At 73.2% G+C, this 56059-nt stretch carries 49 protein-coding genes, 2 pseudogenes and 1 riboswitch (2 of these 52 cut by a window edge); of the genes and pseudogenes, 26 read left to right on the forward strand and 25 right to left on the reverse strand.

Going from position 1 to position 56059, the window contains the following annotated elements; genetic code table 11:
* Positions 1–365, forward strand: partial view of a hypothetical protein gene (locus BS75_RS14760; protein WP_034088554.1) — the 3' portion only. 319 nt of this gene lie to the left of the window's left edge; only the last 365 of its 684 coding nucleotides appear in the window; its start codon lies off the left edge, out of view; it ends in the stop codon at positions 363–365.
* A 180-nt stretch (positions 366–545) separates the two neighbouring features.
* A complete protein-coding gene (locus tag BS75_RS49305; RefSeq protein WP_197091940.1) occupies positions 546–1517 on the forward strand; it encodes a polysaccharide lyase in 972 nt (323 codons plus the stop codon).
* A 12-nt stretch (positions 1518–1529) separates the two neighbouring features.
* Here the strand turns inward: BS75_RS49305 and BS75_RS14770 are convergent, their stop codons facing one another.
* Together BS75_RS14770 and BS75_RS14775 are read right to left on the reverse strand one after the other, a co-directional pair.
* Positions 1530–3170, reverse strand: coding sequence for an amidohydrolase (locus tag BS75_RS14770; RefSeq protein WP_034088555.1), 1641 nt, complete (start codon positions 3168–3170; stop codon positions 1530–1532).
* Between the two features lie 59 nt (positions 3171–3229).
* The gene (locus BS75_RS14775) at positions 3230–4705 is read right to left on the reverse strand and encodes an APC family permease (protein WP_231607777.1); all 1476 of its coding nucleotides are present in this window, start codon (positions 4703–4705) and stop codon (positions 3230–3232) included.
* Positions 4706–4806: 101 nt separating this feature from the next.
* On the opposite strand from BS75_RS14775, the gene BS75_RS14780 reads away from it, so the two are divergent.
* Positions 4807–5514 (forward strand): TetR/AcrR family transcriptional regulator, encoded by a 708-nt coding sequence (locus BS75_RS14780; RefSeq protein ID WP_034088557.1) that lies wholly within the window; start codon positions 4807–4809, stop codon positions 5512–5514.
* Positions 5515–5521: 7 nt separating this feature from the next.
* Here the strand turns inward: BS75_RS14780 and BS75_RS14785 are convergent, their stop codons facing one another.
* From BS75_RS14785 to BS75_RS14795, 3 genes are all read right to left on the reverse strand, one after another.
* On the reverse strand, positions 5522–6739 hold the full coding sequence (locus tag BS75_RS14785) for a dipeptidase (protein WP_034088558.1): 1218 nt from the start codon (positions 6737–6739) through the stop codon (positions 5522–5524).
* Between the two features lie 5 nt (positions 6740–6744).
* Positions 6745–7272 carry a 5-(carboxyamino)imidazole ribonucleotide mutase gene (purE, locus tag BS75_RS14790; protein ID WP_034088559.1) on the reverse strand — a complete coding sequence of 176 codons (528 nt, stop codon included), beginning with the start codon at positions 7270–7272 and terminating at the stop codon, positions 6745–6747.
* 74 nt (positions 7273–7346) lie between these two features.
* On the reverse strand, positions 7347–8489 hold the full coding sequence (locus BS75_RS14795; protein WP_034088560.1) for a 5-(carboxyamino)imidazole ribonucleotide synthase: 1143 nt from the start codon (positions 8487–8489) through the stop codon (positions 7347–7349).
* A 228-nt stretch (positions 8490–8717) separates the two neighbouring features.
* Between BS75_RS14795 and BS75_RS14800 the strand changes: the two genes are divergently transcribed.
* Positions 8718–9287, forward strand: a complete 570-nt coding sequence (locus tag BS75_RS14800; RefSeq protein ID WP_042439055.1) for a GtrA family protein — start codon at positions 8718–8720, stop codon at positions 9285–9287.
* A 192-nt stretch (positions 9288–9479) separates the two neighbouring features.
* Here BS75_RS14800 and BS75_RS14805 read toward each other — a convergent pair whose 3' ends face one another.
* From BS75_RS14805 to BS75_RS14840, 8 genes and pseudogenes are all read right to left on the reverse strand, one after another.
* A complete protein-coding gene (locus BS75_RS14805; RefSeq protein WP_034088561.1) occupies positions 9480–10730 on the reverse strand; it encodes an ATP-binding protein in 1251 nt (416 codons plus the stop codon).
* Positions 10731–10737: 7 nt separating this feature from the next.
* The gene (locus tag BS75_RS14810) at positions 10738–11412 is read right to left on the reverse strand and encodes a response regulator transcription factor (protein WP_034088562.1); all 675 of its coding nucleotides are present in this window, start codon (positions 11410–11412) and stop codon (positions 10738–10740) included.
* A 64-nt stretch (positions 11413–11476) separates the two neighbouring features.
* Positions 11477–12645 (reverse strand): annotated as a pseudogene (gene hutI, locus BS75_RS43355) (imidazolonepropionase).
* Between the two features lie 72 nt (positions 12646–12717).
* Entirely contained in the window at positions 12718–14097 is a 1380-nt protein-coding gene (locus tag BS75_RS14820) for a formimidoylglutamate deiminase (protein ID WP_042439111.1), read from the reverse strand.
* 86 nt (positions 14098–14183) lie between these two features.
* Positions 14184–15374 (reverse strand): allantoate amidohydrolase, encoded by a 1191-nt coding sequence (locus BS75_RS14825; protein WP_034093071.1) that lies wholly within the window; start codon positions 15372–15374, stop codon positions 14184–14186.
* 55 nt (positions 15375–15429) lie between these two features.
* Positions 15430–17100, reverse strand: a complete 1671-nt coding sequence (gene hutU / locus BS75_RS14830; protein ID WP_034088563.1) for a urocanate hydratase — start codon at positions 17098–17100, stop codon at positions 15430–15432.
* A gap of 295 nt (positions 17101–17395) precedes the next feature.
* Positions 17396–17962 carry a hypothetical protein gene (locus BS75_RS44265; RefSeq protein ID WP_042439061.1) on the reverse strand — a complete coding sequence of 189 codons (567 nt, stop codon included), beginning with the start codon at positions 17960–17962 and terminating at the stop codon, positions 17396–17398.
* A gap of 54 nt (positions 17963–18016) precedes the next feature.
* A complete protein-coding gene (locus BS75_RS14840) occupies positions 18017–18820 on the reverse strand; it encodes a GNAT family N-acetyltransferase (RefSeq protein ID WP_042439063.1) in 804 nt (267 codons plus the stop codon).
* Between the two features lie 182 nt (positions 18821–19002).
* Between BS75_RS14840 and BS75_RS14845 the strand changes: the two genes are divergently transcribed.
* Entirely contained in the window at positions 19003–19395 is a 393-nt protein-coding gene (locus tag BS75_RS14845; RefSeq protein ID WP_034088564.1) for an SH3 domain-containing protein, read from the forward strand.
* A 49-nt stretch (positions 19396–19444) separates the two neighbouring features.
* On the opposite strand, the gene BS75_RS14850 is transcribed toward BS75_RS14845, so the two are convergent.
* On the reverse strand, positions 19445–20416 hold the full coding sequence (locus BS75_RS14850) for a MurR/RpiR family transcriptional regulator (protein WP_081982329.1): 972 nt from the start codon (positions 20414–20416) through the stop codon (positions 19445–19447).
* Between the two features lie 176 nt (positions 20417–20592).
* Between BS75_RS14850 and BS75_RS14855 the strand changes: the two genes are divergently transcribed.
* Complete coding sequence (locus tag BS75_RS14855; protein WP_034088566.1) at positions 20593–21021, forward strand: hypothetical protein; 429 nt, start codon at positions 20593–20595, stop codon at positions 21019–21021.
* A gap of 50 nt (positions 21022–21071) precedes the next feature.
* Here BS75_RS14855 and hutH read toward each other — a convergent pair whose 3' ends face one another.
* A complete protein-coding gene (gene hutH / locus BS75_RS14860; RefSeq protein WP_034088567.1) occupies positions 21072–22655 on the reverse strand; it encodes a histidine ammonia-lyase in 1584 nt (527 codons plus the stop codon).
* A 99-nt stretch (positions 22656–22754) separates the two neighbouring features.
* On the opposite strand from hutH, the gene fdhD reads away from it, so the two are divergent.
* A complete protein-coding gene (gene fdhD / locus BS75_RS14865) occupies positions 22755–23582 on the forward strand; it encodes a formate dehydrogenase accessory sulfurtransferase FdhD (RefSeq protein ID WP_034088568.1) in 828 nt (275 codons plus the stop codon).
* A gap of 563 nt (positions 23583–24145) precedes the next feature.
* On the opposite strand, the pseudogene BS75_RS14870 reads toward fdhD, so the two are convergent.
* The 3 genes and pseudogenes from BS75_RS14870 to BS75_RS14880 all read right to left on the reverse strand — a co-directional run.
* Positions 24146–25261, reverse strand: a pseudogene (locus tag BS75_RS14870) (diguanylate cyclase domain-containing protein); the annotation flags it as partial.
* Positions 25262–25505: 244 nt separating this feature from the next.
* Positions 25506–26732: an adenylate/guanylate cyclase domain-containing protein gene (locus BS75_RS14875; protein WP_408022536.1), complete on the reverse strand. Its 1227-nt coding sequence runs from the start codon at positions 26730–26732 to the stop codon at positions 25506–25508.
* 81 nt (positions 26733–26813) lie between these two features.
* Positions 26814–27674 (reverse strand): biotin--[acetyl-CoA-carboxylase] ligase, encoded by an 861-nt coding sequence (locus BS75_RS14880; RefSeq protein ID WP_034088569.1) that lies wholly within the window; start codon positions 27672–27674, stop codon positions 26814–26816.
* A 148-nt stretch (positions 27675–27822) separates the two neighbouring features.
* Here BS75_RS14880 and BS75_RS14885 point away from each other — a divergent pair, with 148 nt between their 5' ends.
* From BS75_RS14885 to BS75_RS14900, 5 genes are all read left to right on the forward strand, one after another.
* Positions 27823–29418 (forward strand): acyl-CoA carboxylase subunit beta, encoded by a 1596-nt coding sequence (locus BS75_RS14885; protein ID WP_034088570.1) that lies wholly within the window; start codon positions 27823–27825, stop codon positions 29416–29418.
* Between the two features lie 66 nt (positions 29419–29484).
* Positions 29485–29694 (forward strand): acyl-CoA carboxylase epsilon subunit, encoded by a 210-nt coding sequence (locus tag BS75_RS14890; RefSeq protein WP_034088571.1) that lies wholly within the window; start codon positions 29485–29487, stop codon positions 29692–29694.
* A gap of 100 nt (positions 29695–29794) precedes the next feature.
* Positions 29795–29920: a morphogenic membrane protein MmpB gene (mmpB, locus tag BS75_RS51465; RefSeq protein WP_267970512.1), complete on the forward strand. Its 126-nt coding sequence runs from the start codon at positions 29795–29797 to the stop codon at positions 29918–29920.
* A gap of 59 nt (positions 29921–29979) precedes the next feature.
* Positions 29980–30579 carry a nucleoside triphosphate pyrophosphatase gene (locus BS75_RS14895; RefSeq protein WP_034088572.1) on the forward strand — a complete coding sequence of 200 codons (600 nt, stop codon included), beginning with the start codon at positions 29980–29982 and terminating at the stop codon, positions 30577–30579.
* Positions 30580–30688: 109 nt separating this feature from the next.
* A complete protein-coding gene (locus BS75_RS14900) occupies positions 30689–31471 on the forward strand; it encodes a hypothetical protein (RefSeq protein WP_042439115.1) in 783 nt (260 codons plus the stop codon).
* On the opposite strand, the gene BS75_RS48150 is transcribed toward BS75_RS14900, so the two are convergent.
* The gene (locus BS75_RS48150) at positions 31377–31841 is read right to left on the reverse strand and encodes a hypothetical protein (protein ID WP_152646033.1); all 465 of its coding nucleotides are present in this window, start codon (positions 31839–31841) and stop codon (positions 31377–31379) included. The two genes, BS75_RS14900 and BS75_RS48150, sit on opposite strands and share 95 nt — an antisense overlap.
* Before the next feature lie 185 nt (positions 31842–32026).
* On the opposite strand from BS75_RS48150, the gene BS75_RS14910 reads away from it, so the two are divergent.
* Positions 32027–33790 (forward strand): acetyl/propionyl/methylcrotonyl-CoA carboxylase subunit alpha, encoded by a 1764-nt coding sequence (locus BS75_RS14910; RefSeq protein ID WP_034088574.1) that lies wholly within the window; start codon positions 32027–32029, stop codon positions 33788–33790.
* A gap of 98 nt (positions 33791–33888) precedes the next feature.
* Here BS75_RS14910 and BS75_RS14915 read toward each other — a convergent pair whose 3' ends face one another.
* Both BS75_RS14915 and BS75_RS14920 read right to left on the reverse strand, forming a co-directional pair.
* Positions 33889–34839, reverse strand: a complete 951-nt coding sequence (locus BS75_RS14915) for a DeoR/GlpR family DNA-binding transcription regulator (RefSeq protein WP_081982331.1) — start codon at positions 34837–34839, stop codon at positions 33889–33891.
* A 158-nt stretch (positions 34840–34997) separates the two neighbouring features.
* A complete protein-coding gene (locus BS75_RS14920) occupies positions 34998–36431 on the reverse strand; it encodes an NAD(P)H-quinone dehydrogenase (RefSeq protein WP_034088576.1) in 1434 nt (477 codons plus the stop codon).
* 72 nt (positions 36432–36503) lie between these two features.
* Here BS75_RS14920 and BS75_RS14925 point away from each other — a divergent pair, with 72 nt between their 5' ends.
* From BS75_RS14925 to BS75_RS14940, 4 genes are all read left to right on the forward strand, one after another.
* Positions 36504–36941, forward strand: coding sequence for a gamma-glutamylcyclotransferase (locus tag BS75_RS14925; protein ID WP_034088577.1), 438 nt, complete (start codon positions 36504–36506; stop codon positions 36939–36941).
* A 110-nt stretch (positions 36942–37051) separates the two neighbouring features.
* Complete coding sequence (locus BS75_RS14930) at positions 37052–37900, forward strand: purine-nucleoside phosphorylase (RefSeq protein ID WP_231607778.1); 849 nt, start codon at positions 37052–37054, stop codon at positions 37898–37900.
* A gap of 30 nt (positions 37901–37930) precedes the next feature.
* A complete protein-coding gene (locus BS75_RS14935) occupies positions 37931–39652 on the forward strand; it encodes a phospho-sugar mutase (RefSeq protein WP_034088578.1) in 1722 nt (573 codons plus the stop codon).
* A gap of 26 nt (positions 39653–39678) precedes the next feature.
* Entirely contained in the window at positions 39679–40617 is a 939-nt protein-coding gene (locus tag BS75_RS14940; RefSeq protein WP_034088579.1) for a tyrosine-protein phosphatase, read from the forward strand.
* On the opposite strand, the gene BS75_RS14945 is transcribed toward BS75_RS14940, so the two are convergent.
* Entirely contained in the window at positions 40601–41275 is a 675-nt protein-coding gene (locus tag BS75_RS14945; protein WP_034088580.1) for a hypothetical protein, read from the reverse strand. The genes BS75_RS14940 and BS75_RS14945 overlap by 17 nt on opposite strands.
* A gap of 357 nt (positions 41276–41632) precedes the next feature.
* Between BS75_RS14945 and BS75_RS14950 the strand changes: the two genes are divergently transcribed.
* The 4 genes from BS75_RS14950 to BS75_RS14965 all read left to right on the forward strand — a co-directional run bounded on the left by BS75_RS14950 (position 41633) and on the right by BS75_RS14965 (position 48162).
* Positions 41633–42130: a GNAT family N-acetyltransferase gene (locus BS75_RS14950; protein WP_034088581.1), complete on the forward strand. Its 498-nt coding sequence runs from the start codon at positions 41633–41635 to the stop codon at positions 42128–42130.
* Positions 42131–42190: 60 nt separating this feature from the next.
* A riboswitch (cobalamin riboswitch) is annotated at positions 42191–42360 on the forward strand.
* Between the two features lie 137 nt (positions 42361–42497).
* A complete protein-coding gene (locus tag BS75_RS14955) occupies positions 42498–44861 on the forward strand; it encodes a ribonucleoside-diphosphate reductase subunit alpha (protein WP_034093078.1) in 2364 nt (787 codons plus the stop codon).
* Positions 44861–45889 (forward strand): ribonucleotide-diphosphate reductase subunit beta, encoded by a 1029-nt coding sequence (locus BS75_RS14960; protein ID WP_034088582.1) that lies wholly within the window; start codon positions 44861–44863, stop codon positions 45887–45889. The genes BS75_RS14955 and BS75_RS14960 overlap by 1 nt, the downstream gene beginning before the upstream one ends.
* Positions 45890–46005: 116 nt before the next feature.
* Positions 46006–48162, forward strand: coding sequence for a S9 family peptidase (locus BS75_RS14965; protein ID WP_034088583.1), 2157 nt, complete (start codon positions 46006–46008; stop codon positions 48160–48162).
* On the opposite strand, the gene BS75_RS14970 is transcribed toward BS75_RS14965, so the two are convergent.
* Entirely contained in the window at positions 48128–49894 is a 1767-nt protein-coding gene (locus tag BS75_RS14970; protein ID WP_034088584.1) for a cation:proton antiporter, read from the reverse strand. The genes BS75_RS14965 and BS75_RS14970 overlap by 35 nt on opposite strands.
* Positions 49895–50336: 442 nt before the next feature.
* Here BS75_RS14970 and BS75_RS14975 point away from each other — a divergent pair, with 442 nt between their 5' ends.
* From BS75_RS14975 to BS75_RS14985, 3 genes are read left to right on the forward strand one after another with little or no spacing between them, the layout of a single operon-like run.
* A complete protein-coding gene (locus BS75_RS14975; RefSeq protein ID WP_152646035.1) occupies positions 50337–50705 on the forward strand; it encodes a hypothetical protein in 369 nt (122 codons plus the stop codon).
* 48 nt (positions 50706–50753) lie between these two features.
* The gene (locus BS75_RS14980; protein WP_034088586.1) at positions 50754–51401 is read left to right on the forward strand and encodes an HAD family hydrolase; all 648 of its coding nucleotides are present in this window, start codon (positions 50754–50756) and stop codon (positions 51399–51401) included.
* A 17-nt stretch (positions 51402–51418) separates the two neighbouring features.
* Positions 51419–52243 carry a DUF1932 domain-containing protein gene (locus BS75_RS14985; protein ID WP_034093079.1) on the forward strand — a complete coding sequence of 275 codons (825 nt, stop codon included), beginning with the start codon at positions 51419–51421 and terminating at the stop codon, positions 52241–52243.
* On the opposite strand, the gene BS75_RS14990 is transcribed toward BS75_RS14985, so the two are convergent.
* A complete protein-coding gene (locus BS75_RS14990) occupies positions 52240–52788 on the reverse strand; it encodes a P-loop NTPase family protein (protein ID WP_034088587.1) in 549 nt (182 codons plus the stop codon). The genes BS75_RS14985 and BS75_RS14990 overlap by 4 nt on opposite strands.
* Positions 52785–53825, reverse strand: a complete 1041-nt coding sequence (locus BS75_RS14995) for an AAA family ATPase (protein ID WP_034088588.1) — start codon at positions 53823–53825, stop codon at positions 52785–52787. The genes BS75_RS14990 and BS75_RS14995 overlap by 4 nt, the downstream gene beginning before the upstream one ends.
* A 388-nt stretch (positions 53826–54213) precedes the next feature.
* Between BS75_RS14995 and BS75_RS15000 the strand changes: the two genes are divergently transcribed.
* Complete coding sequence (locus BS75_RS15000; protein ID WP_160312288.1) at positions 54214–55083, forward strand: hypothetical protein; 870 nt, start codon at positions 54214–54216, stop codon at positions 55081–55083.
* Positions 55080–56059 carry the 5' portion of a hypothetical protein gene (locus tag BS75_RS44270; protein ID WP_052069423.1) on the forward strand. Its footprint extends 22 nt past the window's final position, so only the first 980 of its 1002 coding nucleotides appear in the window; the start codon lies at positions 55080–55082; its stop codon lies off the right edge, out of view. The genes BS75_RS15000 and BS75_RS44270 overlap by 4 nt, the downstream gene beginning before the upstream one ends.

The following is a 56059-nucleotide window of genomic DNA, read 5'->3' on the forward strand; positions in this document are numbered from 1 at the left end:
TGGCGAGCAGCCCGCCGGTGGGCGTCGCCCATCCGCCGCTGGCCGAGATAGCCGGGCACGGCGCCCTCTCGGTGCTGGTCGGCCTGCTGGCCGGAACCGCGCTCGGGGCGCTCTGCGCGCCCCCGGTGCTGCGCCGCCCGGCCGCCGCGGTGCTGACCCTGTCCGGGGCCTCGCTGGCGCTGCTGGTCGCTCCGGTCTCGCCGGTGAACATGGCCGTCCGCGACGTCTTCACCTCCGGCTCGCGGAACGCCGCCACCACCGCCCCGCTGCTGCCGCTGCTCGCCGCAGCCGTACTGCTGGCGCTGGCCTGGACGGTGGCGGTGCACGCGGCGGGTCGCGCGGCGGGCCGCACCGCCGGCGAGTAGCCGACTCCCCCGCCCTTGCAGCCCACAGTCCGCGGCCCGCACGCGAACTGACGGTTCGTCCACGATGGGCCGTGGACTCCTGACACGAGCACGACTACTGTCGACGAACAGGTCTTCAGATACATAGATGGCGTTCTTCTATGTGAACTCACTGGAACCGTCCCCCACGCAGGAGCCCCCATGTCCGTGAAGCACCGCACCTCCGCCGGGCGCCGCCGACTGGCCCTCGGCACCGCCCTCGCCGCCGGTCTCGTCCTCACCGCCGGCGGCCTGAGCGCCGCCATGGCGGCCGGCGCCCCGGCCGCCGCCCGCACCGGCACGGGCCGCAGCCCGGCGGCCCCCGAGCACAGCACGCCCTCCGGCAGCCCCACGGCCACCCCCACCGCCGCACCCGCTGCCTGGACCGGCCAGTTCACCGGCTTCGCCGACAGCACCTGGGCGAAGTCCTGGGGCGAGACCTCCACCGGCGCCTGGGGCTTCACCGACGCCAAGGCCGTCACCGACGCGACCGCCCCGGGCAACGGCTCGGCGCTGGAGCTGACCTACGGGGCCGGCTCCTCCGCGAACTCCTGCAGCGACTGCCCCAACCCCGGCGGCGCGCAGTTCTACACCAGCCTCGCCTCGCTCGGGCTGTCCAAGCTCGCCGACGGCACCACCCTGGACCTCAAGTACCACGTCAAGTTCCCGGCCGGGTACGACTGGGGCCTCGCCGGGAAGCTTCCCGGCCTGTACGGCGGGACCATCGGCCAGGAGTCCGGCGGCAACCACGGCAAGGGCTGGTCCACCCGCTACATGTGGCGCGGTGCCAACGGCGTCCCCGACAACGGCGAGGTCTACCTCTACACCCCGACCAACTCCGGCCCGACCGGCTACGGCGTGGACGAGGGGCTCGGCGACTGGAAGTGGATCGCCGACGGCAACTGGCACACCGTCGAGCAGCTGGTGAACCGCAGCAACGGCGACGTCACGGTCTGGTTCGACGGGGTGAAGGTCGCCCAGCTGAACGGGATCGCCACCGGCATCGGCTCGATCCCGTTCAGCGGCGTGCTCTTCTCCACCTTCTACGGCGGCCACGACACCACCTGGGGCCCGAAGACCACCACCCACTCGTTCTTCTCGGACTTCTCGCTCTCGCCGACGGTCCAGCACTGAGCGCGTCGGCGGTTAGCGGGACGCGGACCAGACCCGCTCGCCGCCGACGAAGGTCTGCTCGACCCGGGTCTCGGCGATCGCCGACTCGGGCCCGTCGAAGGGGTCGCGATCCAGCACCACCAGGTCGGCCAGCGCGCCGACCCGGACCGTACCGGTGTCGTCCAGGTGGTTCACCCGCGCCGAACCCGCCGTGTACGCGGCCAGCGCGGTGCCCAGGTCGAGCCGCTGCTCGGGCAGGAAGACCCTGCGGCCGGCCTCGCCGTGGCCGACCCGGTTGACCGCGACATGGATCCCGGCCAGCGGGTCCGGGCTGCTCACCGGCCAGTCGCTGCCGGCCGCCAGCTCCGCCCCGGCCCGCAGCAGGTCGCCGAACGGGTACTGGCGGTCCGCCAGCCCCTCGCCCAGGAACGGGATGGTCAGCTCGTCCATCTGCGGCTCGTGCGAGGCCCACAGCGGCTGGAGGTTGGCGATCGCGCCGAGCCGGGCGAAGCGGGGGACGTCGTCCGGGTGGACCACCTGGAGATGGGCCAGGTGGTGCCGGGTGTCGCGGAAGCCGTTGGCGTGGCGGGCGGCCTCCACCGCGTCCAGCGCCTCGCGGACGGCGCGGTCGCCCAGAGCGTGGAAGTGCACCTGGAAGCCGAGCGCGTCCAGCTCGGTGACATACCCCTGCAGCGCCTGCGGGTCGACGAAGCTGAGGCCGCTGTTGGCGGTCGCACAGCCGCAGGAGTCCAGGTAGGGGGCGGTCATCGCGGCGGTGAAGTTCTCGGTGATGCCGTCCTGCATGATCTTCACCGAGTCGGCCCGGAAGCGGCCGCGGGCCAGCCTCGCCCGGCGCTCGACCAGCTCCGGGATCTGCTCGGCGCCGCGTCCCCGGTCCCACCAGAGCGCGCCGTTGACCCGGGCGGTGAGGGTGCCGGCCGTGGCGGCGGCGGTGTAGGCGTCGGAGGGGTCCGGCTGGCCGTTGAAGACTCCGAGGAGGGCGTCCTGCCAGGCGGTGATGCCGAGCGAGTGCAGCAGTTCCTGCGCCCGGAGCAGCCCGGCCAGCCGCTCGGCCGGAGTGGTCTCCGGGACCAGCCGGGCGACCAGGCCGGTCGCCCCCTCCTGGAGCATGCCGCTGGGGCCGCCGTCGGCCTCGCGCTCGATCCGGCCGTCGACCGGGTCGGCGGTGGCCGCGGTGAGCCCGGCCAGCTCCAGCGCCCGGGAGTTGGCCCAGGCGCCGTGGTGGTCGCGGTTGAGCAGGTACACCGGTCGGTCGGCGACGACCGCGTCGATCAGCTGCCGGGTCGGCGCGCCGCCGGGGAAGCTCTCCATCGACCAGCCGCTGCCGGTGATCCACTCCCGCTCGGGGTGCGCCTCGGCGAAGGCCCGGATCCGGCGCTGGTACTCGGCCGGGTCGGTGGTGCCGGTCAGGTCGCACTCGCCCAGCTCGACGCCGCCGTAGACGGCGTGGACATGGGCGTCCTGGAAACCGGGCAGCAGCAGCCTTCCGGCCAGGTCCACCACCTCCGTCCCCGGGCCGACCAGCTCCCGCACCTCGTCGTGGCCGACGGCGGTGATCCGCTCGCCGGTCACCGCGACCGAGGTCGCCCGGCTGCGGGCGCCGTCGGCGGTGAACACCGGGCCGCCGGTGAAGACCAGGTCGGCGTGGGTCATGGGGTACTCCTCAGTCGGTGCGGGTGCGGGTGCGGGTGGGTGCGGGGCGCGGATGGCGTTCAGGCGGAGACGGGGGTGTCGGCCTCGGTGGCGAGCAGGTCGGGGGCGTCGGCGTCGGTCGCCCGGCCGCCGGCGAAGTAGTCCGACTTCCGGACCCACTTGGCCCAGGCCGCGACCGCGACCCCGGACAGGACCATCAGCGCCGGGACTGAGAGCTGGAACCAGCCGTTGGCCGCGTCCACCGCGAAGTGGTCGGTCGAGCGGTAGAAGCTCCAGCACATGTAGCCGCCGAGGCCGAGCAGCACCGCCGCGCTCAGCGCCGGGACCACCACCGCCCGCACCCCCTCCCAGGGGGCGCTGCGCAGCAGGCCCCGGAAGCGGGTGGCGGCGGCCAGCGCGGTCAGCGCGTAGTACAGCGCGACCACGATGCCGATGGCGTTGACCGCGGCCCCGATCAGGTCACTGACCTTGGGGATGGCCAGCGAGAGCAGGGCGACCACGGCGGCGATGGCGCCGAGCAGCAGCGTGCCGGCGGCCGGGGTGCGGTACTTCGGGTGGATCCTGGTCCAGACCGGGCCGAGGGTGCGGTCGCGGCCCATCGCGAACATCCCGCGCACCGTGGGGATCACCCCGGACTGGAGCGAGGCGACGGCGGAGAAGGTCAGCGCGATCAGCGGCAGCGCGGCCAGCGGCTGGTGCGCCAGCTGGGCGCCGAAGTAGGTCAGTCCCTGGGCACCGTTGTCGGCCAGCTGCTGCACGGACAGCACCCGCTGGAAGGAGACGCTGCCGAGCAGGAAGAGACCCAGCATGGTGAAGAGCGCGATGGTGCCGCCGCGCGAGGCGTCGCGCGGGTCGCGGACCTCCTCGCTGACGCTGAAGGCGGCGTCGAAGCCCCAGTAGCAGAAGACCGCCAGCACCATGCCCTGCGCCAGCGCCGAGAAGGAGGGGATGGTGAAGGGGTTGAACCAGTCCAGGCTGAACGGGTGGGTGCCGGCGAACAGGCCGTAGCCGCAGAAGCCCAGCAGCACCAGGTACTCGAAGGCCAGCAGGTAGCGCTGGACCCTGGCGGCGACGTCGACGCCGACCACGGCGGCCAGGGTGACCGCGACCAGCACCAGCAGCCCGAGCAGGGTGGTCTGCAGGGTCGAGTCCGGATCGAGGGCCAGCCCGGCGACGCTGGTGAGGTGAGCCTCGGCGAGCAGTTGGAGGACGGCCGAGCCGGTGACGGTGGTGGTGTAGGCGAGGAAGACGACGGTGCCGACGATGTTGACCCAGCCGGACAGGAAGCCCAGCCACGGGCTGATCGAGCGCCCCACCCAGACGTAGCTGTTGCCGCAGTTGGGCTCGACCCGGTTCAGCCGACCGTACGCCCCGGCGATGCCGATGATCGGCAGGAAGGCCAGCAGCATGATGATCGGCAGGTGCAGCCCGACCACTCCGGCCAGCAGCCCCATCCCGATGCCGATGCTGGTGGTGGCCGCCGTGCTGGATGCGGCGATGACCACGCCGTCGACGACCCCGAGGGATCTGCGCATCTCTTCTGCCATGGGACCACCGCTTTGGCTCGTCGTGCTGGGAGCGCCATGAAAACCCGGACGGCCGCAACAGGTCAATGCCGTTGACATAAGGTGTCGCCATGGCAGACCGACTCCCCGCCGAGGGCTCCCACCGGCGCAGACGTCCCACCAAGCTGGGCACAGTGCTCTCCGCCGGGCTGATCGTGGAGACCGCGCTGCGGCTGATCCGGGAGCACGGCGCGAGCGCGCTGACCGTGCGCAGGCTCGGGGCCGCGCTCGGCGCGGACCCCAGTGCGCTCTACCGCTACTTCCGCAACACCGACGAACTGCTGCTGGCCGTCGCCGACGAGCTGATCGGCCAGGTCTGGGTCGGCTGGGCGGCCAGTGGCGACTGGCGGGCCGACCTGCGCGACCTCGGCCTGCGGATGCACGCGGCCTTCCTGGCCCACCCGCAGGCGGCCGTGCTCACCGCCCACCGGACCACCGGCGGCCCGCACGAGACCCACGCCATCGAGACCATCATCGGCGTGCTGCGCGGCGCCGGGTTCCCCGATCCGGCGGCGGTCGCGCTCTACCACGGCTTCGTCGACCTGGGCCTGTCGCAGGCGGCCCTGGACGCCGCCCACCTGGCGCTGCCGGCGGAGGCCAGGGAGGCGGAGCGGCGGGTGTGGCAGCGCACCTACACGTCCATGCCGGCCGGGACCCATCCGCACCTCGCGGCCACCGGCACGCTGCTGCGCAACGAGATGGGCCGCAGCGCCTACCCCCAGCTTCTGGAGCTGTTCCTCGACGCTGCGGCCATACGCCTTCCACGGAAGGCCGGGTGACGGGTGCTCAGGCCTGCTCGGCCGCTCCGTCCAACTGCTCGATGGTGGCGATCGACGGGGCGGTGCCGCGCAACTGCCCGGCGACGCCCTCGGCTTCGCGCAGCACCCGGACCGCATTGCTCCAGGTCAGCTTGGAGAGATCGGCCTCCGACCAGCCCCGGCCGAGGAGTTCGGCGATCAGGTTGGGGTAGCCGGAGACGTCCTCCAGGCCCTGCGGGGTGAACGCGGTCCCGTCGTAGTCGCCGCCGATGCCGATGTGGTCGACGCCGGCCACCTCGCGCAGGTGGTCGAGGTGGTCGGCCACGGTGGAGACGGTGGCCATCGGGCGCGGGTGGGCGGCCTCGTAGGCCCGCTGGACCACCATCGCCTCCGGCGTGGTGTCCAGTGCGTGGAAGCCGTTGGCCTCCATGTTGGCGTCGGCGGCCGCGGTCCAGTCGATGGCCTCGGGCAGGATGAACTTGGGCACGAAGGTCGCCATGGCGACCCCGCCGTTGGCGGCCAGGCTCTCCAGCACGTCGTCCGGGATGTTGCGGACGTGGTCGCAGACCGCCCGCGCGGAGGAGTGCGAGAAGATCACCGGCGCGGTGGTGACCCGGAGCGCGTCCCGCATGGTGTCCGGGGACACGTGCGAGAGGTCCACCAGCATCCCCAGCCGGTTCATCTCCCGGACGACCTCCTCGCCGAAGCGGGTCAGCCCGCCGGCCACCGGCTTGTCCGTGGCGGAGTCCGCCCAGGGCAGGTTGTCGTTGTGGGTCAGCGTCATGTACCGCACGCCCAGGGCGTGGAGGGAGCGCAGGGTGGCCAGCGAGCTGTTGATCGACTGCCCGCCCTCGGCGCCCATCAGCGAGGCGATCCGGCCCTGGCCCCGGGCGATCTCCATGTCGTCCGCGGTGAACGCCAGCCGCAGGTCCTCCGGGTAGCGGGCGGCCAGCGCCCGGACGCAGTCCATCTGCTCCAGGGTCGCGCTGACTGCCCGGTCCCCGGCGTAGCCGGAGGGCACGTAGACCGACCAGAACTGAGCGCCGACCCCGCCGGCCCGCAGCCGGGCCAGGTCGGTGTGCAGCTGCGCCCGCTGGTCCTCGGCCAGGTCCAGCCGGTCCAGGTCGTAGTCGACCTGCATCCGCAGCGCCCAGGGCAGGTCGTTGTGACCGTCCACCACCGGGTAGCGCGCGAGCAGCGCCCGGGCCCGGTCCAGCAGGTCGGCCGCCGGGGCTTGGTACGCCACCGCGCTCAGCTCCCGAAGCCGAAGGAGCGGCCGCTGCTGACCTTGGCCCGCAGCTTCTTGCCCTTGGTGGTGGCCTGGTTGTTCAGCTCCTGCTGGAAGTCCCGCATCCGCTCGGCCAGGTCCTGGTCGAACGCGGCCAGCTGGCGCACCGCCAGCAGCCCCGCGTTGCGGGCCCCGCCGATGGAGACCGTGGCGACCGGGACCCCGGCCGGCATCTGCACGATCGACAGCAGCGAGTCCATGCCGTCCAGGTACTTCAGCGGCACCGGCACGCCGATCACCGGCAGGGTGGTGACCGAGGCCAGCATCCCGGGCAGGTGCGCGGCGCCGCCGGCGCCCGCGATCAGCGCCTTGAGCCCGCGCCCGGCGGCGGCATCGCCGTAGGCGATCATCTCGCGCGCCATCCGGTGCGCGGAGAGGACGTCGACCTCGTAGGGGACCTCGAACTCGTCGAGGGCCTGCGCGGCGGCCTCCATCACCGGCCAGTCGGAGTCGGATCCCATGACGATGCCGACCAGCGGCTGCTCACTCATTCGCTGTTTCCCTCTGTCGTTCTCTGGCGTTCTGGATCTCTGACGTGCTGCCCGGGACGTCCGACCGGCGAGGGCTACTCGGTGATGTCGCCGCGCAGATAGGCGGCGGCGTGCCGGGCCCGCTCCCGCACATCGTCCAGATCGTCCCCGAACACGGTGACGTGGCCCACCTTACGGCCGGGCTTCACGTCCTTCCCGTACATGTGCACCCGCAGCCCCGGATCCCGGGCCATGCAGTGGAGGTAGGCGTGGTACATGTCCGGGTAGTCGCCGCCCAGGACGTTCACCATCACGGTCCAGCGGGCGCGCGGGCGCGGGTCGCCCAGGGGCAGGTCCAGCACCGCGCGCAGGTGGTTCTCGAACTGCGAGGTGACCGCGCCGTCGATGGACCAGTGGCCGGAGTTGTGCGGGCGCATCGCCAGCTCGTTGACCAGGATCCGGCCGTCGCGGGTCTCGAACAGCTCGACCGCGAGATGGCCGGTGATGTCCAGCTCCCCGGCGATCCGCAGGGCCAGTGCCTGCGCCTCGGCCGCGAGGTCGGCGCCCAGGTCCGGCGCGGGCGCGGTCACCTCGTGGCAGATGCCGTTCTTCTGCAGCGACTCGACCACCGGGTAGGCCACGGCCTGCCCGTGCGGGGAGCGCACGACGTCCGCCGCGAGCTCCCGGACGAAGTCGACCTTCTCCTCGGCGAGGACCGGGACGCCCGCCCGGAACGGCTCGGCGGCCTCGGCCTCGTTCCGGACCACCCACACGCCCTTGCCGTCGTAGCCGCCGCGGGTGGTCTTCAGCACCACCGGCCAGCCCTCCGGGCCCTCGGCGGCGAACGCGGCCACGTCGGCCGGGTCGGCGACCAGCCGGTGCCGGGGGCAGGGCACGCCCAGCGCGTCCAGTCGGGCCCGCATCAGGCCCTTGTCCTGCGCGTACATCAGCGCGTCCGGGTCGGGCCGGACCGCGACGCCCTCGGCCTGGAGCGTCCGCAGGTGGTCGAGCGGGACGTGCTCGTGGTCGAAGGTGACCACCTCGCAGCCGGCGGCGAACCGCCGCAGGGTGTCGAGATCCCGGTAGTCGCCGAGGACGACGTCGTTCACCACCAGGGAGGCCGAATCCTGCGGGGTGTCCGCGAGGAGCCTCGTCCTGATGCCGAGCGGGATGGCCGCCTGGTGCGCCATGCGGGCGAGCTGCCCGCCTCCGATGATGCCGACTACTGGAAAAGTCACACCTGCAGGATATCGGGCCGCGCGGGCAGGTATCTGCGCAGGTGGTCCCCGAGTCCCTGCTTCCGCAGGTGCGCTCGGACACTTCCCCTTACCCTGGTCCGGAGAGGGGCAACCAGTCACGGAGTAATTGTGAGTCGGATGAGATACGCCCCTCGGCCCACGAACGAGGGCGCATGCAGGGATAGCATGTCCACCGCTCCCTATGAGCCATCAGAGAGACGGACCCACATGACCCCCACTGCCAAAGCACCTTCGACCGGCATCATCGGCCGCCTGGGCCAGGAGATCGCCAAGTTCGGTGCTGTCGGGATAATCGGCGTGGTCGTCCAGTTCGCGTCCCTGTCGGTACTGATCGACATGATGCCGCACGCGGTCGTTCGCGCGAACATCATCGCCACGTTGCTCGCCATTCTGGTCAACTACATCGGCTACCGGTACTGGGTCTACCGGGACACCGACTCCAAGACCCGGGCGCACGAGATCACCCTTTTCCTGATCTTCAGCGGAATCGGCCTGGTGGTCCAGAACGGCGTGCTCTACGCCCTCACCTACGGGCTGGACCTGCACACCAAGCTGGAGGTCATGGCCTGCAGCTTCATCGGCATCGGCGTCGCCACGCTGTTCCGCTTCTGGGCCTACCGGACCTGGGTCTTCAGTGCCCCGGCCGGCGCGGTCGAGGAGGCCGAGCAGATCCTCGCCACCAACACCGAGACCCCGGAGTCAGGCCCCGCCGCGTCCCCCGCCGCCGCCCCGGCGAAGGCCCCGACCGAGCCGCGCGTGCCCTCCCGCCGCGCCTGACCGGTCCCCCGGCTTCGAGCCGCACCGCCCAGAGGGCGGTGCGGCTCTTCTGTTACTGGTCCCCGACCTTGCGGCCCGGGGCTCCCGCTACCGGTCCTCGACCTTGCGGCCCGGGGCTCCCGCTACCGGTCCTCGACCTTGCGGCCGAGACTTCCCCTCACTGGTCCTCGACCTTGCGGCCGAGACTTCCCCTCACTGGTCCTCGACCTTGCGGCCGAGGAACAACGCGAACACCGGCGGCCGCTGCGACAGCAGGTCGAGTCGGCCGCCGTCCGCCTCGGCGAGGTCGCGGGCGACGGCGAGGCCGATGCCGGTGGAGTTGTGGCCGCTGACCGCGCGCTCGAAGACCCGGGCGCCCAGCTCGCTGGGGACGCCGACGCCCTCGTCCTGGACCTCCAGGACCGCCGAGGTGCCGCGCACCCGGGTCCGGATGGTGACCGAGCCGTCGCCGTGCATCAGCGAGTTCTCGATCAGCGCGGCCAGCACCTGGGCGACCGCGCCGGGCGTGCCGATGGCCTGGATGCCGGGCGGGCCCTCCAGGTACAGGGTGCGGTCGTAGCGGCGCAGCGCCGGGCGCCACTCCTCGACCTGCTGCTTGATCACGTCGTCCAGGTCGAAGGTGACCGCCGAGGCGTTGCGGGCCTCGCGGCTGTTGGTGAGCAGCCGCTGGACGACGTCGGTCAGCCGCTCGACCTGGGTCAGCGCGATCGCGGCCTCCTCCTTGACGGTGTCCAGGTCATCGGTCTCGACGATCTCCTCCAGCCGCATGGACAGCGCGGTCAGCGGGGTCCGCAGCTGGTGCGAGGCGTCGGCGGCGAGCCGGCGCTCGGCGGTGAGCATCCGGCCGATCCGGTCCGCGCTGGCGTCCAGCACCTCGGCGACCCGGTCGAGCTCGACGATGCCGTAGCGGCGCTGCCGGGGCCGGGGGTCGCCGGAGCCGAGCCGTTCGGCGGTCTCGGCGAGGTCGACCAGCGGCTGGGCCAGCCGCCGGGACTGCCAGACGGCGAGCGACATGGCCGCGACCACGGTGAGCACCGCCACCAGGCCGAGCAGCAGCAGCATGTTGCGGATCTCGCGGTCCAGCGGCTCGCGCGACTGCTGGACCAGGACCTGCTCGCCGTGGGCGCCGGTCTCCCGCGCGGTGATCGGGTCGTCGCCGGCCGGGCGGCTGCCCAGGGTGATCGGGGCCTGTCCGGGGACGGTGACCACGGCGTAGCGCTGGGCGTTCTGGCTGGCCAGCCCGGACAGCGCCTCGGCGTCGATGGGCTCGTCGGCGACCAGCCGGTTCTCCACCACCCCGATCAGGTGCAGTGCCTCGGTGGTGACCTGGGAGTGGGCGTTGCTGTCGATGCTGCGGGTCTCGACCACCCCCAGCGGCACGCTGAACAGGGCGATCACCACCAGCACCACAGCCAGGGTGGACGTGATGAGCCGGCGCTTCACTCAGCGCTCAGCTCTTCTCGAAGCGGAAGCCGACGCCGCGCACGGTGGTGATGTAGCGGGGGCTGGTGGCGTCGTCGCCGAGCTTCTTGCGCAGCCAGGAGATGTGCATGTCGAGGGTCTTGGTCGAGGTCCACCAGGTGGTGTCCCAGACCTGCCGCATGATCTGCTCGCGGGTGACCACCCGGCCGGCGTCCCGGACCAGGACCCGGAGCAGTTCGAACTCCTTGGCGGAGAGCTGGAGCTCCTCCTCGCCGATCCAGGCGCGGTGCGACTCGATGTCGATCTTGACCCCGTGCGCGCCGGTGGTGAGGTCCACGCTGCCGCGCCGGAGCAGCGCCCGGACCCGGGCCAACAGTTCGGCGAGCCGGAACGGCTTGGTGACGTAGTCGTCCGCACCGGCGTCGAGACCGACGACCGTGTCGACCTCGTCGGCGCGGGCGGTCAGCACCAGCACCGGGAAGCCGTGGCCCTCGGCGCGCAGCCGACGGCAGACCTCCAGGCCGTCCATGCCGGGCAGGCCGAGGTCGAGCACGAGCAGGTCGATGTTGCCGCCTTCGAGGCCGGCCTCCAGCGCGGACGGGCCGTCCTCGCGCACCACGACCTCGTAGCCCTCCCGGCGCAGCGCACGGGCCAGGGGCTCCGAGATGGCGATGTCGTCCTCGGCGAGCAGTACACGGGTCATGTACTGATCGTAGTGCGCCCGGGAACCGGCACCGGCGAAAAGTGGCTGGTCGTGATCGGCGGCCTCAGACCTCGCGGACGCCCGCCCGCCAGACCCCGGCGACCAGCGGGACACCGGGGCGGTAGGCGAGGTGGACGTGCGAGGGCGCGTCCAGCAGCACCAGGTCGGCGCGGGCGCCGACGCGGAGGCTGCCGACGTCGCTGCGGCGCAGCGCGGCGGCGCCGCCCGCCGTGGCGGCCCAGAGCGCCTCGTCCGGGGTCATCCCCATCTCCCGGACCGCGACGGCGATGCAGAAGGGGACGGAAGTGGTGAAGCTGGAGCCGGGGTTGCAGTCGGTGGACAGGGCCACGGTCGCTCCGGCGTCCAGCAGCCGCCGGGCGTCGGGGTAGACGGCGCGGGTCGAGAACTCGGCGCCGGGGAGCAGCGTCGCCACGGTGTCCGAGGAGGCCAGGGCGTCGACGTCGGCCGCCGAGAGGTGGGTGCAGTGGTCGGCGGAGGCCGCGCCCAGCTCGACCGCGAGCTGGACGCCGGGGCCCTCGGTGAGCTGGTTGGCGTGGACCCGAGGGGCGAGGCCGCGCTTCATCCCGGCGGTCAGCACCGCCCGCGCCTGGTCGCCGTCGAAGGCGCCGCGCTCGCAGAAGACGTCGACCCAGCGGGCGTGCGGGGCGCAGGCGTCCAGCATCGGGCCGGTGACCAGGTCGACGTAGCCGGCCGGGTCGTCGGCGTACTCGGGGGCGACCACATGGGCGCCGAGGTAGGTGACCTCGTCGGTGTGGCGGCCGGCGATCCGCAGCGCGCGGGCCTCGTCCTCGACGGTGAGGCCGTAGCCGGACTTGCACTCCAGCACGGTGGTGCCCTGGCGCAGCGCCTCGCGGACGTAGCGGGCCACATTGGCGTCGAGCTGCTCGTCGGTGGCGGCCCGGGTCGCGGCGACGGTGGTGCGGATGCCGCCGGCGCTGTAGGCGCGGCCGGACATCCGGGCGTTGAACTCGGCGGTGCGGTCCCCGGCGAAGACCAGGTGGGCGTGCGAGTCGACGAAGCCGGGAATCACCGCCCGGCCCCCGGCCGCCACCACCTCGTCGGCGGCGGGCGCGGCGGCGGCGGGGCCGACCCAGGCCACCCGCCCGTTCTCCAGCGCGATCGCGGCGTCGGCGAGCAGCCCCAGCGGACCCTCGCCGAGGGCGGGTCGTTGGTGGCGAGGCTGCCGATGTCGGTGATCAGGATGCTGCTCATCGGGGCTCCAGGCTGGGCGGGGGCGGGTCGGGGGCGGCCGGGTCGGGGTCGGCGGGGTCGGGGCGCGGGCGGTCAGACGCGCAGCTGCGCCATGGCCTCGGTCAGCGCCCGGCCGGTGTCCGGCAGGGCCTGGTGGACGCCGTCGCGGACGACGGTGCGACCGCCGACCACGACCTCCCGGACGTCCGCGCCGCCGGCGGCGAAGACCGCCGTCTCGGCGGCGAAGCGCGGCTCGGTACCGGCCGTGCGCGGGGTGTCCAGGGCGACGGTGCAGAAGTCCGCGAGCGCGCCGACGGCGATCCGACCGGCCTCGGACCAGCCGAGCGAGGCGTGGCCGTCCTCGGTCGCGGCGCGAAGCAGCGCGGCGGCCGTCCAGTGGCCGCGCCGCTGGGTGGCCAGCCGCTCGTTCAGCTCCAGCGCACGGGCCTCCTCGAAGGGGTCGATCACCGCGTGGCTGTCGCTGCCGAGCGAGATCGGGCAGCCGGCCTGGGAGAGCCGGCGGGCCGGGCCGATGCCGTCGGCGAGGTCGCGCTCGGTGGTCGGGCACATGCAGATCACCGTGGAGCTGTCGGCGAGCAGGCCGATGTCGGTGTCGGTGAGGTGGGTGGCGTGGACGGCGGAGGTGCGCGGGCCGAGCACCCCGTGCCGGGCCAGCAGCTGGGTGGGGCTGATCCCGTGGGCGGCCAGGCAGGCCTCGTTCTCGGCGGTCTGCTCGGAGAGGTGGACGTGCAGCGGTGCCCGGCGCTCCCGGGCCCAGTCGGCGACGGTGCCCAGCTGCTCGGCGGGCACGGCGCGGACCGAGTGCACGGCCGCGCCGATCCGGGCGTGCTCACGGGGCTTCAGCGCCCCGGCGCGGGCGGCCCAGGCGTCGGCGTCGCCGTCGCTGAAGCGCAGCTGGTGCCGGTTGGGGGCCTCGCCGAAGCCGGCCGCGAGGTAGCAGGTGTCGAGCAGGGTGATCCGGATCCCGGCCCGGGCGGCAGCCTCGATCAGCGCCTCGCCCATGGCGTTGGGGTCGTTGTAGCGGGCGCCGCCGGGGGCGTGGTGGACGTAGTGGAACTCGCCGACGGCGGTGATCCCGGCCAGCGCCATCTCGGTGTAGACGGCGGTGGCCAGGGCCAGGTAGCGGTCGGGGTCGAGCGCGTCGGCCACCCGGTACATGACGTCGCGCCAGGTCCAGAAGGTGCCGCTGCCGACCTGGACGCTGCCGCGCAGCGCCCGGTGGAAGGCGTGCGAGTGGGCGTTGGCCATGCCCGGCAGGGCCAGTCCGGTGAGCACGGTGGCCCCGGCCGGGGCCGGGCCGCTGTCGGGGGTGACGGCGGTGATCCGGCCCTCGGCGGAGACGGCGATCAGCACGTCCGACTCGACCACCGGGTCGGTCCAGGCGTGCGGCGCCCAGAACAGGCGGTCCGGGCCCCCCTCGCCCCGGGCCGCCGCGCTGCGCGGCTCGGGCATGCTCCGGGCCGCGGGCATGGTCCCGGGGGCCTGCCGCGGACCGGACAGCGGATCGGCCTCGCGGACTGTCTCCGCCACGGACGGGCTCACCGGCATGTCAGGTCCTCCAGGACGTCGGCCAGCGCTGCCGCACCGGCCAGGCAGTCGGTCTCGACGGCGTGCTCGCTCGGCGAGTGCGAGACGCCGGTGGGGTTGCGGACGAACAGCATGGCGGTCGGCACGACCGCGGACAGGATGCCCGCGTCGTGGCCGGCGCCGGTCGGCAGGACCGGGGTGTCCGGCCCGAGCCGGGCGGCCAGCCGGTCGCGGAGCGGGGCGTCGAAGTCGACCACCGGGGTGTAGGACTCGCGCACCACCTCGGCCCGGACGCCGTCCCGCTCGGCCCGTTCGCCCGCGGCCTGGGTGATCTCCTCGACCAGGGCGGTGAGCGTGGCCTCGTCGGCGGCGCGCGAGTCCAGCCAGCCGCGCACCAGCGAGGCGATGGCGTTGGTGCCGTTGGGCTCGACCGCGACCTTGCCGAAGGTCGCCAGCGCGCCGTGCTGCCGGGCCTTCTTCCGGGCCGCCAGCACGGTGTTGGCATAGGTCAGCATCGGGTCCCGGCGGTCCTCCAGCCGGGTCGTCCCGGCGTGGTTGGCCTCGCCGTGGAAGTCGAAGCGCCAGCGGCCGTGGGGCCAGATCGCCGAGGCGACGCCGACCGGATGGGGCGTGTCGGCCAGGAACCGCCCCTGTTCGACATGGAGTTCGACATAGGCGGCGACCCTGGACAGCCGTTCGGCGTCCTTGCCCAGGGCCGTCGGGTCCTGCCCGGCCACCTCCATGGCGTCGGGCAGCCTGACCCCGTCGGCGTCACGCAGCGCGTACGCCTGATCCGCCGTCAGCACCCCGGCGCTGAGCCGTGATCCGACGCAGGCGACGCCGAAGCGCGCGCCCTCCTCGTCGACGAAGTTGGTCAGCGCCAGCGGGCGGACCGGCTCGACCCCGCGCTGCAGCAGCGCGTCCAGCGCGGCGAAGGACGAGACCACGCCGAGCGGGCCGTCGAAGGCGCCGCCGTCCGGGACCGAGTCCAGGTGCGAGCCGGTGACGATCGCCCCCTCGCCCTGCGGGTCGCCGTACCAGGCCCACTGGTTGCCGTTCCGGTCCACCTCGTAGACCAGTCCGCGCGCGGCGGCCTGCTCGGCGAACCAGGCCCGGCACTCGGCGTCGGCCGCGGTCCAGGCGTGCCGCCGGTACCCGCCGGACGCGTCGAAGCGTCCGACGGGCAGCAGGTCGGCCCACATTCGGCGGTAGCCGTCGGCGGCGTCGCCGAGCCGTTCCTCCCACTCGCTCACGTGACTACTCGCCCTCACGCATGGGGATGCGGACGCCGCGCTCGTCGGCGACCTCGGCGGCGATGTCGTAGCCGGCGTCGACGTGCCGGATGACGCCCATGCCGGGGTCGTTGGTGAGCACCCGGCGGATCTTCTCGCCGGCCAGCTTGGTGCCGTCGGCGACGGTGACCTGGCCGGCGTGGATCGAGCGGCCGATGCCGACGCCGCCGCCGTGGTGGATGGAGACCCAGGAGGCGCCGGAGGCGACGTTGACCATGGCGTTGAGCAGCGGCCAGTCGGCGATGGCGTCCGAGCCGTCGAGCATCGCCTCGGTCTCCCGGTAGGGGGAGGCCACCGAGCCGCAGTCGAGGTGGTCGCGGCCGATCACCAGCGGCGCTTCGAGGGTGCCGTCGGCGACCATCTCGTTGAAGCGCTCGCCGGCCTTGTCGCGCTCGCCGTAGCCGAGCCAGCAGATCCGGGCCGGCAGGCCCTGGAAGTGGACCCGCTCGCCGGCCATCTTCATCCAGCGGGCCAGCGACTCGTTCTCCGGGAAGAGTTCGAGGATGGCCTTGTCGGTGGCGGCGATGTCCTTGGGGTTGCCGGAGAGCGCGGCCCAGCGGAACGGGCCCTTGCCCTCGCAGAACAGCGGCCGGATGTAGGCGGGCACGAAGCCGGGGAAGTCGAAGGCCCGGGTGTAGCCGGCCAGCTGCGCCTCGCCGCGGATCGAGTTGCCGTAGTCGAAGACCTCGGCGCCCTTGTCCTGGAAGCCGACCATCGCCTCGACGTGCCTGGCCATGGACTCGCGGGCGCGGACGGTGAACTCGGCCGGCTTCTCGGCGGCGTAGGTCGCCATGTCGTGGAAGTCGATGCCGATCGGCAGGTAGGCCAGCGGGTCGTGGGCGCTGGTCTGGTCGGTGACGATGTCGATCGGGGCGTCCATCGCCAGCAGCTGCGGGACCAGCTCGGCGGCGTTGCCGAGCAGGCCGATGCTGAGCGGCTTGCGCTGGTCGCGGGCCTCGACCGCGAGCTCCAGGGCGTGCTTGAGGTTCTTGGCCTCGACGTCCAGGTAGCGGTGCTCGATCCGGCGGGTGATCCGGGTCTGGTCGACGTCGATGCAGATGGCGACGCCGTCGTTCATGGTCACCGCGAGCGGCTGGGCGCCGCCCATCCCGCCGAGGCCGGCGGTGAGGGTGATGGTCCCGGCCAGGGTGCCGTTGAACTTCTTGGCGGCGACGGCGGCGAAGGTCTCGTAGGTGCCCTGGAGGATGCCCTGGGTGCCGATGTAGATCCAGGAGCCGGCCGTCATCTGGCCGTACATGGTGAGGCCGAGCTGCTCCAGACGGCGGAACTCCTCCCAGTTGGCCCAGTCGCCGACCAGGTTGGAGTTGGCGAGCAGGACGCGCGGCGCCCACTCGTGGGTCTGCATCACGCCGACCGGACGGCCGGACTGGACCAGCATGGTCTCGTCCTGCTTCAGCGTCTGCAGGGTGCGGACCATGGCGTCGAAGGAGCGCCAGTCGCGGGCGGCCTTGCCGGTGCCTCCGTAGACGACGAGCTTGTCGGGGTGCTCGGCGACCTCGGGGTCGAGGTTGTTCATGAGCATTCGCAGCGCGCCCTCCTGCTGCCAGCCCTGGGTGGTGAGCGCGGTGCCGCGCGAGGCGCGCACCGGGCGCGGGCCGCTCTGCTGCTGCGTCATGACTCTGTGACCTCCTCGACGGGTGGACCGGCGGTCCACCCTGATGGATACATTCATTCAGTTCTGCGTACCTTGAAGATACCCAATCATTCGCGGCTCCACCAGAGCCATTCGGCCTCCGCCTGTACCGGTGACCTCCCCCTGGAGCACGGTAGGCCGGTGTCCTCCCGCCCGCGAGCGAGAGGACACCGGCCTGAACCGTGCGGTGATCATGCAGTTGTGGGACCTGTTGCGGCCGTGGGACCTGTTGCGGCCGTGGGACCTGTCGCGGCCGTGGGACCTGTCGCGGCGGGGCTTACCGCCGGGCCGCCGCGCCGCGCACCACCGGGCGGACGCTGCCGGCCGCCGGGCCGGTGGAGGCGAAGGCGCCGATCCGGCTGCGCCGGCCCAGCAGCCGGCCGTCCTCGGTCCGCGCCCAGAGCAGGGTCTCGTGCCCGTGCTCCCAGCGCGCCTGCAGCCAGACCGCCAGTTGCAGTCCCACGCCGTAGCCGAGCACCAGCAGCCCCGCCGCCGGACCGGCCAGCAGTCCGAGCCCGCAGGTCACGATCATCCCGCCGAGCAGCCAGAGGCCGTTCATCCGGGCCATCCGCCGCCTGGTCTCCTGCGGCGGCTCCAGAGTGATCGCGAAGGCTGCCTTCTCCGCGCCGCGGGCCCGCCCGGCGTACCAGCGGAACCGGCCGAGCAGCCCGGCGAGCAGGGCCAGGACGAACAGCGCGGCGCCGAGGTAGGCACCGCGCCGGCTCCCGGTGAGGGTCGGCTCCAGCAGTCCGGCCAGCGCGCCGACCAGGCCGATCCACATCAGCGTGCGGGCGACCGTTCCCCGGACGACCACCACGCGAGCCCGCGCATATGTCCCACGCATTCCACGACTCCCAATCCTTGAAAGCTCCCCATCAGTCAAAGCCTTGGCGGGACCTTAGCCCCGATCTGTGAGAACGGGGTGAATGCCGGCCGGAGAAAATTCCGGGGCGAACGCGGCGGCAGCCATCGTCCGACGGCGCAGCCCCAACCCCCGGTACAGCCGGACGGCGGGGGCGTTGTCGTCGTTCACCAGCAGCGCCACCCGGCCGTGCGCCGCCAGGGCCTCGCGCACTGCGTGTCCGCAGACCTGGGCGGCCAGGCCCCGGCCCCGGGCGGCGGGGTGGACGGCGACCCCGGCGAGCAGCCCGACCGTGGGCGCCGACCAGGCCAGCGCGGCGACGGCGAGCAGCTCCCGCGCCGCCCCGCGGACCCCCACCCACTGCTCCACGCCCGGACGGTCCGGGTGGGCGTGGGAGTCGGCGAAGGCGAGATCGAGCAGGTCCGCGACGGCGGGCTCGTCGGCCGGCCCCAGCCGGCTCGCCCGCCCGGTCGGCAGCGGCGCCTCCGCCGCGGTCCGCTCCATCCAGCTGAACGGGGAGGTCGGCTGCAACCCCGGGAGCTGCTCGACGGCGGCGGCCACCACAGCGGGCTCGCCGAGCGCACGGTAGCCGGGACCGACCTCTGCCAGCACCTGTCGGAACAGGGCCACGGCGGCGTGGAGGCCGGCGGGGTCGGCCGCGTGGAGGGCGATCCGGTCGCGGCCGGAGAGGTCGGGGGCGGCCACGGCGACCGCGCCGTCCAGGGTCCAGGCCCGGCTGGTCCCGCCGACCCGGCGGGTCAGCCCCTGGGCGGCCCAGAGCAGCAGGGAGTCGTCGTCGCAGAGGGCGGCCAGCCGGCCGGGGTCGTTGATCTCGTGCATCCGGAGATCATCGCCCACCCGGGCGCGCGGTCCCTCGTCCGGGGCGCACAACCGCTCCGCGCGCCCGGAGATCGGGTGAATCCCGGGGCGGTCGGGGCACGAACCGGCGGTTTCGGGCCTCCTGCGGATGAGAGTAGGGCCGACCTACGCTCCCCCGATCCGAACTCAGGAGAACCGAAGCCATGTCAGCACCGAAGCGTCTGCGCATCCTCGTCCCCGCCCTGGCCGTTCCGGCGCTGGCCGCGCTGGCCGCGGTCGCGTCCGCCGGCCCGGCGCAGGCCGCGCCCGCGCACCCCGCTCCGGGCGCCCGGATCGCCCACACCGCCTGGGCCCACCCCCACCGCGCCCACCTGCTGCCGGCGCACCTGCTGCCGCTGCACGCCCAGCCCGGCGACGCCTCGCCGGTCATCGGCCGCCTGGCCAAGGGCGACCGCTTCACCACCCACCAGAACCGGGGCGGCTGGACCCAGATCACCGACCGCACCACCCACGCCGAGGGCTGGGCCCACTTCACCCACCCGCACCGCACCACCTCGCGGGTCGGCCTGGAGCACGGCCGGGTCATGGGGCGCTGAGTCAGGCACCCGGTCGGGCACCCGGTCGGGCGCCGGGTCCGGCGCCCGGTCAGCCGACGAACAGGCCGCGGGCGGCGGCGCCCTGCTCGAACGCCTCCAACCGGGCCACCGACTCCGGCAGTTCGTCGCACATCGCCTGGAGCAGTACCCGCCCCAGCATCATCGGGGCGCAGGCGGTGTCGAACACCAGGCTGGAGCCGACCGCCGCCGGCAGCATCACGTCGGTCAGCTCGGCGACCGGCGCGAACACGCTCTCGGCCACGGTGACCACGGTCAGTCCGGCGCGCTTCGCGGCCGAGAGCACGTCCACCACCTCGCGCGGGTGCCTCGGCAGCGAGAAGCAGATCAGCGCGGTCGCGCCGGCCTGGACGGCCTGCTCGACCTGGTCCAGCGCCATGGAGCCGCCCTGGTCGATCAGCCGGACGTCCGGATGGACCTTGGCCGCGAAGTAGGCGAAGCCGTGCGCCTGGGCCGAGGCCGCGCGCAGCCCGAGCACCGGCAGCGGCCGGGAGGCCGCGAGCAGTCGCGCGGCCTGGAGCACCGGCTCCGGGTCGGCCAGTACCGCGGCGAGGTGCTGGAGGTTGGCGATCTCGGCGAGCACCGCCTGCTGCTGCTCGTTGCGGACCGCGTCCTTGGCGGTCTCCTGGCCGACACCGGGCTCGACCTGGTCCCCCGGGCCGAGCTCCCGCAGCCGGCGGCGCAGCGCGGGATAGCCGTCGAAGCCCAGCGCCACGGCGAAGCGGGTCACCGAGGGCTGGCTGACGCCCGCCAGCTCGGCGACCTCGACACTGGAGAGGAAGGGCGCGTCGGCCGCGTTGCGCACCAGGCAGTGGGCGATCCGCCGCTGAGTGGGCGTCAGCCGGTGTCCGTCGAACAGGCCGAGCAGCCTGCCGGACGGGCCGGGCGTCACGCCCTCGCCCACGGCGGACGGTGTCTCCTCGCTCACGGACACCCTGCCTTTCGCATTGCTGGAGCCGCAGCCCGGGATGATCGGGGACCGGCCTGGTTCCCGACTCTGCATGAACCCATACAACGTCGGCAAGTGCCTTCTCGTTCACCGGACAGCCACCTGCGGTTCCGGCGGCGCCCGGTAGGTGGAACCGGACCCGGAGCCGTCCCTGAGCCGGACCCTGAACTCTCCCCGAGTCGGCCCCGGCAGGCTGTGGACGCCCCCCGCCGGTCCCTACGCTCGTAGCCATGCAGCAGTACGGGGACAGTGAACTCAAGAGCGACCTGAAGGCCACGGTGCGGACCGCCCAGGAGTTGGGACCTGACTACGAGTCGGATCTCATCGACGGCTTCCTCCAGCGCCTCGACAGCCGGCTCGACGCCCAGGTGACCACCCGCGTCCGGCGCGAGCTGGACCGGGAGACCGGCCCGGCCGAGGTCCGCGGGCGTCGGGAGCGGCGCGGATTCGGCTCCCGCTTCCACTACTTCTCCCTGGTCGCCGCGATCCCGCTGACCGCGATCGCCGCGGGCCAGGGCGGGATCGCCGGGATGGTCGTGGTCTGGCTGGGGATCGTCGGCGTCAACGTCGCCCAGTCCTTCGGCGGCGACGGACGGCGGCCCGGGGAGCGGGGCGACGCCAGGGAGGAACGCGCCCGGCGCCGGGACGGCTGGGACTGACGGGCCCTCGGCCCGCCGGTCGCACCCCCGTCCCGGCGCCGTCACGGTGCTCAGGCCAGCGGGCCGGTGACCGTCTCGACGGCCGCGACCAGGCCGCCGGAGGCGACGAACTCCGCCGCCGCGTCCAGGTCGGGGGCGAGGAAGCGGTCGGTGCCCGGTCCGGCGACCCCGGCCGCGCGGGCCGCGGCGACGGCGGCGGCGGTCGCCGGCGCGAGCGGACCGTTGCCGGCCGCGACCCGGATGTCCAGCGCCCGGGCGGAGGCGGTCAGCTCGACGGCCAGGATCCGGGCCAGGTTGTCCACGGCGGCGCGCAGCTTGCGGGCGGCGGACCAGCCCATGGAGACGTGGTCCTCCTGCATCGCCGAGGAGGGGATCGAGTCCACCGAGGCCGGGACCGCGAGCCGCTTGTTCTCGCTGACCAGCGCGGCCTGGGTGTACTGGGCGATCATCAGGCCGGAGTCCAGGCCCGGGTCGTCGGCCAGGAACGGCGGCAGGCCGTGCGAGCGGTTCTTGTCGAGCAGCCGGTCGGTGCGGCGCTCGGCGATGGAGCCGAGGTCGGCGGCGGCGATGGCGAGGAAGTCGAGCACGTAGCCGACCGGCGCGCCGTGGAAGTTGCCGTTGGACTCGACCCGGCCGTCGGGCAGCACCACCGGGTTGTCGACGGCGGCGGCCAGCTCGCGGTCGGCGACCAGCTGGGCGTGCGAGAGAGTGTCCCGGCCGGCGCCGGCCACCTGCGGGGCGCAGCGGATCGAGTAGGCGTCCTGGACCCGCGGCGCGTCGTCCTGGTGGTGGCCGGTCAGCCCGGAGCCCTGGAGCACGGCGAGCATGTTGCCGGCGCTGGCGGCCTGGCCCGGGTGCGGGCGGATGGCGTGCAGCTCGGGCTGGAGCACCTTCTCGGTGCCGAGCAGGGCCTCCAGCGACATGGCGGCGGTGATGTCGGCCGTGGTGAACAGCCGGGAGAGGTCGGCGATGGCCATGACCAGCATGCCGAGCATGCCGTCGGTGCCGTTGATGAGGGCCAGGCCCTCCTTCTCGGCCAGTTCGACCGGGGCGATCCCGGCCTCGGCGAGCAGTTCGCCGGCCGGGCGGACCGCGCCGTCCGGGCCGTAGGCGACGCCCTCGCCCATCAGGGTGAGCGCGCAGTGCGACAGCGGCGCCAGGTCGCCCGAGCAGCCCAGCGAGCCGAACTCGTGCACGACCGGGGTGATCTGCGCGTTCAGGATCGCGGCCATGGTCTCGGCGACGACCGGGCGGACGCCGGTGCGGCCGGAGGCGAGGGTCTTCAGCCGGAGGAACATCAGTGCCCGGGTGACCTCGCGCTCGACCTGCGGGCCCATCCCGGCGGCGTGCGAGCGGACCAGCGAGCGCTGGAGCTGGGCCCGCAGCGGGCGGTCGATGTGGCGCACCGCGAGCGCGCCGAAGCCGGTCGAGACGCCGTAGACCGGGCGCGGCTCGGCGGCGAGCGCGTCGATCCGAGCCCGGGAACCCGCCATCTCGGCGAGGGCGTCCTCGGAGAGCTCGATCCGGGCGTTGCCGCGCGCAACCGCGATCACATCCGCCGGGGCGACATTGGCCTTGCCGACGACGACGGTCCCGCCGACCACGTTCTCATCCACCACGCTGTGCATATCCATATGCGTAATGAGAACAAATGAATGGCTCTATGACAACCGGCCTGGTGGATACGATGGACTGCACCCCGCCCGCACGCCGCTCAGCAGGGAGTCTCCCCCATGGCCCGGGTCACCGAACGCCGCCGCACCGTCCGTCTCCAGGGGCAGGAGCGCAGCGTCCGCCCGGACAGCCTCGCGGCCGAGGAGCCGCTGGAGATCCGGATCAACGGCTCCGCACTGACCGTCAGCATGCGCACCCCCGGGCACGACTTCGACCTGGTGGCCGGCTTCCTGGTGGCCGAGGGCCTGGTCGCCGGAGCGGAGGAGCTGACCGCCCTGCGCTACTGCGCGGGCGCCACCGACGAGGGCGTGAACACGTACAACGTGATCGACGCCGCGCTGCGCGACCGCGCCGCCGCCCCGGTCTCGCTCCACCGCAACCTGCTGACCTCCAGCGCCTGCGGCATCTGCGGCCGGGAGACGATCGAGTCGATCCGGGTCCGGGTCCCGCACGACCTCGCCGCCGACCCGCTGCGGATCACCCCGGACGTCCTCTACGGGCTGCCGGACACGCTCCGGGCCGCCCAGCGGGTCTTCGACTCCACCGGCGGCCTGCACGCCGCCGGGCTCTTCACCTCCGAGGGCGAACTGCTCTGCCTGCGCGAGGACGTGGGCCGGCACAACGCCGTCGACAAGGTCGTCGGCTGGGCGCTGCGGGAGAACCTGCTGCCGCTCACCGGCCATGTGCTGATGGTCAGCGGCCGGGCCTCGTTCGAGCTCACCCAGAAGGCCGCGATGGCCGGTCTGCCGCTGCTGGCCGCCGTCTCCGCGCCCTCCTCGCTGGCCGTGGACCTCGCCGAGGAGCTCGGGCTCACCCTGGTCGGGTTCCTGCGCAACCGCAGCGGCAACGTCTACACCGGCGCCGAGCGGATCACCGAGGCGCCCTGAGCCGCGGCTCAGGGCGGCGAGGCGGGGCCGGAGAGGGCGACCGCGACCGCCGCGCGCAGGGTCGGGCCCAGTGCCGAGAGCGCCAGCGTGGACTCGTCCGCGAACAGCTCCAGCAGCCAGCCGCCGGCCGGGTTGCTGCCGCCCGCCGCGATCATCGCCCGGTAGCCGCCGACCAGCAGCACCGCCTCCTCCGCCGGGTCGTTGCCCGGCATCCCGGAGCGGAGGGTGAAGGCGCTGCCGCGCACCGCCCGGGCCGTCAGCGGGTAGGAGCGGAGGTCGAAGACGGCGTCCGGGGCCTCGTTCACCGCCCGCTGCGCCTGCGCCCGGACCGAACTGGGCCCCCTGGTCATCCGGCGCACCCCGTAGTGGGCGGTGCGCATCCGGTCCGAGCCGGGCGGCAGGTAGGAGATCCACCAGGCCACCGCGTCCAGCATCGCCGCCGCGGTCTCGGCGACCAGCTCCAGCCGGCCGACGGTGTCGGCCGGGTGGACCCGGCGGTTGGGCTGCTCCTCGTCCAGCGCGCCGACCACGGCGGCCAGCAGCTGCCCGGGGTCGGCGCTGTGCCGGGCGCCGCGGAAGCGCCGCCGCTCGGTCCGCCGGCCCGGCTGCGGCGTGCCGTTCTCCACCAGCCGCACGGTGGCGTCCGGGGCGACCCCGCGCCCGGCCACCACCGGGTGCGCGGCCTGCCCGGCCTTGGCCCGGTACTGAGCGGCGTCGGCCAGCCGGAACAGCCGGTCGGCCGTGGTGACCGGACCGATCCGGTCACCGGTCGAGGCGACCCCGCAGGCCACCCCCTCGCCCTGCTCCAGGGTGAGCGCCTGGGCGCACAGCTCCTCCGCGACCCGGACCACCTCGTCCGCCGTGGGGCCCGCCGCGACCAGGCAGAACTCGTCGCCGCCGAGCCGGCCGGCCACGCTGCCCGGCAGCAGCGCGCCGCACAGCGAGAGCTGGTTGGCGAACCGCTCCAGCAGCCGGTCGCCGACCTCGTGGCCCAGCTCGTCGTTGACCCGCTTCAGCCCGTTGACGTCGCAGACCACCAGCGAGACCACGGTGCCGTCGCGGTGGTGCGCCTCCAGCGCGGCGTCCAGCCGGGCGTCCACCGCGCGCCGGTTGGCCAGCCCGGTGAGCGAGTCGGTGAAGGCCAGCCGGCGCACCTCCTCCAGCTCCTGGCTCTGGGCCAGCCCGGCCGAGATCTGCGCGGCCAGGACGGTGGCGAAGGCCGCGTCCTCGTCGGTGAAGACCGGGCGGTCCAGCCCCCGGGAGAGGTAGAGCTCGCCCCAGGCCCGGCCGCGCAGCAGGATCGGCGCGACCAGGCAGCAGCCGCGTCCGCGGCGGCGCAGCGAGGCCGCGCGGGCCCGGCAGGCCGGGCCGTCGCCGGGGGCGTCCTCGTCGGCCGTCTGCCGCCAGGCCCGGGGCAGGCCGTCCGCGTCCGACCAGGGCTCGCCGAGGCCCCGCTGCTCCAGGAAGAGGGCGATCTCCGGGAAGTCGGCCACCGGGTAGGTCTCGTCCTCCGGCAGCTCCACCTCGCCGGGCGCGAGCAGCCCGTTGTTGACCAGGACCCGCAGCTGCCCGCTCTCCCGCTCCCAGACCGAGACCGCCGCGAAGTCGGCGTCCAGCACCTCCCGGGCGCGCCGGGCGGCGGCTTGCAGGGCGCCGATCCGCGAATCGGCGGCGGACATCACCTGCGCCAGCCCGACCACGGCCCGCAGCCGGGCGTCGGAGTCGACCGCCGCCGGTGCCGCCGCCGGGACTGCCGCCGGGACTGCCGGGACGCCCGCCGGGGCCGCCGGGGGCTGCTCGCCGCTGACCTGCACGCCCCTGCCGCCTCTCCGCCGAACGGTGCGCACGCGTGGACGTGCGGATCTTCAGCCTAGGGACAAACCAGGCAAACCGTCGCGGTCGCCCCGGCGGCCGCCCGGGCAGCTACAGTCCTTCGGCCGCATCCGACACCCGGCTCAGCAGCCAGGGCTCCACCAGGCCGAGACCGCGCACCGGCCGCCGCCACATCGGCTGCAGCTGGAAGCGGTAGGACTGCTCGCTCTCGTCCACCTCGACCGGGCGGTCCTCCGGGTCCAGGCCCACGGCTGCGACCGCGGCCAGCGCGTCGGCCGCGCCGGGCGCCAGCCCGAGCGCCCCGCCCGCGCCCGCCGGGGCCACCACCGACTCCCGCTCCAGGGCCGCCGCCAGCTCGCCGTCGACCAGCACCGCGTCCTTGGGGGCGATCGAGGTCAGCCGACTGGCCAGGTTCACCGTGGTCCCGAAGACATCGCCCATCCGGGTGGTCACCGTGCCGAAGGCCATCCCGACCCGCAGCGCGGGCATCGCCTCGTCCTTGCCCAGGATCTCGACCAGGGCCAGTCCGATGTCGGCCGCCTTGGCCGCGTCGTCGGCGACATAGAGGATCTCGTCGCCGAGGGTCTTCACCAGCCGTCCGCCGCGCCCGGCGACGATGTCGGCGCAGGTGATCTCGAAGTTCTCGACCAGCTCGCCCAGTTCCTCGTCCTCCAGCCGGCGCGACAGCCGGGTGAAGCCGACCAGGTCGGCGAAGCCCACCGCGAGCCGGCCGCTCTGCATGTCGACGTCCTCGGCGGCCTGCACCACCCGCCCGGTCACCGCCGCCAGCTGCCGCCGCCAGACGTAGACCAGGAACTGCTCCAGCTCCGGCAGCAGCAGCTCCACCAGCGGGTAGGCCACCTCGGCGCGGGACAGGCCGGGCTCGGCCGCCGCCGTCAGGTGCTCCATGAAGGTGTCGATCTGCCACTCGGCGAGCCGGGCGGTGGTCTGCCCGGTCGACCGGGCCACCTGGACCGCCATGCCCTCGCTCAGCAGGCCGGCCTCGACCATCCCGGCCAGCCGGCGCAGGGCGATCACGTCGGCGTCGGTCAGCGCCCGGGACTGGCCGATGTCGGCGAAGCCCATGGCCCGCCAGAAGCGGGAGGCCAGCTCCATCGACACCCCGGCACTGCGGGCGGCCTGGAACGGGGTGTACCGGCGCCCGGAGTCCAGGATCAGCCGCTCAAGCTGCATCGGGACCGACTCCGCCTCCGGGTCGGACGGTCCTTCGTCGGGCGGCGCCGCGTCCGCGTCCGCCGCCGACGGCACGTCGGTGTCGGCCCCCTGCCGCTCCACCGCCCGGTCCTCGTCGCTCACCAGTCCGCCCTCGCGTCCACGCCCTGCCGCCCACGACTGCTGTGTCCTTGCTCACACCGCCGCCCGAATCCTCGCACGGATTCATCCTCGCAGGGGCTCCGCCCCTGGTCGGACGTGCACGACGTCGCCGGCGGCGACGGCCTGTTCGACGCCGTCGGCGGCCCGCACCACCAGCCTGCCGTCCCCGTCCACGCCCACCGCCTCGCCCAGCAGCTCCCGGCCGCCGGGCAGTTCCACCCGGACCGGGCGACCGATGGTCGCGCACTGGGCGGCGTAGGCCGGGCGCAGCCCGCTGGCCTCGGAGTGGCCGGCCACCGAGCACCAGTCCTGGTAGAGGTCGGCGAAGGTCCGCAGCAGCGCCCGCAGCAGCGTCTCCCGGTCGATGACGCCCGCCCCGGCCAGCAGCAGCGAGCCGGCCGTCGGAACCGGCAGCTCCTCGGCCCGGAGGCTGACATTGAGTCCGATGCCGACCACCACCGCGTCGCCGGCCAGCTCGGCCAGGATGCCGCCGAGCTTGCGCTCCGTCCCGTCCACGGTCACCAGCAGGTCGTTCGGCCACTTGAGCCGGACCCCCACCTCGGCCGTACGGCTGAGCGCGGACGCGGCGGCGACCCCGGTCAGCAGCGGCAGCCAGCTCCAGCGCTCCCGGGGCACGCCCAGGTCCCCCGGTCGCAGCAGCATGGACAGGAAGATCCCGGAGCGGGCCGGCGCGCTCCAACTGCGGTCCAGCCGGCCGCGCCCCGCCGTCTGCTCCTCGGCCACCAGCACCGCGCCGGCGGCGGCCTCCCCGGCGGCGGCCTGCGCCACCAGGTCACTGTTGGTCGAACCGGTCTCACGCACCACCCGCACCGAGGTCCACATCCGGTCGGGACCGACCAGGGCTCGTTGCAGGGCGGTGGCGCGCAGTGGCGGCCGGTCCAGGTCGCTCCATGGAGAAGTCACTACCCCACCCTATGACGCCGGTCACTAGGCGTATCCGCCATGCTGCCGTCATGGCTACGCTACTGAGCAGAAACCTCACCCGTTGGTGCTGCCGGGAGCCGCGTGCGCCCCGGACAGCACTACCCCCTCCTGACGGGAGTCGCGCCGGATGTCCCAAGCCGAGAACGCCAACGAGGGCGCGGCCAGCCACACCACCGCAGGGAAGATCGCCGAGCTGAAGCGGCGGATCGACGAGGCGGTGCACTCCGGCTCCGCGCGAGCGGTGGAGAAGCAGCACGCCAAGGGCAAGCTGACGGCCCGTGAGCGGGTCGCCCTGCTGCTCGACGAGGACTCGTTCGTGGAGTTCGACGAGTTCGCCCGCCACCGCTCCACCAACTTCGGCCAGGAGCGCACCCGTCCCTACGGCGACGGCGTGGTCACCGGCTACGGCACCGTGGACGGTCGTCAGGTCGCGGTGTTCGCCCAGGACTTCACCGTCTTCGGCGGCTCGCTCGGCGAGGTCTTCGGCGAGAAGATCGTCAAGGTGATGGACTTCGCCCTGAAGACCGGCTGTCCGATGATCGGGATCAACGACTCCGGCGGCGCCCGGATCCAGGAGGGCGTGGCCTCGCTCGGCCTCTACGGCGAGATCTTCCGCCGGAACGTCCTCGCCTCCGGCGTCATCCCGCAGATCTCGCTGATCATGGGCCCCTGCGCCGGCGGCGCGGTCTACTCCCCGGCGATCACCGACTTCGTGGTGATGGCCGACCGGACCTCGCACATGTTCATCACCGGCCCCGACGTGATCAAGACCGTCACCGGCGAGGACGTCGGCATGGAGGAGCTGGGCGGCGCCCGCGCCCACAACTCCAAGTCCGGGGTGGCCCACCACCTGGCCTCGGACGAGAAGGAGGCCATCGACTACGTCAAGGCGCTCCTCTCCTACCTGCCCTCCAACAACCTGGAGGAGCCCCCGGCCTACCCGGAGGAGGCCGACCTCACCACCGGCGAGCTGGACCTGGAGCTGGACGTGATCGTCCCGGACTCCGCCAACCAGCCCTACGACATGCACAAGGTCATCGCCCATGTGGTGGACGACGGCGAGTTCCTGGAGACCCAGTCGCTGTTCGCGCCGAACATCCTCACCGGCTTCGGCCGGGTCGAGGGCCACGCGGTCGGCGTCGTCGCCAACCAGCCGATGCAGTTCGCCGGCTGCCTGGACATCAACGCGTCCGAGAAGGCCGCGCGCTTCGTCCGCACCTGCGACGCCTTCAACATCCCGGTGCTGACCTTCGTCGACGTGCCCGGCTTCCTGCCCGGGACCGACCAGGAGTGGGACGGCATCATCCGCCGGGGCGCCAAGCTGATCTTCGCCTACGCCGAGGCCACCGTCCCGCTGATCACCGTGATCACCCGCAAGGCCTACGGCGGCGCCTACGACGTCATGGGCTCCAAGCACCTGGGCGCCGACCTCAACCTGGCCTGGCCGACCGCGCAGATCGCGGTCATGGGCGCCCAGGGCGCGGTCAACATCCTGCACCGGGCCGAGCTGGGCGGGGCCGAGGACCCGGAGACCCGCCGCGCCGAGCTGATCGCCGACTACGAGGACACCCTGCTCAACCCCTACGTCGCCGCCGAGCGCGGCTACGTGGACGCGGTGGTGCTGCCCTCGGAGACCCGCCAGCACATCGTCAAGGGCCTGCGCGCGCTGCGCAACAAGCGCGAGGTGCTGCCCCCGAAGAAGCACGGCAACATCCCGCTGTAGCCCCCGCCGCGGTCAGGGACGGCCGCAGCGGTGCCGGAGCCGAGCCGAGCTGAGGAGACTGAAGAGATGGCACCGATCAAGGTCCTGCACGGCCGGCCCAGCCCCGAGGAGCTGGCCGCCGTCCTGGCGGTGGTCTCCGCCCGGGCGGCCGCCGCCGCTGCCGCCCGGGACGAGGAGGACAGCCGCCCGGCCGTCTGGGCCGACCGCGCCCGCACCCTGGGCGCCCCGCCGCGCCCCGGCGCGCACGCCTGGCGTACGTCCGCCTGGGCGCGCTGAGCAGCGCTCCGACCGAACCTGCGCTGCCACCTGCGGGGGCGTCCGATTTGAGTACGCGTACTCAGGCGCGGCGCGCCCCCGCGGGTGCACGCTGGAAGACATGCTCTGGTCCGACCCGGTTGACGACACCGTGCAGGAGAAGCGCCGCATCCAGGCGCTCCTGCAGCGGCTGGGCGCGGTCGTGGCCGTTTTCGCCGTGGTACTGCTCATCATCGTGATGGCCTGAGCATTGTGACGGCCTGACGCAGTGTGACGGCCTGACCGGCGCCCCCTAACCTGGACGCCATGACCTTGCCACTGGTGCTCGCCTCCGCCTCCCCCGCCCGCCTCGGACTGCTGCGCCAGGCCGGTCTCGACCCCCGGGTGGTCGTCAGCGGCGTGGACGAGGAGGCCCTGGGCGCCCACGGGCCCGCCCCCGCCGAACTAGCCCTGCTGCTGGCCGAGGCGAAGGCCGACGCGGTCGCCGCCACCCTGGACGCCCCCGCCCTGGTGATCGGCTGCGACTCGGTGCTGGAGCTGGACGGCCTGGCCCTGGGCAAGCCCGCCGACGCCGACGAGGCGCTGCGCCGCTGGCAGTCGATGCGCGGGCGCAGCGGGGTGCTGCGGACCGGCCACTGCGTGGTCGACGGCCGGACCGGCAAGCGGGTCTCGGCGACCGCCTCGACCACCGTCCGCTTCGGCACCCCCTCGGACGAGGAGGTCGCCGCGTACGTGGCCTCCGGCGAACCCCTGCACGTGGCCGGAGCGTTCACCCTGGACGGCCGCTCCGCGCCGTTCATCGACGGGATCGACGGCGACCCGGGGAACGTCATCGGGCTGTCGCTCCCGCTGCTGCGCACCCTGCTGGCGGAGCTCGGCGTCCGGATCACCGACCTGTGGGTCTGAAAGGCAGCGCCCCGGAAGGACTGCGGACCTGAAACAACCTGACGCACTGTCGGGCTACCCCGCTACCGTGTAGCGGGGTAGCCCGTTGCGGTAGGTGGGGGTGGGGGCGGTGGACGCCAATGTGCTCAACATCGTTCTGGGTGTGGTCTCCAGCGCGCTGAGCGCCGCGCTGGCCTGGGCGGTGCAGTCGGGCCTGCGCCGGCGCCGGCTGGAACGCAAGCGGGAGTTCTTCGGCATGCCCAGCGGCAGCGAGTGCCTGGTGGTCGCGCCGCGCAAGGCCCAGAGCTCGGTCGAGGAGCGGGTGATAGCCCAGCGTGACGTCTACGCGATGATGGAGCTGGCCTCGCTGATCCGGGACTGCGGCGCCGAGGCCGAGGTCATTCCGGCCGGCGAGGTCCGCCAGGGGGTCGGCGGCCGGGCCGAGTTCTGCATCGGCGGCCCCGCCGCCAACGAGCGCACCGCCGCCCACCTGCGCTGGAAGTTCCCCGGGGTGAGCACAACGGCCGAGTGGGAGGCCGGGCTCAACCAGCTGATCATCGGCGACCGCACCTACACCAGGGAGAAGGGCCTGTCCGAGTACGTGCTGCTGGCCCGGATCACCGGCGGCGAGGGCGAGCGGCCGACCTTCCTGGTCTGCGGGCAGACCGCGACCTCCAACCTGGCCGGGGTGCGGGTGCTGTCCCGGCGGCACCGCGAGCTGATCCGGGCGCACGGTCCCAGCGGCAGCTTCGCCCTGCTGCTGCGGGTGGTGCAGGCGGACGCCTACGGCTCGGACGTGGTGGAGTTCGTCGGCGACGTCACGGCGCAGGCGTCGGCAGCGCCCCAGCCGGCGGCGGCCCCCGGCGGACCTGCGGCGCGGACACCGGGTCAGAACCCTTCGCGGGTGGCATGAGCAGCAGCAGGACCAGCAGCGCCAGGACCACCGTCAGCTCCAGGAAGGGCACCACCCCGGAGAGGGCGAGCAGCACCGCCGCCAGCACCCCGTGCACCACCGCACAGAGTATGAGCAGAATCCTTGTGGGTCGCCCCATCGACCGGTCGCGTACAGCCATGCGTGCGCAGACCCCCGCGACCAGTAGCAGGAGGGCCGCCAGCAGGCCGAGTCCGACCCAGGCCCCGAGGGCCATCGCCCTGGGCGCCAACCCGCCGAAGGACATGTTCTGGCTCGTCACCGCGTCCCCGAGGACCAGCCCGAACAGGGCGAGGACCAGCCCCTCCACCGCGAGCAGCACCGCTGCCGCACCCGCCGTCCACCTCCGCATGAGTAGACCTTACTGATTGGTAATCAGTTGCGGAAGGGGCGGGGCACGAGTGGGGTCCGACCGGTGCGGCGTACCGTGGAACGAACGGAATCACCCTCCGTGTGGGCAAGCTCACCACCCTGACCGACTCGGCAGCAGCCCTCCGGAGTCCATAAACTCATCCTCGGTTCAAGAAGGGAGCCATTGTGCGCAAGGTGCTCATCGCCAACCGCGGAGAGATCGCAGTCCGCGTCGCCCGGGCCTGTCGGGACGCCGGTATTGCCAGCGTCGCCGTGTACGCCGAGCCGGACCGGGACGCGCTGCATGTCCGCGCGGCCGACGAGGCCTTCGCCCTGGGGGGCGACACCCCGGCCACGAGCTACCTCGACTTCGGCAAGGTACTGAAGGCCGCGGCCGACTCCGGCGCGGACTCGGTCCACCCCGGCTACGGATTCCTCTCCGAGAACGCCGAGTTCGCCCAAGCGGTGCTCGACGCCGGACTGGTCTGGATCGGCCCGCCGCCGCAGGCCATCCGCGACCTCGGCGACAAGGTCGCCGCCCGGCACATCGCCCAGCGGGCCGGTGCGCCGCTGGTGGCCGGCACGCCCGACCCGGTCTCCGGACCGGACGAGGTCGTCGCCTTCGCCCGCGAGCACGGCCTGCCGATCGCCATCAAGGCGGCCTTCGGCGGCGGCGGTCGCGGTCTGAAGGTCGCCAGGACGCTGGAGGAGATCCCGGAGCTGTACGAGTCGGCGGTCCGTGAGGCCGTCGCCGCGTTCGGCCGCGGCGAGTGCTTCGTCGAGCGTTACCTGGACCGTCCGCGCCATGTGGAGACCCAGTGCCTGGCCGACTCCCACGGCAACGTGGTGGTCGTCTCCACCCGTGACTGCTCGCTCCAGCGCCGCCACCAGAAGCTGGTGGAGGAGGCCCCCGCGCCCTTCCTCACCGAGGCGCAGAACGCCGAGCTGTACGCGGCCTCCAAGGCGATCCTCCGCGAGGCCGGCTATGTCGGCGCCGGGACCTGCGAGTTCCTGGTCGCCGTCGACGGCACCATCTCCTTCCTGGAGGTGAACACCCGGCTCCAGGTCGAGCACCCGGTCACCGAGGAGGTCACCGGGCTGGACCTGGTCCGCGAGCAGTTCCGGATCGCCGACGGCGAGGAGCTGGGCTACGGCGACCCCGAGGTCCGCGGCCACTCCTTCGAGTTCCGGATCAACGGCGAGGACCCGGGACGCGGCTTCCTGCCCGCCCCCGGCACGGTCACCGTGTTCGCCCCGCCCTCGGGCCCGGGTGTCCGGCTGGACTCCGGCGTCGAGGCCGGCTCGGTCATCGGCCCGGCCTGGGACTCGCTGCTGGCCAAGCTGGTCATCACCGGCGCCACCCGGCAGCAGGCGCTGCAGCGCGCCTCGCGGGCGCTGGCGGAGTTCACCGTGGACGGCATGGCCACCGCGCTCACCTTCCACCGCGCGGTCGTCACCGACCCGGCCTTCGCCCCGGAACTGACCGGCAGCGACGAGCCGTTCACCATCTACACCCGGTGGATCGAGACCGACTTCGACAACACCATCCCGCCGTTCAAGCCCTCGGGCGCGGACGGCGAGGAGCCCGACGGCCGGGAGACCGTGGTGGTCGAGGTCGGCGGCAAGCGGATCGAGGTCTCACTGCCCTCCGGGCTCGGCGCCTCGGCCGCGCGTCCGGCGGCGGCCAAGTCGAAGCGGCGCGCGGTCACCGGCAAGTCGGGTTCGGCGGCCTCCGGCGACACCCTGGCCTCGCCGATGCAGGGCACCATCGTCAAGGTCGCGGTCGAGGAGGGCCAGACCGTCGCCGAGGGCGAGCTGATCGTCGTCCTGGAGGCGATGAAGATGGAGCAGCCGCTCAACGCCCACAAGGCGGGCACCGTGGTCGGCCTCAGCGCCTCCATCGGCGCGACCGTGACCAGCGGCGCGGCGATCTGCGAGATCAAGGACTGACGGTACGACAGCGCCCCGGCCCCGCCCCTACGGCGGCGGACGGGGCGCTTTCGGCTGCCGGGCCGTTCGGCTGCCGGGAAGCGCTCCGGTCGGCCGGGTCACACCGTGCCCGCGCGTCCCCGGAGGGCGGCGGCGATCGGGGCCGCAGCCGGGGCCGGTGATCTCCGCTGGCCGGGGAAGGCCCCCCGGGTGGGCATGCCGACCACCGGCGGTGCCGGTGGCCGCCCGGCGGCGGGACCGCCGGCTCCGCCCGAGGCCACGCAGACCTGCACCCCGCGGTCGGCCAGGGCGTCCAGCTCCCGGGCGGCCTGCTCGGTGCCGGTCGAGAGCTCGTCGGTGACCAGGTAGGTGATGCCCTCGGTGCCGACGGTCTGGAACATGGTGTCGGAGCCGAGCTTGCCGTGGTCGGCCAGGACCACCACCTCGGCGGCGGCGGCCACCAGCGCCCGGTCGACGCTGGCCGAGAGCATGTTGGTGGTGGACAGGCCGCGCTCGGCGGTCAGCCCGCTGCCGGAGACGAAGGCGCGGGTGACCCGCAGCCCCTGGAGGGACTGCTCGGCCCCGCTGCCCACCAGGGCGTAGTTGGACCCCCGGAGCGTGCCCCCGGTCATCACCACCTCCACCCGGTTGGCGTGCGCCAGGACCTGGGCGACGAGCAGCGAGTTGGTGACCACGGTCAGGCCCGGAACCCGGGCCAGGCGTCTGGCGAGCTCCTGGGTGGTGGTGCCGGCGCCGACGACGACGGCATCGCCCTCGGACACCATCGAGGCGGCGAGGTCGGCGATGGCACTCTTCTCGGCGGCGGCGAGATGGGTCTTCTGCGGGTATCCGGGCTCTCGGGAGAATCCGCCGGGGAGCACCGCGCCCCCGTGCCGGCGGTCGAGCAGGCCCTCGGCCTCCAGGGCCCGCACGTCTCGGCGTACGGTCACCTCGGAGGTCTGGACGACTCGGGCGAGCTCACGGAGCGACACGGCTCCGTTGGCGCGCACCATTTCTAGGATCAGCTGGCGACGTTCTGCTGCGAACACGAAACAGACGGTAACGTGCATGACCGTCTGCTTTCCGGCGTTTGCACCTAGTAGCCGAAGTTGTCCGTCATCCAGCGGCGCACTCCGCTACACTGCGCGCCGCACATGCCCGAACGCACTCCCCCCGTGCCGTCCGGGCGCGCCGCCGGCCCGCGCCGGGCCGGTCGGCTCGGCGCCGATCAGCCCTGGGCGCGCTTGCGGATGTGCAGCTGACGGGCGGCCTCGGCGATCGAGCCCGAAACCGACGGGTAGACGGTGAAGGCGTTGGCGACCTGCTCGACCGTCAGATTGAGCTCGACGGCCAGCGAGATCGGGTGGATCAGCTCGCTGGCGCGCGGCGCGACCACCACGCCGCCGACCACGATCCCGGTGCCGGGGCGGCAGAAGAGCTTCACGAAGCCGTCGCGGATGCCCTGCATCTTGGCCCGGGGGTTGCCGCGCAGCGGCAGCTTCACGCAGACGGCGTCCATCTTCCCGCACTCGACGTCGGCGGCGCTGTAACCGACGGTGGCGATCTCCGGGTCGGTGAAGACGTTGGAGGCGACGGTCTTGAGGTTCAGCGGCTGCACCGCGTCGCCGAGCGCGTGGTACATCGCGATCCGCCCCTGCATGGCCGCGACCGAGGCCAGCATGAACACCCCGGTGCAGTCGCCGGCCGCGTAGACGCCGGGCGCGGAGGTCCGGGACACCCGGTCCACCTTCACCTGGCCGCCCTCGCTGAGCGCGACCCCGACCTCCTCCAGGCCCATCCCGGCGGTGTTGGGGATCGAGCCGACCGCCATCAGGCAGTGCGAGCCGGTGATCACCCGGCCGTCGGCCAGGGTGACCTCGACCTTGTCGCCGACCCGCTGGACCGACTCGGCGCGCGAGCGGGACATGACGTTCATCCCGCGCCGCTTGAAGACGTCCTCCAGCACGGTGGCGGCGTCCGGGTCCTCGCCCGGGAGCACCCGGTCGCGGCTGGAGACCAGGGTCACCTTGGAGCCCAGCGCCTGGTAGGCGCCGGCGAACTCGGCGCCGGTGACGCCGGAGCCGACCACGATCAGCTCCTCCGGGAGCTCGTCCAGGTCGTAGAGCTGGGTCCAGTTGAGGATCCGCTCGCCGTCCGGGGCGGCCTCGGGCAGCTCGCGCGGGTGGTTGCCGGTGGCGATCAGCACCGCGTCCGCGCGCAGGGTCTGCGTCCCGCCCTCGGCGAGGTCGACCACCACGGCGCGCGAGCCGTCGACGTCCTGGCCGCCGTCGAGCCGTCCGGAGCCGCGCAGCAGGGTGACTCCGGCGCGGGTGACCGACTGGGTGATGTCGTGCGACTGGGCGACGGCGAGCCGCTTCACCCGTCGGTTGACCTTGCCCAGGTCCACCCCGACCACCCGGGTGGAGGCCGGGTCGGCCGCCACCTTGATCCCCAACTCCTCGTAGGAGGAGTCGAAGCCGGTCATCACCTCGGCGGTGGCGATCAGCGTCTTCGACGGCACGCAGTCCGTCAGCACCGCCGATCCGCCGAGGCCGTCGCGGTCGACGACGGTCACCTCCGCGCCGAGTTGGGCAGCGACCAGCGCCGCCTCGTAGCCGCCGGGTCCGCCACCAATGATCACAATGCGAGTCACGCCGTCCATTGTCCCGCACCGGGCGGGTGTACGACACCACGGGTCCGCGCACCCCGGTGCCACTCCCGTACGCTGTGACCCATGTCGCTCTATGCCGCCTACGCCAGCAACCTCGACGCGCGGCAGATGAGCCGTCGGGCCCCGCATTCGCCGCTGCGCTGCACCGGCTGGCTGGACGGCTGGCGGCTGACCTTCGGCGGGGAGCAGTTCGGCTGGGAGGGCTCGATCGCCACCGTCGTCGAGGACGAGAAGCAGCAGGTCTTCGTCGGCCTCTACGACATCGCCCCCGGGGACGAGGCCGGACTCGACCGCTGGGAGGGCCTGCCGCTGGGGTTCTACCGCAAGGTCAGGGTCAGGGTGCACACCCTGGAGGGCGATCTGACCGCCTGGACCTACGTCCTCAACGACTACGAGGGCGGCCTGCCCTCGGCCCGCTACCTGGGCATCATCGCCGACGCCGCCGAGTCGGCCGGCGCCCCGTACGACTATGTGATGGACCTGCGCAAGCGCCCCTGCTGAGGCCGCCCGCCGGGGATCCGGCGACGGAGCCGGCCCCGGATGCCTCCATCCGGGGCGGATCGGCGCGGGACACCTCTACGCGCGTAGGGCGAACGGGTAGCCTCCTCCCCGTGGACGCACACCTCCGGCCGATAGCCGCCCCGCCCGCCGCCCCGGACCCCGCCGTCGCCGACCCCTACGGCGCCGCCGAGCGGGCCGCCGCCGCCCTGCGCGCGCGGACCGGGGCCGAGCGGCACGACGTGGCCCTGGTGCTGGGCTCGGGCTGGCTCCCGGCCGCCGACGAACTGGGCGTGCCGGAGCACGAGTTCGACGCCACCGAGCTGCCCGGCTTCGCCCCGCCCGGAGTCGCCGGGCACACCGGCCGGGTACGCTCGCTGCGCCTCGGCGCCAACCGGGTGCTGGTCCTCCTCGGCCGCACCCACTACTACGAGGGCCGCGGCGTCGCCGCCGTCGCCCACGGCGTCCGCACCGCCGTCGCGGCCGGCTGCCGGACGGTGGTGCTCACCAACGGCTGCGGCGGCCTCCGCGCCGGGATGACGCCCGGTCAGCCGGTGCTGATCAGCGACCACCTCAACCTCACCGCCGCCTCGCCGATCGTCGGCGCCAACTTCACCGACCTCACCGACCTCTACGCGCCCCGGTTGCGCGCCCTCTGCCAGGAGATCGACCCCGGCCTCGCCGAGGGTGTCTACGCCCAGGTCAGAGGCCCGCACTACGAGACGCCAGCCGAGATCCGGATGCTCCGGACGCTGGGCGCCGACCTGGTCGGGATGTCGACCGCGCTGGAGGCCATCGCCGTCCGCGAGGCCGGGGCCGAGGTGCTCGGCCTCTCGCTGGTGACCAACCTGGCCGCCGGGATGACCGGCCGACCGCTCAGCCACGCCGAGGTGCTGGCCGCCGGGGCCGCCTCGGCGACCCGGATGGGCACGCTGCTCGCCCAGGTCCTGGAAAGGATCTGACGCCCCCTCCCCCACCGATCGGAAGAGGCCATGACCACCGTTCCCGCCACCGACCTGCTCGTCCGGGCCCGCGCCTGGCTCGCCGAGGACCCCGACCCGGACACCCGCGCCGAACTCACCGGCCTGCTCGCCGCCGCCGAGTGCGGCGCCACCGGCAGCAACGAGGGCGCCGGCAGCGAGGAGCAGGCGCGGGCCTGGTCCTCGCTGGCGGAGCGCTTCAGCGGGACGCTCCGCTTCGGCACCGCCGGGCTGCGCGCGGCCATGGGCGCGGGCCCGATGCGGATGAACCGGACCGTGGTCACCCGGGCCGCCGCCGGGCTCGCCGCCCACCTCCGCCGGACCGACCCCGAGGCGCTGGTCGTCATCGGCTACGACGCCCGGCACCGCTCCTACGAGTTCGCGCTGACCACCGCCGCCACCGTGGTCGGCGCCGGACTGCGGGCCGCGCTGCTGCCGGGGCCGCTGCCCACCCCGGTGCTCGCCTTCACCGTCCGCCGGCTCGGCGCGGCGGCCGGGGTGATGGTGACCGCCAGTCACAACCCGGCCCAGGACAACGGCTACAAGGTCTACCTGGCCGACGGGGCGCAGATCGTCCCGCCGCTGGACGCCGCCGTCGCCGCCGAGATCGACGCGCTCGGCCCGCTCGCCTCGATCCCCACCGCGGCCGACGGCTGGGCCATCCTCACCGAGCGGGAGACCGTCGAGCCCTACCTCGCCCGCGCCGTGGCCACCCTCGACCCCGGCAGCCCGCGCGGGCTCACCACGGTCTACACCCCGCTGCACGGCGTCGGCCGGGACCTGCTGCTGGCCGCCTTCGCGCGGGCCGGCTTCCCCGCGCCCGTCGTCGTCCCCGAACAGGGCGAGCCCGACCCGGACTTCCCGACCCTGCGCTTCCCCAACCCGGAGGAGCCGGGCGCGCTGGACCTGGCCTTCCGCACCGCCGCCCGGCACGCCCCGGACCTGGTGCTGGCCCACGACCCCGACGCCGACCGGCTGGCGGTCGCGGTCCCCGACCCCGGCCTGCCCGGCGGCTGGCGCGCCCTGTCCGGGGACGAGGTGGGCGCCCTGCTCGCGGCCCACCTGGTGGCCCGGCGGGCCGAGGGGACCTTCGCCACCACCATCGTCTCCTCCTCGCTGCTGGCCCGGATCGCCGAGGCCGCCGGGCTCGGCTACGCCGAGACGCTGACCGGCTTCAAGTGGATCACCCGGGCTCCGGGACTCCGCTACGGCTACGAGGAGGCGCTGGGCTACTGCGTCGACCCGGAGGCGGTCCGCGACAAGGACGGCCTCACCGCCGCCCTGGCCGTCGCCGAACTGGCCGGCGTGCTGGCGGAGTCCGGCCGGACCCTGGGCGACCTGCTGGACGACCTGGCGCTCACCCACGGCCTGCACGCCACCGAGCAGCGCTCCGCCCGGCTGCACGACCCGCACCGCATGGCCGCCGTCCTGGCCGGGCTGCGCGAGCGCCCGCCGACCGTCCTCGGCGGCCTGCGGGTGGACTCCGCCGAGGACCTGGGGCAGGGCGCCGACGGCCTCCCACCCACCGAGGGGCTGCGCTACCGGCTGAGCGGCGACGGGGTCGCCTCGGCCCGGGTGGTGGTCCGCCCCTCCGGGACGGAACCCAAGCTCAAGTGCTACCTGGAGGTGGTGGTCCCGGTGCCGTCGAGTGACGCGCTCGGCGACGCCCGCACAACGGCGCGCGAACTCCTGGCAGCGATCGCCGCCGACCTCGGCTCCTCCGCCGGGATCTGACGGCACGGCACTCTAGGGTGGCAGCCATGGAGACCACCGACAATCCAGCGATATCCCTGTCCGGCGCGGCCCTCGGCGACCCGGCGGACGCCGCCCGGCTGCTGGACGTCCCCGGTGTCCGGAACCTGCGCGACGCCGGGGGCCACGCCACGGCCGACGGCGGCCGGGTCCGCGACGGCGTGCTGTTCCGCTCCGGTTCGCTCGGCGAGCTTCGGCCCGAGGGCGCGGCCCGGCTCGCCGAGCTCGGCCTGAGCACCGTCGTCGACCTGCGCGGAGGGCCCGAGGTCGCCTGCTGGCCGGACCTCCGGCACGGCCTGGAGTACACCCTGGTCTCCCTGCCGACACTGCCGCCGCTGCCGGACGCCTCCGCCAACCCCGACTCGGCCAACCCCGACTCGGCCGACCCCGGCTCGGCCGTGAACGCCGCCGCCTCCACCGCCGACACCGCCGACACCGCCGACACCGCCGACACCGCCGACACCGCCGACACCGCCGGGAGGATCGCCGCCGCCCGGACGGCCGCCGCCGCCGACGGCGTCCACTTCGACGGCCTCGACTCGATGTACGTCTTCATGGCCGACGTGGCCGGTCCCCCGATCGTCGCCTGCCTCCGCCGGCTGCTGGAGCCCGGGGCGCTGCCCGCGCTGGTCCACTGCGCCGTCGGCAAGGACCGGACCGGGATCACCGTCGCCGTGCTGCTCGACGTCCTCGGGGTCGACCGGCGCACCATCGACGCCGACTACGTGCTCTCCAACACCGGCCTCGGGCTGCTCGGCGAGCCCGTCCACTACCTGGACGAGTTCGGCGTGGACCGGATCTCCCGGCCGGTCCACCCGGTCCTGCTGGAGCTGTTCCTGGACCGGGTGACCGCCCGCCACGGCAGCACCGCCGGGTTCCTCCGGGCGCACGGGCTGACCGGGGCCGAGCTGGAGCAGGTCCGGCGGCTGTTCACCCGCCCGGCCTGAGCCCCCGTCCGGGCCCGGGTCCCCGTCGCCGGACGCCGCGGCCGGTCCCGAGCAGCAGCGCGGCGCCGACGCCGAGCAGGGCCAGCGCGGTCAGCGCGGCCGGGCCGACCCCGGCCGAGCCGGTGTCGGCCAGCTGCGGCCGCCACCGGTCCGCCCGGTCGGCCGACGGCCGCGCCGCCCACTGCGCCGTCCACTCTGCCGTCCACTGCGTCTCCGGCTGCGCCGGACGGACGTGCCGCCGCACCCGGCGGGCCCGCTCCACCCGGAACAGGTAGGGCTCGGAGACGCCCACCGGCAGCGGCACCGACTGGCCGCCCAGCCGGACCGGCACGAAGCCCACGGCCATGGTCAGCCACTGACCATCGGGAGCCGACCGGCCGAAGCGCAGCCGCAGCGGGACGGCGGTGCGGCTCCCGGCCGCCAGGCCGGTCCCGGCGGCCGGCCCGACCTTCCCGGCCAGCACCCCCGCCTCGTCGAGCAGCCCCACCGGGTTCCAGCGCCCGGCCGCCCTCCGCCACTGCAGCTGGACGTCGCCCCGGTGCAGGGTGCGGGAGCGCGCCCCGAAGACCACCACCGCGGCGACCCGTCGGCAGGGCACGGCCAGCCGGTTGCCGACGGTCAGCGAGAAACGCGACCAGCGGCCGCCGGCCGGGTACACCCGGTGCAGCCCCCGCAGCCGCAGTGCCAGCGCCTGCCGCTTCCCCTGGACCAGTTCGAGCCCGCAGCCCGGCGCGGACCGGGCGGGCTGCCGCCGTGCCGCCGTGGAGCCGTCCGCCGCCGCCCTGGGCGCCGCCCTGGCCGTCCCCGGGCCGGGGTCGCCGCCGCGGCCCGGTCGGGCGCACCGACGGCCAGCAGCGGCCCGGCCAGGGCCGCGGCCAGGCCCAGCCCCATCGTCTGCCGCATCCTCTTCTTGGTCACGCTCCGAATCTGACACGCCACCAGCGGTCACGCCCGGCGGGCGCCCCCGCCGCACCCGCCGTCCGGGTGTCCGCCCGGCGTCGGGCAGACTTCCAGGATGAACATCATCATCCGCCCCGCTCTCGACTCGGAGCTCGACGCCGCAGGCCATCTCACCGCCGAGTCATTCATCGCCGACGGGCACACCGCGCGCGACGGCGACTACGCACAGCGACTGCGCGACGGGCGCGACCGCTCGGTGCAGGCCGAACTGCTGGTCGCGGTGGACCCCGCGAGCGGCGCCCTGCTCGGGTCGGTGACCTTCGCCCCGCCCGGCTCGCCCTACGCGGACCTGGCCCAGGAGCAGGAGGGCGAGTTCCGGATGCTGGCCGTCTCCGCCGAGGCCCGCGGCCGGGGCGCGGGCGAGGCGCTGGTCCGCGGCTGCATCGACCGGGCCCGCGAGCTCGGCCTGCCGCGGCTGGTGATGTCCACCCAGAACGCCATGGTCCACGCCCACCGGATATACGACCGGCTGGGCTTCGTCCGCACCCCCGAACGCGACTGGTCCCCGGTCCCCGGAGTGCAACTGATGACCTATTCGCTCGACCTCCGGTAGCACGACCGGGGTCGACGGAGCGGAATTGCCGGTTCCAGTCGTCGGGTGAATCTCCTCACGTCCGACACAACATCTGGTGGTGCTTCTGAGAAGCGCCACCAGATGTATGCTCACTCTCGCTGTCGACGCAGGGGAACCCGGTGCGAATCCGGGACTGCCCCGCAGCGGTGAGCGGCCGGTGCTTCTGCCTGGCCGCAAGTCCGATGACCTGCCGACAGCCGTGAACTTCCGGGCCTCGCGGGTGGGCCGAGGATGTGCTGCGCGCTGCCTTCATGCGTGCCTGCGCGCCTCGATCCCGCCCGTCGCGACCCACCGCCGACCGGCCGCCGACGAGGAGCGAAAAGTGATCGACACAGCCACCGCCACCCTGCCCCAGCAGGCAGGTGGACCCGGTGCCCCCGGAACCGCCGACGGCCCCGGGGCCGCCCTGCTGCGTACCCTCACCGAGCGCTCCGTCGACCTGACCGAGGTCGACCCCGGCCGGGTCGCCGCCGCCGCCCTGCGCGGGCGCAGCGGCTCCGCCGACTACGCAGAGTTGCGAGGGCTGGCCACCGAGGCCGCCGCCGCGCTGATCGCCGAGGACCCGCAGTACTCGCGGCTCGCCGCCCGGCTGCTGGCCGAGGAGATCCGCGAGGAGGCGAGCGGCCAGGGCGCCACCTGCTTCGCCGCCTCGGTCACCGTCGGCCACCGGGAGGGCCTGATCGGCGACGCGACCGCCGAGTTCGTCACCGCCCACGCCGACGCCCTGGACGCGGTGATCGACTTCACCGCCGACGACCGCTTCGAGTACTTCGGCCTGCGCACGGTCTACTCCCGCTACCTGCTGCGCCACCCGATCACCCGTCAGGTGATCGAGACCCCGCAGCACTTCCTGCTCCGCGTGGCCTGCGGCCTGCAGATCGGCGGCGACACCGGGTCCGTGGCCGAGGTGGCGGAGCTCTACCGGCTGATGAGCCGGCTGGAGTACCTGCCCTCCTCGCCGACCCTGTTCAACTCCGGCACCCGGCACCCGCAGATGTCCTCCTGCTACCTGCTGGACTCGCCGCTGGACGAGCTGGACTCGATCTACAGCCGCTACGCCCAGATCGCCCGGCTGAGCAAGCACGCCGGCGGCATCGGCCTCTCCTACAGCCGGATCCGCTCCCGCGGCAGCCTGATCCGGGGGACCAACGGCCAGTCCAACGGCATCGTGCCGTTCCTGCGGACGCTGGACTCCTCGGTCGCGGCGGTCAACCAGGGCGGCCGGCGCAAGGGCGCGGCCTGCGTCTACCTGGAGACCTGGCACGCGGACATCGAGGAGTTCCTGGAGCTCCGCGACAGCACCGGCGAGGAGGCCCGGCGCACCCACAACCTGAACCTGGCGCACTGGGTCCCGGACGAGTTCATGCGCCGGGTCGAGACCGACGGCGACTGGTCGCTGTTCTCCCCCGGCGACGTCCCGGAGCTGGTGGACCTGTGGGGCGCCGAGTTCGACGCCGGCTACGCCAAGGCCGAGGCGGCCGGCCTGGCCGTGCGCAGCATCCCGGCGCGCACCCTGTACGCCCGGATGATGCGCACCCTGGCGCAGACCGGCAACGGCTGGATGACCTTCAAGGACGCCTCCAACCGCGCCGCCAACCAGACCGCGCTGCCCGGCCGCACCGTCCACTCCTCCAACCTCTGCACCGAGATCCTGGAGGTCACGGACGACTCCGAGACCGCCGTCTGCAACCTCGGCTCGGTCAACCTGGCCGCCCACCTGCTGCCGGACGGCGAGGTCGACTGGGAGCGGCTGGACACCACCGTCCGCACCGCGGTGACCTTCCTGGACCGGGTGGTGGACATCAACTTCTACCCGACCCCCGAGGCCGGCGCCTCCAACTCCCGCTGGCGGCCGGTCGGCCTGGGCGTGATGGGCCTCCAGGACGTCTTCTTCCGGCGCCGGCTGGCCTTCGACTCGGCCGAGGCCAAGGCGCTGTCCACCCGGATCTCCGAGCGGATCATGCTGGCCGCCTACGAGACCAGCTGCGACCTGGCCGAGCGGCTCGGTCGGCACGAGGCCTACGCGGAGACCCGCGCCGCCCGCGGCGAGCTCCACATCGACCACTTCGAGACCGCCCCCACCTGGGCCGACCGCTGGGACGCGCTGCGCGCCCGGATCGCGGTGACCGGGCTGCGCAACTCGCTGCTGCTGGCCATCGCCCCGACCGCGACCATCGCCTCGATCGCCGGCGTCTACGAGTGCATCGAGCCGCAGGTCTCCAACCTGTTCAAGCGGGAGACCCTCAGCGGCGAGTTCCTGCAGGTCAACCCGTACCTGGTGGCGGACCTCAAGGCGCGCGGGCTGTGGACCGCCGCCGCCCGCGAGTCGCTGCGCGAGGCCAACGGCTCGGCGCTGGAGATCCCGGGCCTGCCGGAGGAGCTGGCCTCGCTCTACCGCACCGCCTGGGAGCTGCCGCAGCGCGCGCTGATCGACCTGGCCGCCGCCCGGATGCCCTACCTGGACCAGAGCCAGTCGCTGAACCTGTTCCTGGCCTCGCCCACCATCGGCAAGCTCAGCTCGATGTACGCGTACGCCTGGAAGGTCGGTCTGAAGACCACGTACTACCTGCGGTCGCGTCCGGCCACCCGGATCGCCCGCGCCGCCGCGGCGGCCCCGGTCGCCGCCGCCGCACCCCTTCCGATCGCCGAGGACGAGGCTGTCATCGCCTGCTCCCTGGAGAACCCCGAGTCCTGCGAGGCCTGCCAGTAATGACCACCCCCTCCGTCCCCGCCGAAGAGAAGCGCCTGCTCGACCCGGGTTTCGAACTGACCCTCCGTCCGATGCGCTACCCGGACTTCTACGAGCACTACCGCAACGCCATCAAGAACACCTGGACCGTGGAGGAGGTCGACCTCGCCTCCGACGTGGCCGACCTCGCCAAGCTGACGGCCGAGGAGCGCCACCTGCTGGGCCGACTGGTCGCGTTCTTCGCGACCGGCGACTCGATCGTCTCCAACAACCTGGTGCTGACCCTCTACAAGCACATCAACTCCCCGGAGGCGCGGCTCTACCTGTCCCGCCAGCTGTTCGAGGAGGCCGTCCACGTCCAGTTCTACCTGACCCTGCTGGACACCTACCTGCCCGACCCGGAGGACCGCAACGCGGCCTTCGCGGCGGTGGAGAACATCCCCTCCATCCGCGAGAAGGCGCAGTTCTGCTTCCGCTGGATCAACGAGGTCGAGAAGCTCGACTCGCTGCAGACCAAGGCCGACCGCCGCCGCTTCCTGCTCAACCTGATCTGCTTCGCGGCCTGCATCGAGGGCCTGTTCTTCTACGGCGCCTTCGCCTACGTCTACTGGTTCCGCTCGCGCGGCCTGCTGCACGGCCTGGCGACCGGCACCAACTGGGTCTTCCGGGACGAGTCCATGCACATGGACTTCGCCTTCCAGGTGGTCGACACCGTCCGCGAGGAGGAGCCCGACCTCTGGGACGACGAGCTGGCGGCGCAGGTCACCGGGATGCTGGAGGAGGCCGTCGAGGCCGAGCTGCAGTTCGCCCGCGACCTCTGCGGCGACGGCCTGCCCGGCATGAACACCGACTCCATGCGGCAGTACCTGGAGTGCGTCGCCGACCAGCGGCTCGCCCGCCTCGGCCTGCCGATCCGCTACGGCTCGGAGAACCCCTTCGGCTTCATGGAGCTGCAGGGCGTCCAGGAGCTGACCAACTTCTTCGAGCGCCGGGTCTCCGCCTACCAGGTCGCCGTCGAGGGCACGGTCTCCTTCGACGACGACTTCTAGCGCCGGCGCGGTACCCCGCAGCGACCCGTCCGGCCCCGCGGCCGGGCGGGTCGCTGCCGTCCGCAGCGCGAAACCCCCTTGCGCCGGAAGCGGTTCGCCTGTGCAGGATGCCGAGCATGCCGACCATTTCGCTGCCCCGCCAACACACCCGCACCCGCCGGTTCACCCTCGGCCGGCCGACGCACCTCACTCTCGCTCCGGACGGCGACACCCTGTTCTTCCTGCGCAGCCGGTCCGGCGACGACCCGGCCGGCTGCCTGTGGGCGCAGGACCTCACCGCTCCGGAGGGCACCCCGCCCGAGCAGCGCGAGCGGCTGCTCGCCGACCCCGCCGCGCTGGTGGCCGACGCGTCCGAGGAGCTGTCGGAGGAGGAGCTGACCCGGCGCGAGCGGGCCCGCACCCAGGGCACCGGAATCGTCGACTACGCCACCGACGCCGCCGCCCGGCTCGCCGTCTTCGCCCTCTCCGGCGGGCTGTGGACGGTCGACACCGCCACCGGCCGGGCCCGGCTGCTGCCGACCGGCGGCGCGGTGGTCGACCCGCGCCCCGACCCGACCGGCCGCCGGATCGCCTACGCCGCCGACGGCGCCCTCCGGGTCATCGACGCGGACGGCGGCAACGACCGCGCCGTCGCCTCCCCCGACGGGCCCGACGTCGTCCTCGGCCTCGCCGAGCACGTGGCCGCCGAGTCGATGGGCCGTCACCGCGGCTACTGGTGGTCACCCGACGGCGAGCGGCTGCTGGTCGCCCGGGTGGACCAGAGCGCCGTGCAGACCTGGTACATCTCGGACCCGTCCGAGCCGGCCAAGCCGCCGCGCACCGTCCGCTACCCGGCCGCGGGCACGGCCAATGCCGAGGTCACCCTGTGGATCGCCGAGCTGGACGGCGAGTTGGACGGCGAGCTGACCGCCGTCCAGTGGGACCGGGCCGCGTTCGAGTACCTGACCGAGGCCGGCTGGGACGCCCACGGCCCCTTCGCCGCCGTCCAGAGCCGGGACCAGCGCACGGTCCTGGTCCTCGGCATCGACCCGGCGGACGGCCGGACCTCACTGCTGGCCGAGCAGCACGACGACTGCTGGGTGCAGCTCGTGGCCGGACTGCCCGCGCGCACCGGCTCCGGCGCCCTGCTCACCCACGCCGACCTGGACGGCGTCCGCCGGCTCGCGGTGGACGGCAGCCCGGTCGGCCCGGCCGGGGTCAACCTGCGCGAGCTGCTGGCGGCGGACGGCGAGGAACTGCTCTTCCTCGGCTCCCCCACCGACGACCCGACCGTGATCCAGCTCTGGCGGCACCGGCCCGACCGGGGCGCGGAGTGCCTCACCCCCGAGCCCGGCGTGCACACCGGCACCGCCCGCGCCGGGACGCTGGTGCTCACCAGCCGCTTCCCCGACCGGCCGGACTCCGACACCCGGGTCCTCCGGGGACCGGACGCCACCCCGGTGACCGTCCGCTCGCTGGCGCAGACCCCGCAGCTGGCCCTGCGTCAGGTGCGGCTCGCCACCGGCCCCCGACGGCTGCGCAGCCAGCTCTTCCTGCCCTCCTGGCACCGGCCGGGCCAGGGCCGGCTGCCGGTGCTGCTGGACCCCTACTCGGGTCCGGCGGTGCAGAAGGTCACCGCCGACCAGTCCGCCCACTCGTTCCTCTCCCAGTGGTTCGCCGAGCAGGGCTTCGCCGTCCTGGTCACCGACGGGCGGGGCACCCCCGGACGCGGCCCGGCCTGGGAGCGCGAGATCTACGGCGACCCCTACACCCTGGTGCTGGAGGACCAGGTCGCGGCGCTGCACTCGGCCGCCCGCCGGCACCAGGAGCTCGACCTGACCCGGGTCGGCATCCGCGGCTGGTCCTACAGCGGCAGCCTGGCCGCGCTCGCGGTGCTGCGCCGCCCTGACGTCTTCCACACCGCCGTCGCCGGGGCCGCCGTCGCCGACCAGCGGCTCTACGACACCCACTGGCGCGAGCGCTTCCTCGGCCACCCGGAGGAGCACCCGGACCGCTACGACCAGGCCTCGCTGCTGCGCGAGGCCCCCAACCTCACCCGTCCGCTGCTGCTGATCCACGGCCTCGCGGACGACAACGTCTTTCCGGCCAACACCCTCCGGCTCTCCGCCGCGCTGCTGGCGGCCGGCCGCCAGCACGAGGTGCTCCCGCTGACCGGCGTCACCCACATGTCCACCGACGAGTCGGTCATGGAGAACCTGCTGCTCCACCAGCTCGCCTTCCTTCGCCGCACCCTGGGCCTCAAGCCGGCCGAGGACCGGTCGGCCCGAGGGTGATGGCGTAGGCCCCGGGCGGCGGGGCGGACCCGGCGCCGTTCAGCGTCGGCCGCAGCCGGCCGGCGTCGTCGACGGTGAAGAGCAGGTCCTGGCCGGGGCCCAGCGGCGACCGGCCGGGGCCGACCCCGATCGCCGCGCCGGCCCGGTGGCGACCGGCCAGCGCCGCCCCGGTCAGCCCCGGGGCGAACAGCACCTCGGCGCGCAGGTAGGGCGCCACCACACCGCGCCCCTCCTCCCGCTCGGCGAGCCGGTAGACCTCCGGGCCGCCCTCGCTCCGCAGCAGCGTCGCGGCCAGCGCGTTGAAGTCGTCCTCGCCGGTCAGCAGCAGCACCGAGGTGACGCCTTCGAGCTCCGCGCCCTCGCCGGTCGCGGTGGCCAGCAGCTCGCCCGGCGCCAGCGCCAGTCCGGCCGCGACGATCCGCTCCCGCTGCTCCGGCTCGCCGGCCCACATCAGCACGTCCAGCCCGGCCCGGCCGAGGGCGCGGCCCAGGTCGACCACCCACGGGTCGCCGCCCACCAGCAGCGGCCGGGAGCGGGTGGCGCCGGTGACGCCGAGCCGGCGGGCGACCGGGACCACGCTGAGGCCGTAGACCAGCACGGTGCCGACGATCACCACGAAGGTCGCCGGCAGGATCCGCTCCGCTCCGCCGATGCCCTTCTCGGCCAGGCTCGCCGAGAAGGTGGAGGCAGTGGAGGCGGCCACGATGCCGCGCGGCGCCATCCAGCCCAGGAAGCCGCGCTCGCCCCGGCCCAGTCCGCCGCCGACCGTGGACAGCCAGGCCACCAGCGGCCGGACGGCCAGCACCAGCAGCGCCGTCAGCAGCAGCGCCGGGAGGACCACGTGGTGCAGCGAGGCCGGGGTGACGGTCGCCGAGATCGCGATGAACAGCACCCCGATGACCAGCGAGACCAGCGTCTCGAAGAAGGGTCGGCGGACCACCGGGTCGAGGCCGGGCAGGGTGGCCATGGCGACGCCCATGATGATGGCCGAGATCAGCCCCGCGTCGTCCCGGACCAGGTCGCACCCGGCCGCCACGCCCACCGTCAGGGCCAGCTGGGTGGTGGTGCCCAGCAGTTCGCCGAGCCGGAGCCGGGTGAGCAGCAGCCAGAGCACCGCCGCCCCGAGCACGCCGCCGAGGACCCCGGCCCCGGCGCTGGCGAGGATGTGCAGCACGGCGTCGCCCGGACCCACCCGGCGGCCGGACTCCAGCGCCGTGAATACCAGCGCGCCGAGCACGCCACCGACCGCGTCGATCAGCGAACCCTCCCAGAGCAGGATCCGGCGCAGCCCCGCGCCGGGCCGGACGAAGTTCAGCAGTGGTCCGACCACGGTCGGCCCGGAGACGATCAGGATCACTCCGAGCATCACCGCGGCCTTGGCCGAGATGTGCAGCAGCGGGGCCGCCACCAGCGCCGCGACCGGCCAGGTAACCAGGGTGCCGATCCAGATCAGCCGGGCCACGGTGCGCCGGGCGGCACCGGTCAGCCGCCGCAGGTCGAGTTCGAGACCGGCGTCGTAGAGGATGACCGCGACCGCCAGCGACACCAGCGGCGGGAAGGCCGGGCCCAGCAGCTTGTCCGGGTGGACGCCGTCGGTGAGCGCTCCGGCGGTGAAGCCGACCGGGAGCAGCAGGATGATGGCCGGCAGCCGCAGCCGCGCCGCCAGCAGCTGCGACCCCACCGCGAGCACGGCGATCAGCCCGGCACCCGCGAGGATCTGATCGGACGTCATCCGCCCGCCCGGGCGGGAGAGGTGCTTCGCATGGATCCAGCTTGGCCGCCCCGGACGGTCGGCCGCCGCGGGGCGCGCCGTCAGACCAGGGTCTTCCAGTAGACCAGAACTGAATTCGCAAGGATCTGGCCTGCTTGTTTGCCCCTCGCCATGGCGCTGACCTGGTGAAACTCACTTCATGAGCTTTCACTGGTCCGCGCCGTTTCTCGCTCTCATGTGCCCTCGTTGTGCCCTCGGCTGCAACCGTCCGTCGAGCCAGACCCCCGGCGGCTAGCCGATCTCGTCAGCGGTGTGGCAGCCCGTGCGGAGGCCGGGCGGCGGTTCTTCCGCAGCTGATCTCAGGCTCAGGGATCGGCTTGGCTCGGGCTGTTCCCGGCACCAGCTTGACACGTGTAATTTGCCTGTACCGCAGGCGGCTTGGCTGGATACGTGGGGGATGGCGATGGATGAACGACTGATGGCCATGACGGCGACCATGAAGGCTACCGGGGCCGCGAAGATGCTCGGCATCGCAAAGCGCATGGTGGCGACTGACCCAGATGTGTCCGGCCGTGACGTCCTCGCGAGGTTGGAGAGCGCGATGGCAGAGGAAGAAGCAGCGGCTACGGTTGCTTGGGTGGCCAGTGAACCCGACCGAGCGGACTGCATCAAGTGCGGGGGCCCGGTCGAGACTGATTCTCGCGACAGAAGCCGTTGGATCCACAGCGCCGATGGAAGCAGAGGGTGCCGGGCGGCCACTTTCACCGTGGAGGACGGCTGGGATGAGACGATTCCCAAATCCTGGAATGCTGCCCCGAAACGATCGGTCTGATGATCGTCAGCATCCGCGACGGCGTCGCCGAGCCGTAGAGTCTTCAGGGTGCAGCGACTCGCGTTCTTCGACCTGGACGACACTCTCATCGACCGCTCGCTGGGCTTCGTCGAGTGTGTCCGGCGCTTCTGTCTGGACCTCGGCCTTGGGGAGGACGTGGAGCTGTGGCTACTGGAGGCTATGCGCGAGCGCGCGTACCGGAGCGACTTCGAGACCTTGCGCGAGCGATTCGCCCTCCCGCTCGCTACTGATGACCTGTGGGGGCACTACTGCCGGAGTATGGCTGATGCGGTGACTTGCCCGGCGGCGGTGCTTTCCGGACTGGAGCGGCTCCGGGAAGCCGGTTGGCTGGTGGCGGTGGTGACCAACGGGGCCGGCGACATCCAGCGGGCGAAGCTTGCGCGGACGGGGATCGCTCAGCGGGTTGACGCAGTCTGCATCTCGGAGGAGATCGGGATCCGCAAGCCGGACGTCGGGATCTTCCATGAGGCCGCCCGACTGGTGGGGGTATCGGACTGCTCGGGGGGCTGGATGGTCGGCGACAACGCCCACAACGATATCGGCGGTGGTCGCGCGGCCGGGCTGCGAACCATATGGGTGTCGCCGGGAAGCGGCGCAGTCGATGCGGACCATGTGGTCTCGACCGCTACTGAAGCCGTCGAGTTGCTTCTGGGGCGCGGGGAGACGGTCTCGTGATCGGCGGTGGTTCGGTCGTGGGAGTCCTTCACCCGGGCAGCATGGGTGCGGCTGTCGCGGGCCAGCTGACCCGAAGAGGGGTGTCGGTTCTGTGGTGCTCCGCCGGGCGCGGCGCGGCAACGCGGGCGCGTGCCGAACAAGCGGGGTTGGTCGAGGTGACCAGCCTGGGGCAGTTGGCCGAGCGGTGCGATGTGCTGTTGTCGGTGTGTCCGCCAGCGGCGGCTGAGACGGTGGCTGCCGAGGTCGCGGCGCATGGGTTCGCGAGCGGGTTGTACGTCGAGGCCAACGCGGTTACGCCGGCGTGCGTCGAGCGGATCGCGGCAGCGCTCCCGGCCGCGACCGTGGTGGACGGGTCAGTGATCGGTTCGCCGCCGAAGGGCGGTAAGCAGCCGCGGCTGTTCCTGTCAGGTCCGAGCGGGGCGCTTGAGCAGGTGGTGGCGCTGTTCGACGGAACCGATGTTCGCACTCGCGTACTCGGGGCCGAGCTGGGCCAGGCCAGTGCGTTGAAACTCGCCTATACGAGCTACCAGAAGGCATCGCGGGTGCTCGCGGCGCTCTCCTATGCGCTGGCGGCCGACCACGGGGTGGAGGGCGAACTGCTGGAGGTGGCCGCTGACAGGCCGGGCAGCTATCTGCTGGAAACCGGCTACATCGCCAAGACCGCTGCACGGGCCTGGCGGTGGGCTCCCGAGTTGGTCGAGGCGGCTGACCTGTTGGAGGAGAGTGGCCTGCCGGGCGGACCTCTGCGTGGCGCGGTCGAAGTCCTCGATCGCTGGAAGGGCGAGCGCGACGTCGACGTGACGCTGGTCGAGGCCCTGGCCAGGCTGCACCGGCCCCGCTAACGGAGGGAGGCCAGAACCTTGATGATCTCCGCTGCCGCTTCAGCGGCAGACACTTGGTCGGTTCGCAGGTGGAGGTCCCAAGTGGCGTGATGCTCCTGGAGGTCGGCCGCTGTGGCGTCCCAGGCGGCCAGCCGGGCCGGGGTGTCGGTGTCACCGCGTCCGGTGGAGCGCTGGGCGGTGACCTCGCGTGGGCAGTCCAGCTGGACAGCGAGCCAGGCCGCTGGGTAGCCGGTGGCGAGCGCGGTGATGCCGGCGATCTGGCCCAGGTGCACGATCGGGACGTGGTCCTCGGCGAAGGCGGCGTCCAGGCCGGGGCGGTCGACCAGGTAGACGCTTTGGTAGCGGTCGTTGCGGTAGACGACGTCTCCGGCCGCTTCGAGTTGGCGGAGCTGTTCAGGTGTGCCCATGCGGTAGCCCTGGCTTCGGCCTTCGCCGATCTTCAGACGCGCGAACGGGACGAGCCGTGGGTCGTGGTCGGTCAGGCAGGCCGTGATGGTGTCCTTGCCGCTGGCCGGCGGTCCGTAGAGGATGATCCCGGTCTTCATGCGCGGACTGCTCCCAGGGCGAATCGGGTCTGGTCGGCGATGGCGATTGCCGAGCCGTAGCTGTTGTCCACCACGACGTGTGGGACGGACGGGCGCAGGTCCAGGTCGAGGCCGTCAAGGTACTGGGCCCAGTTGCTGAGCTTCCAGGCGTCGCGCGCGGCGGAGCGGAAGGAGATGTACTCGCGCATCGAGTCCTGGTCGCAGGTGAGCCAGACCGGGGTGACCTCGACCTGGTAGGCCGCGCAGCGGTTGGCCAGGCGCCGCATCCATACGGGGTCGGTCATCTCACTGATGAACGGCGCGGTGGCCACGCTGGAGATCCCGCACTCGACGTTGACAAGGATCGAGTCCATCAGGCACTGGTACTCCAGGGGGCGTACCTGGGTGCGGTAGGTCTCGGACTGCCGGTCGTTGGGATCGCAGCCGAGTTCCACGAGCAGCCGCTCGACCAGGGGACGGGTGATCGGGTCCTTGTCCAGCAGCGGCCAGCCGGTGAGCTGGGAGATGAAGCGAGCGAATTCGGACTTGCCGCTGCCCGCGAAGCCGCCGACCAGGACCAGCGAGGGCTTGCCCGGTTCGCCGTCGGTGTGGCGTTGCTGCCAGGCGTCCAGTATCCGCTCGCGGAGGTCGGACGGTCGCTCGTCCGTCGGCTGGGGCAGCAGCTGCTTCAGGGCTCGGGCCACAGCCTGCGCGCGGGCGGTGTCCACCTGGTCTCGGAGGTCCGAGAGTTGACGCCTTTCCTCCTCGCCGGGGAGTGGCTTGCGGAAGCCGAGGTCGGGCTCGCCGGCTTGATAGAGCAGGCAGTAGGCACGGCGATAGTGCGGGCCTGGGTAGACCTCGCCCTGCTCGTGCTGCCACAGGGTCTGGAAGTTGGCTGCTGGTGCGGTCAGCCCGGCCCGTCGTGCAGTGTCGCGGAGCTGCTCTCCTGCTGCCTCAAGGGTCAGGCCGTGAGCCTCCCGCGCCTCGCGCAGCCGCTCGGGGTACCAGCCCGATCGGTCCTTGCCCACGTCCCCCACCAGCTCACTGTTGGTCAGCATGATCCCGAGAGTAGGCGAATGGCCAACGATCCCGTGTGTAAGCGGATGTTGAAATCCCGCTGAACGGAACGGCGAGCAACCTCGGCAACTCGGAGTGATACGGCGATCACGCTATGCCCGCTGTGATGGCGATGGCAACAGTGCCCACCGGTACCAGCAAGCTGGAGGCCGCACCATGTTCCATTCCTCGCCGCTCTCTGACGTTCAATCAAGCGCTCCGATGCCCAGTCAGGCCCACACAGCCTCTCCCTCCTGGGTTGAAGAGTTCGCCGAGGCCCTACGCGGAGGCAGAGAGGACGCCGACGACCGATGGCGCACCTGGGCGCGAAGGCTTCTCGGCGGTGACTGGCTCAGCCCGGCGCTTCTCGCCCAGCTCTGGGCGGCGGTCGTGGCATTCGACGAGACGCTCGCTGGACACCTGGCGAGCCCCGTGCCGGTGCCGGACAGCACAGTGATTCTGTCGGGCAGCGGCAAGGAGACGTTCAAGACATTCAACGTGTCCACCGCCGCCGGCCTCCTGGCTGCTGCCAGTGGTGTGAACGTCGTCAAGGGCACCTCCTCATCTGTCTCGGCCGTCTCAGGCTCGTCCGACGTTCTGGCAGTTCTCGGCCTCCCCACCCTGACGGAGCCTGCCCGGATCCCGGAGTTCGTCACCACCTACGGCATCGCCTTCATCGACTACGCCGTCTTCTGCCCGCGCTACGCGGCCCGCTACGACGGCCGGTTCGACTTCCTCAGCCCCATGAGCTTCGTCATGCCGACAGCGACCCTGGCCGTCTCCGCCGACGCTTTCCTGCACGGGCTGGCCCACGACGACGTCGAAACGGCGGCACAGAGTATCCATGCCGCGCGCCCGGACATCGCGCGCGGTCGGGTAGTCACGACGCGCATAGGGCCCGGCCAGCGGATCGACGAGCTCGCCCCCTTCGGGTGCAGCGACAGTGCGGTCCTGCAGCACGGCGCCGTCCGGCTCCTGCGCCACCAGGACGACAGGCTCTCGGGCCCCTGGAAGCGCGTTGTGCGGCACAGGGACGATCACGCGTCCAATGGGGCGGCCCTGATCGAGTCCCTCCATCCGGACGGCAACCCGGCTCTCACCGAGATCGTCGAGCTCAACGCCGCAGCAGTTCTGTCGACGGCGCACAGTGCGGTCGGCGGCGACGAAGCCCTGCATCTGGTCCGAGAGGCCCGTCTCGACGGCCGCGCCCAGCGCCTCCTCACCCGCCTTCGCTTCGCCTCCCCGAAGGGAACCCGATGACAGCGCAGCCCCTGCCCGTCGCCGATACATGGGTCGTCAAGGCCCTGGGCCCGCTGGCGCGCCGGTTCACCCACCACGACCGGCTCCAGGACGTGCTGCCGCTTGACATCGACAGGCCGCTGGCCGTCGTCACCGGCTTCGGACCCACCAACGCCCCTACCGCAGGCACGCTGTCCGTGATGCTCGGAGTCATCGAGCTGCAGCGGCACCTCCAGGTACCGATGACCGTGGTCATCTCCGAGCTCGGCGCCTGGAACTCCCGCAATGTGCCGTGGAGCCAGCTCACCGAAGTGCGCGACCAGATGTTCGCCTTTATGCGGGCGATCGGCCTCGACTCGTCGGCGGGGTTCGCCCCGGTCCAGCTCCGGTCCCATATCGACCACGCCAACCTGGTGCGCTGTGGCCGGATCGCTCGGTTCCTCAGCCGCCAGGACTTCCTCGACCACCACGAGGATCTGGTCGATCTCTACCAGGACCACGGCCTGCTGGGCAGCGAGGTCGGCCTTACCGTCGATGCGCTGTACACCGTTGCCGACATCCTCGGCCCAGCCGAGGAGGGCGCGGCCCGGGTACTCATGCTCTCCGGTCTGGAGGAGAGCTACTTCACCGAGCTCTCCCGCCTCGTCCTGCAACGGCAGTGCGAGGCCGGCGAGCTCAGCCTGGGCTGGCGGTTAGACCTGGGCGCCTTGTACTTCAGGGTCCTGGAGGGGCTCGGCGGGTACCCGAAGATGTCGAAGAGCATCCCGGCCTCAGGCATCCACCTCGGCATGCGCGACGGCGAGATCACCGCGCGCGTCCTTGTCGGGGACGAGGCCAGCCAGCGTCCTCTGCTCTCGGCGATCGAACTGAGCAGCGGCTGGACGATGTCCGAGATCGACCAGGCCCGCGCTGCCTACCGGCGCAAGTTCCAAGAGCCAGTCGGCTGGGACCTGACCAAGCGTCGCTTTGCGGAGACCTTCACGACATACGCCAAGAT

Origin of the sequence: Streptacidiphilus albus JL83 (genome assembly GCF_000744705.1) — a bacterium.
Taxonomy (GTDB): Bacteria; Actinomycetota; Actinomycetes; order Streptomycetales; family Streptomycetaceae; genus Streptacidiphilus; species Streptacidiphilus albus.

What these genes read in the sequence shown, in the direction of transcription:
- BS75_RS14775 (WP_231607777.1), bottom strand. Translation starts at nt 4,705, where the DNA reads ATGCGCAGATCCCTCGGGGTCGTCGACGGCGTGGTCATCGCCGCATCC.
- BS75_RS14840 (WP_042439063.1), bottom strand. Translation starts at nt 18,820, where the DNA reads ATGCACGAGATCAACGACCCCGGCCGGCTGGCCGCCCTCTGCGACGAC.
- BS75_RS44265 (WP_042439061.1), bottom strand. Translation starts at nt 17,962, where the DNA reads ATGCGTGGGACATATGCGCGGGCTCGCGTGGTGGTCGTCCGGGGAACG.
- BS75_RS14895 (WP_034088572.1), top strand. Translation starts at nt 29,980, where the DNA reads ATGACCTTGCCACTGGTGCTCGCCTCCGCCTCCCCCGCCCGCCTCGGA.
- BS75_RS14850 (WP_081982329.1), bottom strand. Translation starts at nt 20,416, where the DNA reads ATGCAGAGTCGGGAACCAGGCCGGTCCCCGATCATCCCGGGCTGCGGC.
- BS75_RS14970 (WP_034088584.1), bottom strand. Translation starts at nt 49,894, where the DNA reads ATGACGTCCGATCAGATCCTCGCGGGTGCCGGGCTGATCGCCGTGCTC.
- BS75_RS14820 (WP_042439111.1), bottom strand. Translation starts at nt 14,097, where the DNA reads ATGCCCGAGCCGCGCAGCGCGGCGGCCCGGGGCGAGGGGGGCCCGGAC.
- hutH (WP_034088567.1), bottom strand. Translation starts at nt 22,655, where the DNA reads ATGGATATGCACAGCGTGGTGGATGAGAACGTGGTCGGCGGGACCGTC.
- purE (WP_034088559.1), bottom strand. Translation starts at nt 7,272, where the DNA reads ATGAGTGAGCAGCCGCTGGTCGGCATCGTCATGGGATCCGACTCCGAC.
- hutU (WP_034088563.1), bottom strand. Translation starts at nt 17,100, where the DNA reads ATGACGCAGCAGCAGAGCGGCCCGCGCCCGGTGCGCGCCTCGCGCGGC.
- BS75_RS14950 (WP_034088581.1), top strand. Translation starts at nt 41,633, where the DNA reads ATGAACATCATCATCCGCCCCGCTCTCGACTCGGAGCTCGACGCCGCA.
- BS75_RS14975 (WP_152646035.1), top strand. Translation starts at nt 50,337, where the DNA reads ATGGATGAACGACTGATGGCCATGACGGCGACCATGAAGGCTACCGGG.
- BS75_RS49305 (WP_197091940.1), top strand. Translation starts at nt 546, where the DNA reads ATGTCCGTGAAGCACCGCACCTCCGCCGGGCGCCGCCGACTGGCCCTC.
- mmpB (WP_267970512.1), top strand. Translation starts at nt 29,795, where the DNA reads ATGCTCTGGTCCGACCCGGTTGACGACACCGTGCAGGAGAAGCGCCGC.
- BS75_RS14925 (WP_034088577.1), top strand. Translation starts at nt 36,504, where the DNA reads ATGTCGCTCTATGCCGCCTACGCCAGCAACCTCGACGCGCGGCAGATG.
- BS75_RS48150 (WP_152646033.1), bottom strand. Translation starts at nt 31,841, where the DNA reads ATGCGGAGGTGGACGGCGGGTGCGGCAGCGGTGCTGCTCGCGGTGGAG.
- fdhD (WP_034088568.1), top strand. Translation starts at nt 22,755, where the DNA reads ATGGCCCGGGTCACCGAACGCCGCCGCACCGTCCGTCTCCAGGGGCAG.
- BS75_RS14855 (WP_034088566.1), top strand. Translation starts at nt 20,593, where the DNA reads ATGCAGCAGTACGGGGACAGTGAACTCAAGAGCGACCTGAAGGCCACG.
- BS75_RS14915 (WP_081982331.1), bottom strand. Translation starts at nt 34,839, where the DNA reads ATGCACGTTACCGTCTGTTTCGTGTTCGCAGCAGAACGTCGCCAGCTG.
- BS75_RS14990 (WP_034088587.1), bottom strand. Translation starts at nt 52,788, where the DNA reads ATGAAGACCGGGATCATCCTCTACGGACCGCCGGCCAGCGGCAAGGAC.
- BS75_RS14825 (WP_034093071.1), bottom strand. Translation starts at nt 15,374, where the DNA reads ATGTGGGCCGACCTGCTGCCCGTCGGACGCTTCGACGCGTCCGGCGGG.
- BS75_RS14935 (WP_034088578.1), top strand. Translation starts at nt 37,931, where the DNA reads ATGACCACCGTTCCCGCCACCGACCTGCTCGTCCGGGCCCGCGCCTGG.
- BS75_RS14780 (WP_034088557.1), top strand. Translation starts at nt 4,807, where the DNA reads ATGGCAGACCGACTCCCCGCCGAGGGCTCCCACCGGCGCAGACGTCCC.
- BS75_RS14965 (WP_034088583.1), top strand. Translation starts at nt 46,006, where the DNA reads ATGCCGACCATTTCGCTGCCCCGCCAACACACCCGCACCCGCCGGTTC.
- BS75_RS14810 (WP_034088562.1), bottom strand. Translation starts at nt 11,412, where the DNA reads ATGACCCGTGTACTGCTCGCCGAGGACGACATCGCCATCTCGGAGCCC.
- BS75_RS14845 (WP_034088564.1), top strand. Translation starts at nt 19,003, where the DNA reads ATGTCAGCACCGAAGCGTCTGCGCATCCTCGTCCCCGCCCTGGCCGTT.
- BS75_RS14890 (WP_034088571.1), top strand. Translation starts at nt 29,485, where the DNA reads ATGGCACCGATCAAGGTCCTGCACGGCCGGCCCAGCCCCGAGGAGCTG.
- BS75_RS14995 (WP_034088588.1), bottom strand. Translation starts at nt 53,825, where the DNA reads ATGCTGACCAACAGTGAGCTGGTGGGGGACGTGGGCAAGGACCGATCG.
- BS75_RS14800 (WP_042439055.1), top strand. Translation starts at nt 8,718, where the DNA reads ATGACCCCCACTGCCAAAGCACCTTCGACCGGCATCATCGGCCGCCTG.
- BS75_RS14960 (WP_034088582.1), top strand. Translation starts at nt 44,861, where the DNA reads ATGACCACCCCCTCCGTCCCCGCCGAAGAGAAGCGCCTGCTCGACCCG.
- BS75_RS14770 (WP_034088555.1), bottom strand. Translation starts at nt 3,170, where the DNA reads ATGACCCACGCCGACCTGGTCTTCACCGGCGGCCCGGTGTTCACCGCC.
- BS75_RS14885 (WP_034088570.1), top strand. Translation starts at nt 27,823, where the DNA reads ATGTCCCAAGCCGAGAACGCCAACGAGGGCGCGGCCAGCCACACCACC.
- BS75_RS14940 (WP_034088579.1), top strand. Translation starts at nt 39,679, where the DNA reads ATGGAGACCACCGACAATCCAGCGATATCCCTGTCCGGCGCGGCCCTC.
- BS75_RS14920 (WP_034088576.1), bottom strand. Translation starts at nt 36,431, where the DNA reads ATGGACGGCGTGACTCGCATTGTGATCATTGGTGGCGGACCCGGCGGC.